Genomic DNA, 52,685 nt, shown 5'->3' on the forward strand with positions numbered 1-52,685 from the left:
GGCGGGACGTAGATCACCGACGCATCGGCGCCGGTCTTGTCGCGTGCTTCGGCGACGGTGTCGAAGACCGGCAGGTTGAGATGCTTCGAGCCGCCCTTACCCGGCGAGGTGCCGCCGACCATCTGGGTGCCGTAAGCGATCGCGGCCTCCGAATGGAACGTGCCGTTCTTGCCCGTAAAACCCTGGCAGATGACTTTGGTATTCTTGTCGATCAGAACGGACATGGTTGAGAACGCTTTCGTAGGTGACCGGGAACGATGGGTTTAGTGAATCCGCCGGTAGACGCCGGTGAGCACGTCGGCCCATCCTTCGGCATCAGGCGAGAACTGGATCTTCATGGTGTAGTTGTCGTTGTCGACGACTTCATAGACGTGGCGCGCATTGCCGCGCAGCGAGCCGCGGACGAGGATCAGCGACTTGCCGGCCCAGCCGCCGGAAGCCGGCGCCGGCGAGTAGTAGCCGAGCGAATCGTGCCAGAACAATTTGTAGGTCCGGTCGTCGCGGTCGTAGGTGAACACGCCGTGGGTCGCGAAGCTCTCTTTGCCGTCGCGCATCTGGCGGGTGTCCTGGATCAGATAGAAGCCGTTGAGATCCATCCGCGCGACCACATGCGAGGTCGCCGGACCGCCTGCGGTCCAGCGCGAGGGATAGACCACTTCCTCGCCGGTCCACTCGCCCGCAAAGACCGCGAGCCGGCGGTGTTCTTCCAGCGGTGTCGGTGCGGCGAGATGGTCAGCCATCGCTAGCCTCCCTTGACGGCTTTCACGATTTTCTGGGCGGCGTCATCGAGATTGTCAGCCGGCACCACGTTGAGGCCGGAGTCGCGGATGATCTTCTTGCCGGCGTCGACATTGGTGCCTTCGAGCCGCACCACCAGCGGCACACTCAGGCCGACTTCCTTGACGGCCGCGACCACGCCTTCGGCGATGATATCGCACTTCATGATGCCGCCGAAGATGTTGACGAGGATGCCCTTCACGTTGGGATCGGCGGTGATGATCTTGAAGGCCGCGGCCACCTTCTCCTTGCTGGCGCCGCCGCCGACGTCGAGGAAGTTGGCGGGCTCCATGCCGTAGAGCTTGATGATGTCCATGGTCGCCATGGCAAGGCCGGCGCCGTTGACCATGCAGCCGATGGTGCCGTCGAGCGTGACGTAGTTGAGATCGTATTTCGACGCCTCGATTTCCTTGGCGTCCTCTTCAGTCTCGTCGCGCAGCGCGGCGACTTCGGGATGGCGGTACATGGCGTTGTCGTCGAACGACACCTTGGCGTCGAGCACGCGGAGCTGGCCCTGTTTGGTGACCACGAGCGGATTGATTTCCAGCATCGCCATGTCCTTGGCGGTGAAGGCGTTATAGAGCTGCACCACCAGCTTTTCCGCCTGCTTGGCCAGGTCGCCGGAAAGATGGAGCGCCTTCGCAACCGTCCGGCCGTGGTGACTCATGATGCCGGTCGCCGGATCGACCGAGAAGGTCACGATTTTTTCCGGGTTGTTGTGCGCGACTTCCTCGATGTTGACGCCGCCCTCGGTCGAAACCACGAACGCCACTTCGGAAGTTTCGCGGTCGACCAGGATCGAGAGATAGAACTCCTTGTCGATGTCGGAACCTTCTTCGATGTAGAGGCGGTTGACCTGCTTGCCATGCGCGCCAGTCTGGATCGTGACCAGGGTCGCGCCCAGCATCTGCTTGGCGAATTCATTGACCTCGGCGACGGATTTCGCGATGCGGACGCCGCCCTTGTCGCCGGCCGAGGCTTCCTTGAACTTGCCCTTGCCGCGGCCGCCGGCATGGATCTGGCTCTTCACCACCCAGACCGGGCCGGGGAGCTGCTTGGCGGCAGTTTCAGAATCCGAGGCCTTCAACACAGGCACGCCGCGCGAAATCGGCACGCCGAATTCATGCAGCAAAGCCTTGGCCTGGTATTCATGGATATTCATCTGGACGCTCCCCAAAACCCTTAGCAGCGAATTCTATAGTTCACCGGCATTGGTAGTTGGCATACCATATACCAATAGAACTGCAACCCTGAAACCGCTTTCGCCCCGGCGAAGGGGCGAAAGCCGAATAAAATCAGCGTCCGAGCAGGTCGGGCGCGATCTTCTTGCAGGCGTCGACCAGGCCCTGAACCGCGCCGACCGACTTGTCGAAGGCTTCGCGGTCCTTGCCGCCCAGCTCGATCTCGACGATACGCTCGACGCCCTTCGAGCCGATGACGACGGGCACGCCGACATACATGTCCTTCACGCCGTATTCGCCGTTGAGATAGGCGGCGCAGGGCAGCACGCGCTTCTTGTCCTTCAGGTAGCTCTCCGCCATCGCGATCGCGGAAGCGGCCGGCGCGTAGAAGGCCGAACCGGTCTTCAGCAGGTTGACGATCTCAGCGCCGCCATTGCGGGTGCGGTCGACGATCTCGTCGATGCGGGCCTGCGAGGTCCAGCCCATCTTGACGAGGTCGGGCAGCGGAATGCCGGCGACGGTGGAGTAGCGCGTCAGCGGCACCATGGTGTCGCCGTGGCCGCCGAGCACGAAGGCGGTGACGTCTTCGACCGAGACATTGAATTCATCGGCCAGGAAATAGCGGAACCGTGCGGAATCGAGCACGCCGGCCATGCCGACCACCTTCTTGTGCGGCATGCCGGAAGCCTTCTGCAGCGCCCACACCATCGCATCCAGAGGGTTGGTGATGCAGATAACGAAGGCGTCGGGGGCATACTTCTTGATGCCGGCGCCGACCTGTTCCATGACCTTGAGGTTGATGCTCAGGAGATCGTCGCGGCTCATGCCGGGCTTGCGCGGCACGCCGGCGGTGACGATGCAGACCTTGGCGCCGTCGAGCGCGTCGTAGGAATTGGCGCCGGTGAGATGGGCGTCAAAGCCATCGACCGGCGAAGACTGCGCGATGTCGAGCGCTTTACCCTGGGGAACGCCCTCCGCGATGTCGAACATCACGACGTCGCCGAGCTCCTTCAGGCCGACGAGGTGAGCCAGCGTTCCGCCGATCTGACCGGAGCCAATCAAAGCAATCTTGTCGCGCGCCATGGGAAATTTGTCCTTCTGAGACGAAGAGGAGGGGTGTGGATAAGGAAGTTGGATGGCTGGTTATCCCTTTCGAATGACCGGTTCAAGCCGGGGCGTGCCCAATTCTAAGGCCCCGCCTCGATTTCGGTCAGGTATGCCAGGAAACTCCCGCTCCCGTCGCCCCCACCGTCATTGCGAGCGAAGCGAAGCAATCCATCTACCCCCGTGCGGAGAGGTGGATTGCTTCGCTTTCGCTCGCAATGACGGCTGAGAGATTAGGTTTCCACCAGCCCGGTACTCGACCCGCTCGCGGCAGAATCCTTCCGCCCGTGCGGCAGCGCCAGGTAGGATTCCGAACTCATTTCGATCAACCGTGACGAGGTACGTTTGAACTCGTTGGCCTCAACGCCGTCGGTCGCCAGATACAGCGACACCGGATCGGCCTCGGCTGACGCCATCAGCTTCACGGCATTGTCATAGAGCGTATCGATCAGCGAAATGAAACGCTTGGCGGCGTTGCGCTCGGCGTAATCCATCACCGGAATGCGGTCGATCAGAATGGTGTGATAGTCGTGCGCCAGCCGCAAATAGTCCGACGCGGCCAGCGGCGTTTCGCATATATCGGCAAAGGAAAATCGCGCGACGCCGTGCGCTGAACAGGGCACGCGCAGAACGCGGCCCTTGATCGTGATATCGCGCGGCTTGCAGGGCGCATTGCCCGTCATCTTGCGCCAGGCGCGGTCGAGCGCGGCGCCGGCCTCATCATCCGGCGGCACCAGCCACATCTTCACGCCGGCGAGCTTTTCCAGCCGGAAATCCGTGCGTGCATCGAGCCGCAGCACGTCCATGCGATCTTCGATCTGCGTGATGAAAGGCAGGAACAGCGCACGGTTGAGGCCACCCTTGTAGAGGTCTTCGGGCGCGACGTTCGAGGTCGCCACCACCACCGTGCCGAGCTCAAATAATTTTGAGAACAACCGTCCCAGGATCATGGCGTCGGCGATGTCGGTGACGTGAAATTCGTCGAAGCACAACAGCCACGCCTCGTCGAAGATCGCGTTGGCCGTCAGCTCGATCACGTCGCCGTCCGCGATTTCACCGCGCGCGATGTTCTGGCGATAGGCGTAGATCTTCTCATGCGCCTCGGCCATGAATTCGTGGAAATGGGCGCGGCGCTTATGCTGGACCTGAGACTGCTGAAAGAACAGATCCATCAGCATGGTCTTGCCGCGGCCGACCTCGCCATGGACGTAAAGCCCCCGCGGCGGCGGCTCGCTCTTGTCACCAAACAACCGGCCAAGCAGACTTAGCTTACGCACCGGCTTGTAGCTTGAAAGCCGCTCCTCAAGGGCTGCGAACGCTTCGGCGGCGTCGGCTTGCGCGGGATCGGCCTCGATTGCGCCGGAGGCGACGAGGGCCTTGTAGTGGGCATGGAACGAGGCGGGCGGGGTCGACAGCATGGCCCCCTTTCGGCCTCAAGCGTACGGAAATTGCAAGCCTTGAATGGTGCTGGGGCTATGCAAATGAAGCTGCGTAGCCCGGATGGAGCGCAGCGCAATCCGGGGTTCTGTAACGAGCGGATAGAGTTGCCCCCGGATTTCGCTTCGCTCCATCCGGGCTACGGCATCTGTGTTCTGGCCTACGCACTTAGCGCGTAGGAATCCTCGACCACATAGGGACCGCCGCCGGTGGAGGCGCGCGACGAAAACAGGACGAAGCGCGACGCCATGAATGTCCGGCTCGGAAAATAGCCGCGCACCGAGAGATAATCGGCAACGTCCTGGCTGGATGCATCATGCAGCCGCGCCAGCGTCACATGCGGCGTGAATTTGCGCCCCTCGGGATCGAGCCCGATCCGCTGCATCAGCCGTTCGAGTTCGGCCTGCAGCTCGATCAGCGGCCGGCTCGGTTCGACGGAAGCGACCACCGCGCGCGGTTTCCTGCCGCCAAAGCTCTGCAGGCCCTGCACCTTGACCTCGAACGGCTTGCGATTGATCCGAAACAGCATCGAGGCGATTTCATTCGCCGACATGCCGTCGATATCGCCGATGAAGCGCAAGGTAACGTGGTAATTTTCGGGGTCGATCCAGCGTGCGCCGGGAAGGCCGCCACGCAAATTGGAAAGGCTCTGGCCGATCTCGGCCGGAATTTCCAGTCCAGCAAATAAACGCGGCATCGCATGACTCCCGATGCTTGGGCATGACCTTGAAAAGGACCATGTCCTGTAACAGCGCCCGGTGACGAATCACCGATAGCTATTTTCTACCCGACTTATGTGACTCTGCGAAGCGCGCGGCGCGAGCACACCGCAATGCTACGGAAAAACCTTTGGGTAACGTTATCAGTTGCTCCCTTTTTCAACTCCGTTGCCCGGAGATCGTGCCGAGAAATGCCTCCACCATAGGCAGGATATTCTTCACGATGACATCGATGCCCGCTGCGGTCGGATGCAGCCCGTCGGGCTGGTTGAGCTTGGCGTCGGCCGCCACCCCCTCCAGGAAGAACGGGTAGAGCGGCAGGCCGAAGGATTTGGAAAGCTCCGGATAGATCGCGTTGAAGCGCGCGGCGTATTCGCTGCCGTAATTGGGCGGGGCCAGCATTCCGCACATCAGCACGGCGATCTTGCGCGCCTTCAGCCGCGTCAGGATATCGGTCAGCGCAGCGCGGGTGACGGCCGGGTCGATCCCGCGCAAGGCATCGTTGGCGCCAAGTTCGAGGATGACCGCCTCGGTTCCCTCGGGGATCGACCAGTCCAGCCGGTCGCGACCGCCGGAAGAGGTGTCGCCGGACACCCCGGCATTGATCATGTCGACCTTTATCCCCTTGTCGCCCAAGGCTTTTTGTAAACGCGCCGGAAACGCCGCCGAGGCCGGAAGGCCAAGGCCGGCGCTTAAGGAATCGCCGAGGACGACCATTTTGACCGGCTTGGCGGACGCGGTGGCCGGGACTTGAGCTTGGGCTTGAACTTGGACTTGGGCCAAAACCGGCCCGGCCGTCATCAAAGCCACAATCAACACGCGTATGTGCGCAAACATCCGTTTCAAGCCCTCGACCCGAGCGGTGGAAGTGCCATATGACCGAGCCATGGACAGTCTCATCGAACCCTCTTCACTGACCGGCGTCGGGCCGGACACCATTTCCATCTCCAACGTCAACCTCTCGCTCGGCTCAGGCGCTGCACGCGTTCATATCCTGAAAGATATCAGCCTTCGTGTGGCGTCGGGCGAGGCGATCGGCCTGATCGGACCTTCCGGCTCCGGCAAATCGACCTTGCTGATGGTGATGGCGGGGCTGGAGCGTCCCGACAGCGGAGAGGTGGTGGTCAACGGCACGCCGTTCAATGCCCTCGACGAGGATGCGCTGGCGCGCTTCCGCGGCCGCCAGGTCGGCATCGTGTTCCAGTCGTTTCATCTGATCCCGACCATGACGGCGCTGGAAAACGTCGCGGTGCCGCTGGAGCTCGCCGGTAATCCCGACGCGGCGGAGCGGGCGGCGCAGGAGCTGACGTCCGTCGGGCTTGGCGATCGCCTGCACCATTATCCGACGCAATTGTCCGGCGGTGAGCAGCAGCGCGTGGCGCTTGCCCGCGCGCTGGCGCCCGATCCCGCGATTCTTGTCGCGGATGAGCCGACCGGCAATCTCGACGAAGCCACCGGCAAGCAGATCGTCGATCTCCTGTTCACCAAACACAGCGAGCGCGGCATGACGCTGGTGCTGGTAACGCACGATACCTCACTCGCGCAGCGCTGCGACCGCGTGGTGCGGCTGCGCTCCGGCCGGATCGACGGACATTCATGACCGCCGTTTCCGAACCCGTTTACCGAAGCCGCGCATCGTCCCTTGCCGTGCGCTACGCGCTTCGCGAACTGCGCAGCGGCTTGCGCGGCTTTTACGTCTTCATCGCCTGTATCGCGCTCGGCGTGATGGCGATTGCCGGCGTCGGCTCGGTCGCGGCAAGCCTCAGCGAAGGTTTGACGCGCGAGGGCCGCACGTTGCTCGGCGGCGACGTTGCTTTCTCGCTGATCCAGCGCGAAGCCAAGCCGGAGGAAATCGCCTTCCTGCGCGCGCGCGGCCAGGTTTCGGTGGCGGCCGCACTCCGTGTCATGGCGCGAAGCAGCGACGGCCGGCTGGCGCTGGTCGAACTCAAGGCCGTGGACGGCAACTACCCGATGCTCGGGGAGGTAACGCTCGATCCCAAAATGCCGATGGCGGATCTGCTGGCCGAGCGCCAAGATCCATCTGGCACCGCGTTCGGCGCGGCGGTCGATTCCACGCTGCTGGCGCGGCTCGATCTCAACCTTGGCGACCGCATCACAATCGGCAACGCCACGTTCCAGATCCGCAGCACGGTCACGGCCGAACCGGACAAGCTCGCCGGCAATGTCGGGTTGGGCCCACGCGTTCTGGTCAGCGAGCAGAGCCTGCGTGCCACCGGATTGCTGCAGCCCGGCAGCCTGGTGCGCTGGATCTACCGGGTGAAGCTGCCGGCCAATAGCACCGACGATCGCGCCGCGACGCAGTTGATCGACAGCGCACGGAGCGCCCTGCCCGAGGCCGGCTGGTGGATCCGCAGCAGCAGCAACGCCTCGCCGCAACTCGAGCGCACCATCAACCGCTTCACCCAGTTCCTGACGCTGGTCGGCCTCGCCGCGCTTCTGGTCGGTGGCGTCGGCGTCGCCAATGCGGTCAAGAGCCATGTCGATCGCCGTCGCGACGTCATCGCCTCGTTCAAGGCGCTGGGTGCTACCGGGCGCGACGTCTTCACGATTTATCTAACGCAAGTGATCCTGCTCGCCGCGGTGGGCTCGGTGATCGGGCTCGCCGCCGGTGCGGCTTTGCCGTTTGTCATCGTCGGCGTGTTCGGCAAGCTGCTGCCGCTGCCGGTGATCCCTGCCCTGTACCTTGACGAACTGGCGTTGTCGTTCGTCTATGGCCTGCTCACCGCGCTTGCCTTCGGATTATGGCCGCTGGGGCGGGTACATGACGTGCCGGTTGCTGCGCTGTTTCGCGAGGAAGTCGCGCGCGAATGGCATCGCCCGCGCTGGAGCTATCTCGCGCTGATGGCCGTGGTGATCGCGCTCTTGGTCGCTGTGGCGATCGGGCTTGCCTATGACAAGCGGATCGCGCTGGTGTTCGTGATCTCTTCGGTTGCAGTGTTCGCGCTGCTGCGCGGCGTCGCGGCCGGCCTGATGGCGCTGGCACGCCGCATGCCACGATCCCGAATCACGATGCTCCGGCTGGCGATCGCCAACATCTACCGGCCCGGCGCACTGACGCCCTCGGTCGTGATGTCGCTCGGCCTCGGGCTCGCGGTGCTGGTCACCATCACCCAGATCGACGGCAATCTCCGCCGGCAATTCCTGGCGGCGTTACCTGAGAAAGCGCCCTCGTTCTACTTCATCGACATTCCGACCGCCGATGCCGACCGCTTTGGCGCCTTCCTCAAACAGGTCGCGCCGCAATCGACGGTAGACGACGTGCCGATGCTGCGCGGACGCATCGTCGGCGCCCGCGGCGTCAAGGCCGACGAACTCAAGCCATCGCCGGATTCCGAGTGGGTGCTGCAAAGCGACCGCGGCCTGACCTACACAAACGAGGTCCCAAAGGGCTCGAAGGTGGTCGAGGGCGAATGGTGGAGCGCGGACTATAAGGGGCCGCCGCTGGTCTCGCTGGAGAAGAAGATCGCCGACGGCCTCAAGCTCAGAATAGGCGACGAGATCGTGGTCAACGTGCTCGGCCGCGACATTCCGGCCAAAATCAGCAATTTGCGTAACGTCGACTGGCAGGGGCTCGGCATCAATTTCGTGCTGGTGTTCTCGCCCAACGCATTCAAGGGCGCGCCGCACAGCCATGTCGCGACCTTGTCCGAGGTCCATCCGGACCCGGCCGGCGACGCCCGGATCATCAAGCAGGTGGCGGACGCCTTCCCGATGGTGACCAGCGTCCGGGTCCGCGAGGCACTGGAAACCGTCGGCACCGTCATCACCAACCTCGTGCTCGCCATCCGCGGCGCCAGCGCGGTGACGTTGATCTCGGCGATCCTGGTGCTGGGCGGCGCGCTGGCCGCCGGCCACCGCCACCGCGTCTATGACGCGGTGATCCTGAAGACGCTGGGTGCAACCCGGGCGCGACTGCTTGGCGCCTACGCGCTGGAGTACCTGATGATCGGCCTTGCCACCGCGGTGTTCGGCGTGATCGCGGGTTCGATCGCGGCCTGGCTGATCGTGACCCGGCTGATGACGCTCAGTTTCATCTGGCAGGCCGGCAGCGCCACAGGCGTGGTCGCCGCCGCCCTGATCGTCACGGTGGGGCTCGGCCTCGCCGGGACGTTGCTGGCGCTGAACCAGAAGCCGGCCAGCGTGCTGCGGAATTTGTGACAATTTGTAGCGGCGGAAAGGCCGGGTTAACGCTGCTTTTGCTCGGGAATGACGGCAGAAGCGACATTCAGCCGCGCGTGGAAGCTTGCGTCTAATGTGTTAGTTTCCCACATACCAGCCAAGTTCAGTGGCCGGGTTCAAGACGTAAAATTAACGTCGGCAGATCGGGACATCTGAGATAGAAATCTAACCGGCGCCGCAAACCCCTTGCGCTCCGCCGGGCAACCAACGGGAATTCGACCATGTCGGACCTAGACCGTAACTACGTATCTCCTTTCGGCCGGGCCGCCGGGCGCGTTGATGCCGCGACCGTCGATGCCGGTCTGCGCGCCTACATGCTGCGCATCTACAACTACATGAGCATCGGCCTGGCCATCACCGGCCTTGCGGCGCTCGGCGTCTACATGGCCGCGGTGACCACCGACCAGGCCGGCGCCGCCGCCAAGTTCGGCAACGCCTTCCTGACGCCGTTCGGCTACGCGATGTATGTCAGCCCCCTGAAGTGGCTGTTCATTCTCGCGCCGCTGGCCATGGTGTTTGCGATCTCGTTCGGCATCAACCGGCTGCGGCCCGCGACAGCACAATTGCTGTTCTGGGCGTTCGCGGCGCTGATGGGCATTTCGCTGTCGTCGATCTTCCTGGTGTACACGCACACCTCGATCGTGCGGGTGTTTTTCATCACCGCGGCGACCTTCGGCGCGCTGAGCCTCTACGGCTACACCACCAAGCGTGACATGAGCGGCATGGGTTCGTTCCTGTTCATGGGCCTGATCGGCGTCATCATCGCGAGCCTGGTCAATCTGTTCCTGGCAAGCTCGATGTTGCAGTTCATCGTCTCGGTGGTCGGCGTGCTGGTGTTCGCGGGCCTCACCGCCTGGGATACCCAGCGGCTGAAGAACGACTACATCTACGGCTACGCCTCTGAGGGTGGTGAGATTGCGGAGAAGGCGGCGATTACCGGTGCGCTGTCGCTCTACCTGAACTTCATCAACCTGTTCACGCTGCTGTTGCAGCTACTCGGCCAGCGCGAATAGGGCGCTTACCGGCCAGGTATGAGTTGAAGCCCCGGCCTCGCGGCCGGGGCTTTTCTTTTGGCGCTTCCCTCTCCCCTTGTGGGAGAGGGTGGATCGAATGAGCGGAAGCTCATTCGAGACGGGTGAGGGGTTCTCTCCGCGGATAGAGACCCCTCATCCGGCTCGCCGCCGCTTCGCGTCAGCGATCCACCTTCTCCCACAAGGGGAGAAGGAAGAAACCTCGAACCCGCTTCCCTTCTGCGCAAAAAAATCTAATCTTGTCCCATGTCCGTTCCCGAAATTCGCTCCGCCGCAGAGGCCGACCTCCCCACCATCACCGAAATCTACGAGCACGCGGTGCGCTACGGCACCGCGACGTTCGAGCTGATTCCGCCCGATCTCGCCGAGATGACCCGGCGATTCAGGGTGCTGATGGATGGCGGCTTCCCCTATTTCGTTGCCGAGGTTGAAGGCCGCGTGATCGGCTACGCCTATGCGGGGCCCTATCGGCCGCGGCCGGCGTATCGTTTCACGGTGGAGAATTCCATCTACCTGCAACCCTCGACCCACCGCCGCGGCATCGGCCTGCAATTGTTGCAGCGGCTGATCCCGGAATGCGAGGCGCGCGGCTTCCGGCAGATGATCGCCGTGATCGGCGATTCCGCCAATGCCGGCTCGATCGGCCTTCACACCAAATGCGGTTTCCAGATGATCGGGACGCACGCCAATGTCGGCCTCAAATTCGGCCGCTGGCTCGACACCGTGATGATGCAGCGCGCGCTCGGTGAAGGCGGGTCGACGGTGCCGAAGGTTTGAAGGTCAGGCTCGTAGCCCGGATGGAGCGCAGCGCAATCCGGGAGGACTGCATCCGCTTGCGAGACCGTCCCGGATTGCGCTGCGCTCCATCCGGGCTACGAACCGCTTAAACCACCGCCAGCTTGCGATCGATCACCAGCAGCACGCGTTCGAGTTCGTGGCCGCGGCGCAGGATCAGACCGGTCGCCGAGATCACGCTGTACATGCCCTGCTTGCGCGCGAGCCGCGGATCTTTCTCGATGCGATAGATCGGAACCTCGGAGGCGCGGCGGAATACCGAAAACACCGCGCGGTCTTTCAGGAAGTCGATGGCGTAGTCGCGCCATTCGCCATCGGCGACCATGCGCCCATACAGATTGAGGATACGGTTGAGTTCGAGACGATTGAACGTGACACGATTCGGCGGGGGGATTGCAGTGGCGGTGCGCGCCACTGCGCGGCTCTCGCTTGGATCGGTGTCCTCCGATATCGAGCTCATGGAGCGCCTCCTATCATGCATTCTACATGATTGCGCTAACCGCGGGACCCTGCAAGGGGGCTGTAAACATGAGGGAAACCGCGCGGAACCACCCGGCATCGCGGAAAACATCGATTCACGGGATCGTTAGCGGAATCTTATTGCTGCCCCACTTCCGCCAACCGCCCGCCCCGCTAGGTTGCGAGAAGATAATCCTGCGTTGGCCCGGTCCTTTCGGTTCCGGATTCCTCAGCCCCCAGCCCCCCGGGGCCGTCGGGATCGGGCCTGTTCGCAGAGGGAGTTAATCCCGATACTGGGCCAACGAAAGTTGGTCCTTTTTCGTTTGTGGGGCCGGTTCCAACATCAGCCGCGGTTCCAGGCCGTGAAACGCAAGCAGCGCACGTAGCCTGGATGGAGCGAAGCGAAATCCGGGAATCACGCGGGCGGAGAAAGCTATCCCGGATTGCGCTTCGCTCCATCCGGGCTACACGAGCAAGCGCCAGTGCTAATCAGCGCAGCGCGGTGTAGGCGGCGCCGAGCATCGGACCCGGCTTGTCGCGACTGCCGTCCTGGACATAGACGACCGCGGCATCGACGCCATCGCGGGAAATATTTTCAAGCGGCACGGTCCAGCTTTCCGGACTGCCGTTCCAGTCGCCGACCTTCACGAGGTTGCGCACGACGTTGTAGTAGGTGACTTCCTGGCCGCGATTCTCGCCGCGCCCGATCATGATCGGTATGGCCTTCGAGATCGAACAGATCCAGACTTCGCCACGCGCCACGGTTGGCACCTTGCTGGCGGCCACCGAGACATTGAGCAATTTGCCGGACAAGCTCATCGTCACCGGCACCGACATCACGCCATCGGCCTTGCCTGTATTTTTGATCGCGCCCTCGATGCTGGCGCGATCGCTGCCGATCACTTGCGTCGAACCATTGACGATCATCTGCGGCGTATAGAGATTACGATCGCCGCGTGCCTGCGAATAGGCTTTCTGGCGCGCGCTGAATCGCTTGTCCGCCAGCGTGTCCTTCCAGCCGAGATAATCCCAATAGTCGATCGGCAGGCTCAGCGCGATCACGGACGGATCCTTGGCGAGTTCGCCGATGATCTGGTCGGCCGGCGGGCATGACGAGCAGCCTTGCGAGGTAAACAATTCAACCACCGCGCGAGGTTCAGCATGGGCTGGGCGGATGACGGCGATGATTGCGCAAACGCCGAGCGCACCGGACCATCGCGAAATACAACTGTAGGCCATCATCGCTGTCATTGTGCGAACCGGTGGTAGCGTCTTCCATCCGTATTTTTACGGGGCATGATCTGATCCCAAAAAAGCGCACCCCAGACGCGCGAAAGCGGCCCTTTCATTAGGCCGCCTTCTTCTTGCTCGCTACTCACTTCGAAGTGAGGCACTGATCACAAATCCGCGTCAGGCCGCGAGTTTGCGCAGCACATAATGCAGAATGCCGCCGTTTCGGTAATACTCGAGTTCGTCGAGGGTATCGATGCGGCAAAGCAGCGGCACGCGCTGCAGCGCGCCATCGCCGGAGACGATCTCGGCCGTCAGCGTCTGACGCGGCTTCAGGTCGCCCTGCAGGCCCCGAATCGTCACCTTCTCGTCACCCTTCAGGCCAAGCGACGTCCATGACGTGCCGTCTTCGAAGGTGAGCGGCAACACGCCCATGCCGACCAGGTTGGAGCGATGGATGCGCTCAAAGCTCTGGCAGATCACGGCGCGGACGCCGAGCAGTCGCGTACCCTTCGCGGCCCAGTCGCGCGAGGAGCCGTTGCCGTATTCGGCGCCGGCGAACACCACCAGCGGCACGCTCTCCGCCTGGTACTGCATCGCCGCGTCGTAGATCGACATCTGCTCGCCGTCGGGCCAGTGCTTGGTGAGCCCGCCTTCCGGAATGTTGCCGTCGGCGCCCTTCAGCATGAAGTTCTTGATGCGGATGTTGGCGAAGGTGCCGCGCATCATGATCTCGTGATTGCCGCGCCGCGTGCCGTACTGGTTGAAGTCGGCGGGACGCACCTGGTGCTCACTGAGGAATTTTCCGGCCGGAGAGGTCAGCTTGATCGAGCCGGCCGGCGAGATGTGGTCGGTCGTGATCTTGTCGCCGAACATCGCCAGAATCCGCGCATCGACCACGTCAGCGATCGGGTCGGGCTGCTTCTTCATGCCTTCGAAGTAGGGCGGGTTCTGCACATAGGTCGAGCTCATGTTCCAGCGATAGGTCTCGCTCTCGACCGTCTTGATCTTGCGCCAGTTGGTGTCGCCCTTGAACACGTCGGCATACTTCTTCTTGAAGATCGTCGCGGTGACGAATTTCTTCATGTAGGCGTTGATTTCCTTCGTGGTCGGCCAGATGTCTTTCAGGAAGACCGGCTTGCCGTCCTTGCCGGTGCCGATCGGCTCGACCGCCAGATCCTTGGTCACCGTACCGGCGAGCGCATAGGCAACGACCAGCGGCGGCGACGCCAGATAGTTCGCCTGCACGTCGGGGCTGACGCGGCCTTCAAAATTGCGGTTGCCCGACAGCACCGCCGCAGCGACGATGCCGTTGTCGTTGATCGACTTCGAAATCTCTTCCGGCAGCGGGCCGGAGTTGCCGATGCAGGTGGTGCAGCCGAAGCCGACCAGGTTGAAGCCGACCTTGTCGAGATCGCTCTGCAGTCCGGAATTGGAAAGATATTCCGCGACCACCTGGCTTCCCGGCGCCAGCGAGGTCTTCACCCACGGCTTGGCTTTCAGGCCCTTGGCGGCGGCGTTGCGCGCGAGCAGGCCCGCGCCGATCAGCACGCTCGGGTTGGAGGTGTTGGTGCAGGAGGTGATCGCGGCGATCACGACGTCGCCATGGCCGAGATCGAAGTCGCGGTTCTCGACCGAATAGCGGTTCTCGGCCCCTTCCGGTTTCTTGTACTCGCCGGCCAGCGCGGTGGCGAAGCCGGTGGAAACCGCGGGCAGCGCGACGCGACCTTCAGGACGCTTCGGGCCGGCCATCGACGGCACGACATCCTTGAGATCGAGCGTCAGCGTTTCCGTGAACACCGGATCGGTTGATTTCGCGGTGCGGAACAAGCCCTGTGCCTTGGCGTAAGCCGAAACCAGCGCGACGCGATCCGCCTTGCGGCCGGAGGTCTTGAGATAATCGATGGTCGCGGCGTCGACCGGGAAGAAGCCGCAGGTCGCGCCATATTCCGGCGCCATGTTGCCGATGGTCGCCTTGTCCGCCACCGAGAGAAAATCGAGGCCGGGGCCGAAGAATTCGACGAACTTGCCGACCACGCCCTGCTTGCGCAGCATCTGCGTGACCGTCAGCACGAGGTCGGTTGCAGTGACGCCTTCCTTGAGCTGGCCCTTGAGCTTGAAGCCGACCACTTCCGGCAGCAGCATCGACAGCGGCTGGCCGAGCATGCAGGCTTCCGCCTCGATGCCGCCGACGCCCCAGCCGAGCACGGCGAGGCCGTTCACCATGGTGGTGTGCGAGTCGGTGCCAACCAGCGAATCCGGATACGCGACTTCAAAGGTGCCGGTCTTCTTGCCGACCGTCATCTTCTGCTTCTTGGTCCACACCGTCTGTGCGAGATATTCGAGATTGACCTGGTGACAGATACCGGTGCCGGGCGGCACCACGGAGAAATTCGAAAACGCCTTCTGGCCCCACTTCAGGAATTCGTAGCGTTCCTGGTTCTGCTTGTATTCCTCGACGACGTTCTTGCCGAACGCCTTGTTGTCGCCGAAGAAGTTGACGATGACAGAGTGGTCAATGACGAGATCAACCGGCACCAGCGGGTTGATCTTCTCGGCGTCGCCGCCGAGCGCCTGCATCGCGTTACGCATCGCGGCGAGATCGACCACCGCCGGCACGCCGGTGAAATCCTGCATCAAGACGCGCGCCGGGCGAAACGCGACTTCGTGCTCGAGCTTGCGCTTCCTGAGCCACTTCGACACCGCGACGATGTCGGCCTTCTTGACCGTGCGGTCGTCCTCGTTGCGCAGCAGGTTTTCCAGCAGCACCTTCATCGAATAGGGAAGCTTGGAAATTCCTTTCAGACCGTTCTTCTCGGCGGCGGGCAGGCTGTAATAAACGTAGGTCTTGCTGCCGACCTTGAGGGTCTTGCGGCATTTGAAGCTGTCGAGCGAGGTCATGTCAGGAAATCCCAAATTCTAGTTATACCCGGCAAGGGTATTTAAACACCGTCGGCGTAAGGCTGGCTCTTGGCTTGCAGCCGCCGATTGTGTGCTGCATCAAGTTCCGGGCTTATAGAATCTTTCTAGAAGCGCCGCCACACCGACAAACGTGCTGCAGCAATGCGGTACCCACAAATTCTGACGCGGTACCCATCAATTTCAGAGGGCTGTGACGAAGCAAAATGCGGCTCTCGGGACGCCAAATCGACTGTATCAGGGGCGGCCGCGGCGTGTTCTCCGGCCTCGATTTCGAAGCCTCATCGGGTGAGGTGCTGGCCGTGGTCGGTCCGAACGGCTCCGGCAAGACCTCGCTGTTGCGCCTGATCGCGGGCCTCCTGGTGCCGGCAGGCGGGTCGGTCGACCTGGAAGGCGGCGAGGCCGAGCTGACCTTGCCGGAGCAGTCCCACTATCTCGGCCATCGCGATGCACTGAAGCCTGCGCTGAGCGTGCACGAGAACCTCGCATTCTGGCGCGATTTTCTGGGCGGCGCGGCCGGCGACCTCAGCCAATGCCTCAAGGCCGTGGGGCTCACCCATGCCACCCGTCTGCCGGCGGCGTATCTCTCGGCCGGCCAGCGGCGGCGGCTTTCGATCGCCCGCCTGCTCGCGGTGCGGCGACCGGTCTGGCTCCTGGACGAGCCGACCTCGGCGCTCGATACCGCCGGACAGGACTTGTTCACCGGCATTATGCGCGACCACCTCGCAAGCGGCGGCATCATCATCGCCGCGACCCATGCTCCGCTCGGGATCGACGCGAGGGAACTGCGGATGGGGACCTCCGCATGACCGCCCTCGCCGCACTGATTCGACGGGATATCCGAATCGCCCTTCGCGTGGGTGGCGGCGCGCTGATCGGCGTGCTGTTTTTCCTCACGGTCACGGTGCTGATGCCGTTCGCGATCGGGCCGGATCTGGCGCTCTTGACGCGGCTCGGACCGGCGATCCTCTGGCTCGGCGCGCTGCTGGCGAGCCTGCTCACCCTCGACCGCCTGTTCACGGCCGACCATGAGGACGGCTCGCTCGACCTGATCGTGATGGGCCGGGCGCCGCTGGAACTGGCCTGTGCCGCGAAAGCGCTGGCGCACTGGCTCGCGGCCGGACTGCCGCTGATCGCGGCAACGCCCGTGCTCGGTCTGATGCTCAATCTCGACGCCACGGCGACCTCGGCGGTGGCGCTGACGCTGCTGGTGGGAACACCGGCGCTGACGTTTACGGGAATGATCGGCGCAGCGCTGGCCGTGACGCTGCACCGCGGCGGGTTGTTGCTGGCGGTGCTGGTGCTGCCGCTGTCGATCCCGGTGCTGATCTTCGGCGTCGCGGCGTCGCAGGCCGCCATTACGGGTCCCCTGTCATTTGGAACGCCGTTTTCGATCCTCTGCGCGATCTCGCTGGTCAGTTTCGTGATCGGGCCGTTTGCCGCCGCCGCCAGCCTGCGGCACGGTCTGGACTGAGCGGTTTGACGCCGATCAACTCTCGCGGAGACCATGTGAAACAAACCAAGCCGCATTGCCTGCCCCGCCGCTGACGACTATCAGGATGCCATGACGCTGATCGATCTCGCCAACCCCACGAAATTCCTGTCGCTGACGGCGCGCGTGCTGCCTTGGCTGGCGGGCGCGACCGCGATCCTGCTGCTGGTCGGCTTCTACCAGGCGGCGATGGCGCCCGACGACTATCAGCACGGTGCCGTCGTGAAGATCATGTTCATCCACGTGCCGAATGCGTGGCTGTCGATGTTCGTCTGGAGCGTGATGAGCCTTGCAGCGCTTGGCACGCTGGTATGGCGGCATCCGCTTGCCGATGTCGCGGCGAAAGCGGCAGCCCCGATCGGCGCTGCGTTCACCTTTCTGGCGCTGGTCACGGGTTCGCTGTGGGGACGGCCGATGTGGGGCACCTATTGGCAATGGGATGCGCGGCTGACCTCGGTCTTGATCCTGTTTCTGATGTATCTTGGCCTGATGGCGCTGTGGCGCGCGGTGGACGATCCCTCGCGGGCGGCACGGGCGGCCGCCGTCCTGACCCTGGTCGGCGCGCTCAATCTACCGATCATCAAATTCTCGGTCGATTGGTGGAACACGCTGCATCAACCGGCGTCTGTGCTGCGGATGGGCGGGCCGACGCTCGACCGCGCCTTCCTGATTCCGCTGCTGGTGATGGCGCTCGGTTTCTCGCTGCTGTTCGTCACGCTGCATCTGGCGGCGATGCGCAACGAGATCCTGCGCCGGCGCGTGCGCAGCTTGCAGATGATGCAAGCCAGCCAGCAGGCGGCATGACGTGACGATGCTCGGACCCTACGCCTCCTTTATCGTGACCTCCTACGCGCTGGTGGCGGCGGTCGTGCTGATCCTCATCGGCTGGATCGCGATCGATTATCGCCAGCAGAGGGAGCGGCTGCGCGAACTCGAGGCCAGCGGCGTGACCCGACGCTCCGGCCGCCAGGCGACAGACATCCGATGACCGCGCCGCCCACAACATCGGATGGGTCGCCGCGCCGCTGGCGCTGGCTGGTGGCGCTGCCGCTGATTGGTTTCATGGCCGTCGCCGGACTGTTCCTGCTGCGGCTCTATGGCGGCGATCCCTCCAGAATCCCCTCCGCCCTGATTGGCCGCCCGGCGCCGCAAACCGCGCTTCCGGCGCTGGAAGGCCTTGTCCACAACGGGGCGCCCGTCCCCGGGCTCGACCCCGCGGTATTCAAGGGCAAAGTCTCCGTCGTCAATGTCTGGGCGTCCTGGTGCGTGCCGTGCCACGACGAGGCGCCGCTCCTGACAGCATTGGCCAAGGATACGCGGCTGCAGATCGTCGGCATCAACTACAAGGATTCATCCGACAACGCCCGCCGCTTCCTCGGCCGCTACGGCAATCCGTTTACCGTCGTCGGCGTCGACGGCAACGGCCGCGGCTCGATCGAATGGGGCGTCTACGGCGTGCCCGAAACCTTCGTGGTTGGCCGCGACGGCACCATCCGCTACAAGCTGGTCGGACCGGTGACGCCGGCCAATCTCGACAGCGTGCTGAAAGTCGAGATCGAGAAGGCGTTGAGCAAATAATTTTTCGGTTTTATCTATCGTTCATTTTGCAGCCATGGCGCCGCCACGAATTCGCAGCTAGCTTGATGGGGTTTCTTGAACCGTCCTTGGAGGGACACCCCTATGCGTCATTTCACGCTCGCTTCTCTTCTCGCCACCGCGCTGACTGTGGGGCTACTGACGGCCACCCCGTCGATGGCCCAGACCGCGCAGCCCGCGGCCAAATCCGACAGCAAGATGGCTCCAGCCCCGAAGGCCTCGGAGTCGAAGATGGCGCCCGCGCCGAAGGCGGAGCTGCTGGACATCAATTCGGCGACCGCCGATCAGCTCGACGCACTGCCGGGTGTCGGCAAGGCCTATTCCTCAAAAATCATCGCGGGCCGGCCGTACAAGGGCAAGGATGACCTCGTGAACAAGAGCATCCTCCCGCAAGCAACCTACGACAAGATCAAGGACAAGATCATCGCCAAGCAGAAGAGCTGAGGTCTCGTGCCCCGGACGCGGCGCAGCGCGGTAGCGGTGCGCTGCAGAGCCGGGGCCCATGTTCGAGCGGAAACCCGAACGACGATATATGGGTCCCGGCTCTGCGGTGCATCGTAAAGCCGGACGATGCTTCGCATCGCCTAGGCTGCACCGCGTCCGGGACACGAATCTACCCCTTGCTCAGATCGCCCGCTTCCGCCTCGCTCGCCTCGAGCGAGGCCGGCTCCAGATGGTAGCGCTTGATCACCGGCATCTGAGAAATCGCAAAGACCATCGTTATCGGGATCGCACCGAATGCCTTGAAGGCGACCCAGAAGTCGGTCGACTGCGTGCGCCAGATGACTTCGTTCAGGACCGCCATCCCCAGGAAGAACAACGCCCAGCGCATGGTCAGGATGCGCCAGCCCTTCGGCGTCAGGTTGAACATCTGATTGAACAGAATCGCGATGAAGGAGCGGCCGAACAAGAGTCCGCCGCCGAGGATCGCGGCGAACAGGCCGTAGATGATGGTCGGCTTGACCTTGATGAAGGTCTCGTCGTGCAGCACCAGCGTCAGCGTGCCGAACACGAGCACGATGACGGCGGTGACGATCGCCATCATGGGCACATGCCGCACCACCATATAGGAAGCGATCATCGCGGCTATGATCGCCACCATGAAGGCGCCGGTCGCGACAAACAGGTTGAATTTGGCGTTGGCCACGAAGAACACGATGAGCGGACCGAGTTCGGTCGCGAGCTTGAACACCGGATGCGGCTGGGTCTTGTCCATTTCACACTCTGTGTTGCTGTCATCACCCGCGAAGGCGGGTGATCCAGTATTCCGTGACGTCTCGATTCCGATCCGCGGCGCGGCGTACTGGATGCCCCGCCTTCGCGGGGCATGACAAGAGAAAACTAAGATTCAATTCCTGCAATCGCGTTGGCGAAATCCCGCGCGGTGAACGGCGCGAGATCGTCGATGCCTTCGCCGACGCCGATGAAGTGCACCGGTAACTTGAACTTCTCCGCCAGCGCCACCAGGATGCCGCCGCGCGCGGTGCCGTCGAGCTTCGTCATCACGAGGCCCGTGACGCCAGCGGTACGATGAAATGCCTCGACCTGCGACAGCGCATTTTGTCCCACCGTGGCATCGAGCACCAGCAGCACCGCATGCGGGGCCGATGCATCGACCTTTTTGATGACGCGAACGACCTTTTCGAGTTCGTTCATCAGCTCGGCCTTGTTCTGCAAACGCCCGGCGGTGTCGACCAGCAGCACGTCGATATTCTGTTCTTTCGCCGCGGTCAGCGCGTTGAAGGCAAGGCTCGCCGAATCCGAGCCCTGCGCGCCTGATATCACCGGCGACCTGGTGCGCTCGCCCCAGACCTTGAGCTGTTCGATCGCCGCGGCGCGAAACGTATCGCCGGCCGCCATCATGATCTTGCGGCCCTCGGCACTCAATTTTGCGGCGAGCTTGCCGATGGTGGTGGTCTTGCCCGAGCCGTTGACGCCGACCACGAGAACGACGAACGGCTTTTGCGCCGCGTCGATCTCCAGCGGCTTTGCCACCGGCGCCAGGACCTTTTCGACTTCGCTCGCGACGACCGTCTTCACTTCGTCGGCCGAAATCGCCTTGTCGTAACGGCCGGCGCCGACGGCGTCCGCAATTCGTACCGCCACGGCAGTGCCGAGATCGGCGCGCAGCAGCACATCCTCGATATCGTCGAGCATGGCGCGGTCGAGCTTGCGCTTGGTGACGAGGTCGGCAACGGCCGTGCCAAGCGAACTCGAGGTCCGCTTCAGGCCGCTCGAAAGCCGCCGCCACCAGCTCAGTTTGGGGGTTCCGGGAGTGGTATCGCTCATGTCGGGGACGTGTTAGCGGTTTCGCGCCATGAGCGGAAGTCACAACCAATCCATTGCTGTTCCCGGAACATCCTTTGATATCCCAGGGCTAACGGCAGATGAAATCCAGGCCCGCGTGCTCCATCGCGACGGGCTGATGCTGGTCATCGACAAGCCTGCGGGGTTGCCGGTGCATCGCGGCCCCAAGGGCGGCGCCAATCTGGAAGCATCCTTCGACGGCCTGCAATTTGGCCTGCCGCGGCCGCCGGTGCTGGCCCACCGGCTCGACAAGGATACCTCCGGCTGTCTCGTGCTGGGACGCCATCGCAAGGCCACCGCCTCGCTCGGCCTGCTGTTCAAGCACGGCAAGATTGGAAAAACCTATTGGGCGGTGATCGAGGGCGGACCTACAGAGGATGAAGGCACCATCGATATGCCGCTGGGACGGCTCAACGTCGAGCGCGGCTGGTGGCAGAAGCCGGATCCGGACGGGCAGAAGGCCGTCACCAACTGGAAAGTGCGCGGCCGCGGCGATGGCCTTTGCTGGCTCGCACTGGAACCGGTGACCGGCCGCACCCATCAATTGCGCGTGCACACGTCAGCCATGGGCTGGCCGATCGTCGGCGACAACATCTACGGCAACGGCCCACGCTTCGGCGAACCGATCCTGCATCTGCATTCCCGCGAGATCGTGATTCCGATTTCCAAGAACAAGGAACCGGTGCGCGTAGTGGCACCGGCGCCGGCGCATATGCGCGAGCGGCTCAGGGCGTGCGGGTGGAACGGGGAGTAGCGGCAGCGCTTGCTTACTTCCCCTTCTCCCCTTGTGGGAGAAGGTGGATCGCTGACGCGAAGCGGCAGCGAGACGGATGAGGGGTCTGTCTCCGCGGAGAGAACCCCTCATCCGGCGCTTCGCGCCACCTTCTCCCACAAGGGGAGAAGGAAGAATCACGCTGTCAATCGCGCACCATCATGACTCTTGATCGCTAGCGCCATCACGGCACCCGCTGTTTCGCCCGCTATCGCCACCGGCAGAAAATGCTCCGTCCGCCCCTGCGTCGCGCTCTCGATCAAGACTTCGCGTGTCGCGCCGATTTCCAACGCGAGCCGCTTCCGCAACGCCGCCTCACCCGCAGTCCGCAATCGCTTCGCGCGCTCCTTGATATCGCCGCCCGCTACCTGCGGCATCCGCGCTGCCGGGGTACCCGGCCGCGGCGAGTAGGGAAACACATGCAGAAACGTAAGATCGCATTCGTCCACCAAGTCCTGCGAACGCGCGAACATCTCTTCTGTCTCGGTCGGAAAGCCCGCGATGATATCGGCGCCGAGCATGATGTCCGGACGGAGCCGCCGCACCTGCGCGCAGAACTCGATCGCATCTTGCCGCGAATGCCGCCGTTTCATCCGCTTCAGGATAAGGTCGTCACCGGACTGCAGCGACAGATGCAGATGCGGCATCAGCCGCTCATCATTGGCGATGACGTCGAGCAGATCGCGATCGGCCTCGATGGAATCGATCGACGAAATCCGCAACCGCTTCAGTTCCGGTACATGCCGCAGGATTTGCCGGGTCAATTGCCCGAGCTTCGGCGTGCCCGGCAAGTCAGCCCCATAGCTCGTCAGATCGACGCCGGTCAGCACGATCTCGGCATGGCCGCGCTCGGCCAGTGTCCGGACCTGATCCACCACCGCGCCCATCGGCACCGAGCGCGAATTGCCACGGCCATAGGGAATGATGCAGAAGGTGCAGCGGTGGTCGCAGCCGTTCTGCACCTGGACAAACACCCGCGGCAGGCCGGCCTTGAATCCATCCAGCAGGTGCGGCGCCATCTCCTTAACCGCCATGATGTCGGCGACCGCGATCTTTTCACTTGTCCCAACGCCAAAGCCTGTGTCGAACGCTGCACGCGCATCGCGCCACGCCTCACTCCGCATCTTCTCGTCATTGCCGACCACGCGATCGACCTCGGCCATTTCGGCAAACATTTCCGGCTGCGTCTGCGCCGCGCAGCCGGTGACGACGATGCGAAGCCCCGGCCGCGCGCGCTTCAGCCGCCGGATCGACTGCCGCGCCTGCGCCACCGCCTCGTTGGTGACCGCGCAGCTGTTGATGACGACGGTGTCGGAAAGTCCGGCGCGCTCCGCCTCGCGGGCGATCACCTCGGATTCGAAGGCGTTGAGACGGCAGCCGAAGGTGAGGACGTCGACGGTCATTGTTCTCAAGCGACGCTGGCGAACAGCGCGGGATCGAAGCGGCCTTCATATTCGAAATCGGCGGTGCCCGTCATCAGCACATGGTCGTCGCGCTCGCGCCATTCGATCGCAAGCTTGCCGCCGGGCAGCGTGATCTCGACGCTCCGATTGGTGCGCTTGAGCCGCGCCGCCGCGACCGCGGTCGCGCAGGCCGCCGAGCCGCAGGCCCTGGTCAATCCGGCGCCGCGCTCCCAGGTGCGGATCGTGATGTGATCGCGGTCGACGATATGGGCCAGCGTGATATTGGCGCGCTCCGGAAAGATCGGGTGATTTTCCAGCAGCGGCCCAAAGCGTTCGAGATCATAGGCGTTGACGTCGTCGACCCAGAAGATCGCGTGCGGATTGCCCATCGAGACCACCGACGGCGAATGCAGCAGCGGTGCATCGATCGGCCCGACCTGCAGTTCGATATAGCGGGTATCGCGAAATTCTTCGGCGAGCGGAATATCCTGCCAGTCGAATTTCGGCGCTCCCATGTCGACGGTATAGAGATCGGGCGCCGGGCCCTGCCAGCAGTTCAGGAGGCCGGCGCGGGTCTCGAAAGTCACCGCGGTCTGGCCGGTCTTCTCGAACAGGCGGCGCACCACGCAGCGCATGCCGTTGCCGCAGGCGCCGGCCTCCGAGCCGTCACTATTGTAGATGCGAATGAAGGCCTCGGTGCCCTGCAGCCGCGGCGGCTGCAATACCATCAACTGGTCATATGGCACGCCCGCGGGGGAAGCGACCGCACGCGCGTCCTCGGCGGTCACAGCAGCCTTGGAATCGCGCAGATCCACCACGACAATTTCGTTGCCGATGCCGTTCATCTTGGCAAATGCGTGGTTGGCGAGCGCGCTCATGGAATTTCCCAAATTCTGCCTGCCTTATATGGCGAATGATGGCCAACTGGCTAGTGAGGTGAATTTGAAGTTCCTATCAGTTTTGCTGTAACCTCTTCATAGGAACTTCAAATTCACCTCACTGGAAAACGACAAGCTTGCTGGTGCTCCTCTTAATTCCGAAGTTCGCAACAGTGCCCGCCGCACGCACTTGCGAACTTCGGAATTGGAGCACCAGTACGCGGGGCGTATGACGCATCTGTCATGGGACGAAAGCGGACCTTGCGTGTTAGAAAATGGCACCATTCTGGCGGGCGCAGACCGGGATATGCCGCCGCCAGGTGGGGTGGATGGAGAATACCTGAAATGAACCGTATCAGCACTTTCCGCGCGGCCATGGTCGCGCTCTCCATGGTTGCGTTTGGCGGGGCCGCGCTGGCGCAATCGCCGGCACCCTCGGCCTCGCCAGCCGCGAGCCCGGCGGCTGCGCCCAGCCCCGCACCATCGGCGGTGCCGGTCCCGCCGCCGGCCGAGACCAAGTCGCCCGCGGATACCCCCACGGCGGAGAAAGCCCCGACGCCGGTGCCCCCTCCCCCCGCCGCCAGCGTCCAGACCGCCGACCCATTCGGCGAGGAGTTCACGCTCGAGCCCAAGAAAGTGGTTGTCATGAAGGGCACCGCGAATTGGGATTCGGCGTTCGACACCCTGATCGATGCGTTCAAGGCGCTGACCGCCCTGGTCGACAAGCAGGGCATCAAGGCCACGGGTAATTCGATGATCGTCTACACCTCGACCGACGATACCGGCTTTACGTTCCTGGCCCAGATTCCGGTCGACCAGGACGCCAAGAACCTGACCAAGGACATGAGCATGGGCAAGTCGCCCGAGGGCAAGGCGCTGAAGTTCGTCCATCGCGGCTCCTACGACAACATGGACAACACCTATGAGGCGATCACCAACCACCTCGACGACAAGAAGCTCGAGGCCAAGGATACTTTCATCGAGGAATACATCACCGATCCCCTGAAAACGGCGGAAGACAAGCTGGTGATCAATGTCTACGTGCCGCTGAGGTGATCGGCATGAAATGTCCGCTCGTCCTAGCCGTCGTTACCGCCACGTGGCTCACCGCGCCCGCGCTGGCGCAGACGATGCCGCCGCCTGCGATTTCCGTGACCGGCGAAGCGACCGTGTCGGTGGCGCCCGATCAGGCCCAAATCGACGCCGGCGTAACGTCGGATGCCAAGACCGCGCGCGAGGCGGCGGAAGCCAACAACGCGGCGATGGGCAAGGTGCTGCTGGCGCTCAAGGGCGTCGGCATCGAGGAGAAGGACTACCAGACCTCGCGGCTGTCGTTGCAGCCGCAATTTGCGACGCCATCCAAAGCTGCGGAGCGCGCGCCAGGCATCGTCAGCTTCCGCGCCAGCAACCGTGTCACGGTCAAGATCCGCGACGTCACCAAGGTCGCGAACGTGATCGACGTGCTGGTGGGCGCCGGCGCCAACGATATCGGCGGCATCAATTTCACGGTAACGCAGGCCTCAAAACATCTCGACGAGGCTCGCGAGAAGGCGATCGCGGACGCGCGCCGCAAGGCGGAGATCTACGCCAAGGCCGCCGGCGTGACGCTCGGTGATCCCATCAGCATTTCCGAGGAAGGCGCGCCCGTGCCGGTATTTCGCGGCAAAGTGGCTTCCCCCATGGCCGCGGGAGCGCCGGTGGCGCAAGGCGAAGAGACGCTATCGGTGACGGTGAGCGTATCGTGGGCGATCAAGGCGAGCCAATAGTTGCTGTCGTCCCTGCGAACGCAGGAACCCATACCGCGTGATCCATCGAGGAAGCGCGGTGGCTGACGCTCTGCATTGTCCAACGCCCGCAGTGGATTGCTGAACCGAAGCCGTCTTCCAATGCGCCCCTTCCGCCGGCCGCGGCGTATGGGTCCCTGCTTTCGCAGGGGCGACGGATCAAATCTCCACCACCTGCCCCGGCTTCAGCGCCGCAAACCGCTCGGGCGCGATCTTCGCCTCCTTGAGCGCATCGGCCAGCGCATTGACCGGCGCGTCGATCGCCTCATCCGTCAGTTGGAACGTGCCGTGATGATGCGCCAGCGCTTCTTGCGCACCGCAATCGGCGAGCGCCTTCACCGCGTCTGACGGATTCATGTGCTGATCCTTCATGAACCAGCGTGGCTCATAGGCGCCGATCGGCAATATCGCCAGCCGCAGCGGGCCGTGCTTTTCGGCCACGCGGCGGAAATGCTTGCCCTCGCCGTAGCCGGAATCGCAGACGATGTAGAGTTTGCCCGCCGGCGTCTCCAGCACGAAACTCGCCCACAGCGCCTTGTTGCGGTCGAACAACCCGCGCGCCGACCAGTGCCGCGTCGGCACCAGCGTCACCGCGATGCCATTGCCGAGTTCGACACGGTCCTGCCAGTCGAACCCTTCGGCTTTGATCGCAGCGTCCGTATCGCGCATGGTGACGTCGTTGCCGAGCGGCGTGATCACGCGCGGCGAAAACTTTTCTGTAAGTTTCGACAGCGTCGCAATGTCGAGATGGTCGTAATGACCGTGCGACACCAGCACGACGTCGATCTTGGGCAACGCGTCGAAGGCGATGCCGGGATCGTTGTGCCGGTGCGGCCCGGCAAAGGAAACCGGCGAGGCCCGCATCGACCACACGGGATCGATGAGGATGTTAAGATCCCTGGTCTGGATCAGCCAGGAGACATGGCCGACGAACGACAGCCGCACCTTGTCGCCGCTGACGCGCGGCGGCGGTTTATCGCTGTGCGCGTTCGGCACCCAATCCGGCCAGCTCGCGCGCTGGCGATCGGGGCCGAACTGCCAGCGCAGCACCTCGGCCAATGATTTTGGCGGCACGCCATCGGGATCGAAGAAGCGCGTGCCGTCGAAATGATCGGAAACGGGGCCGTCATAGGTTTTCATGTTGCTGATCCAGATCGAGGGAATCCCGACGCCAGCGGCGGCCCCGGCGAGCACTCCAAAAACGCGGCGGCGGGTGATGGGCACGGGGAGATCACGATAGGCGGGAGAGAACGAAGGGCATGGGGCGTTATATGGCGTGCGCGGGTTGAACTTTGAACCTGCGGTGAAAGGAAGCCCGTTCGCCGGCCACCTGGATCTTCAAAAATACAACCATGTCAAAGCCTTACGCCTCAACCGCAGAGCATTACACCCTAGTTTCTCCTTGACTTTCGCTCCCTCCGGGCGTTTAACCCGCCCACTTTCTCGGAAAGACGTTCTTTTCGACCCGCCGCCCGGCCCATGAGGCCGGAGGCCAACGCCCGACAGCGCGATGCGCCCTCGGGCGCGAAAGTGTTTGGACGATCGTTTTGGCGTTCTGCGCTGGGACATATAACTGGCCGTCATACCCCGCGAAGGCGGGGTATCCAGTACGCCGCGGCTCCTCGGTTTAAACGAGCTGCTCTGGAATACTGGATCACCCGCCTTCGCGGGTGATGACAGTGAATGGATCGACGTAGCGCCTGCAAACGGCAGGACAGAGGACAACGGCATTGTTCGACAATCTGTCGGAAAAGCTTGGTGGGATACTCGATCGGCTGACGGGCCGCGGTTCGCTGTCGGAGGCCGATGTCGACGCCGCGATGCGCGAGGTGCGCCGCGCGCTGCTGGAAGCCGACGTCTCGCTCGACGTTGTCAGAAGTTTTATCGATCGCGTCCGCGAGCAGGCGGTCGGCGCCACCGTCGTCAAGTCGGTCACCCCCGGCCAGATGGTGGTCAAGATCGTCCATGACGAACTGGTCGCTACGCTTGGTTCCGAGGGCCAGACCATCGACCTCAACGCGGTGCCGCCGGTCGCGATCATGATGGTCGGCCTTCAAGGCTCCGGCAAAACCACCACCACCGCAAAGCTCGCCCGCCGCATGACCCAGCGCGACAAGCGCAAGGTGCTGATGGCCTCGCTCGACATCTACCGCCCAGCGGCGATGGAGCAATTGGCCGTGCTGGGGCGCGACCTCGACATCCCGACGCTGCCGATCGTGGCGGGGCAAAAGCCCGCGCAGATCGCCAAGCGCGCCCTCGAAGCCGGCAAGCTCGGCGGCTACGACGTGGTGTTGCTCGACACCGCCGGCCGCACCACGCTCGACGAAGAAATGATGAGCGAGGCGGCCGAGATCAAAACCACGGCCAATCCGCATGAAGTGCTGCTGGTCGCGGACTCGCTGACCGGCCAGGACGCAGTCAACCTCGCACGCGCCTTCGATCAGCGCGTCGGCCTCACCGGCATCGTGCTGACGCGCGTCGACGGTGACGGCCGCGGCGGCGCCGCGCTGTCGATGCGCGCGGTCACCGGCAAGCCGATCAAACTGATCGGCACCGGCGAAAAGACCGACGCGCTGGAAGATTTTCACCCCAACCGCATCGCCGGCCGCATTCTCGGCATGGGCGACGTGGTGTCGCTGGTCGAAAGAGCCGCCGCGAATATCGATGCCGAGAAGGCCGCGCGCACCGCCGAGCGGATGCGCAAGGGCCAGTTCGACCTGACCGACATGCGCGAGCAATTGCTGCAGATGGCGAACATGGGCGGCATTAGCGGGTTGATGGGCATGATGCCCGGCGTTGCCAAGATGAAGAACCAGATCGCCAATGCCGGGATCGACGACAAGATCATCAAGCGCCAGGTCGCAATCATCGATTCGATGACGCGGCAGGAGCGCAAGAGCCCCGACATCCTCAAGGCCAGCCGCAAGAAGCGCATCGCCTCCGGCGCCGGCCTGGAGGTCCAGGAAGTCAACAAGTTGCTCAAGATGCACCGGAACATGGCCGACATGATGAAGGCCATGGGTTCGGGCAAGCGCGGCCCGATGGCCGGCATCGCGCAGGCGATGGGCTTTGGCGGCGGCATGAAGCCGCCCTCGCCGGAAGAGATGAAGGCGTTGGCCGACAAGATGCAGGGCGGCGCCGGGGGCGGCCTGCCGAATTTGCCGAAGGATCTTCCGGTCGGCCTGCGTCAGGGACTGCCGAATGTACCGGGCCTTACAGGCTTAAGCGGCAAGCCGACCTTGCCGGGCCTCGGGGGCTTTCCGGGGAAGAAGAAGTAACCGCAACCAATTCACCCACACGAATCCAACCATACTCAGGAGAACCAAATGTCAGTCGTTATCCGCCTCGCTCGCGCAGGCACCAAGAAGCGTCCGGTCTATCACGTCGTCGTCGCCGACTCGCGCTTTCCCCGCGACGGCCGCTTCATCGAGCGTCTCGGTCATTTCAACCCGCTGCTGCCGAAGGACAATGAGTCGCGGCTGAAGCTCGACATGGACAAGGTCAAGGCATGGCTCGCCAAGGGTGCGCAGCCGTCCGACCGCGTGACGCGCTTCCTGGATGCGGCCGGCGTCGTAAAGCGTCCCGCGCGCAACAATCCTGAAAAGGCCGTGCCGCGCAAGGAGCGCAAGGCCGCCGCCGAAGCCGCCGCGAAGGCTTAAAGCGTAGCGGCGCCCGACGGTGGCAGCACCGATTTGCGTCGCACGTATCGGCGCCGCGCATGGCGTGCGCGGCGCGGTGAAACTGTGGACGTTCACCGAAGATCCGCTGGCCGTAAAACATTACGGCCCGCTGATGACCAAGGACGGCGCGCGCCAGTTCGAGGTGACGCATGTCCGTGAGGCCAAGGACCATCTGGTGGCGACGCTGAAAGGCATCGCCACCCGCGAGGACGCCGAACGGCTCAACGGCATCGAGCTCTATATCGCGCGCGAAAAACTGCCTGAGACCGATGAGGACGAATATTATCACGCCGATCTGATCGGGCTTGCCGCGGTCAACGCCGCCAACGAGCCGCTCGGCCGCGTGACAGCGATCCATAATTTCGGCGCCGGCGACATTATCGAGATTGCGCCGGCGCAAGGCCCGACCATGCTGCTGCCGTTCACCAATGCTGTCGTGCCGACGGTCGATCTCGCCGGCGGCCGCGTGGTGATCGAGCTGCCGCAGGAAATCGAAGGCGACGACGCCCCGACGCTCACGTGATGGGTTTGATATGACCTGGCGCGCCACGGTTCTCACGCTCTTCCCCGAGATGTTTCCCGGGCCGCTCGGCGTAAGCCTCGCGGGCAAGGCGCTGACGTCAGGCCTGTGGCGGCTTGAGGCGCGCGATATCAGGGACTCCGCCACCGACCGCCACCGCAGCGTCGATGACACCCCGGCCGGCGGCGGCCCGGGCATGGTGCTCCGGGCCGACGTGCTGGCGGCGGCGATCGATGCCGCGGACGCTGGCCAGGATCGCCCGCGCCTCCTGATGAGCCCGCGCGGTCGGCCATTGACCCAGTCGCAGGTTAAGAAACTGGCCGCCGGGCCCGGCCCCGTGGTCGTCTGCGGCCGGTTCGAGGGGGTCGATCAGCGGGTCATCGAAGCCCGGCACCTCGAGGAAGTCTCGATCGGAGACTATGTGTTGTCAGGTGGCGAGATCGCCGCGATGGCCCTGATCGACGCCTGCGTGCGGCTTTTGCCGGGAGTCATGGGCAAACAGGCCTCGGGCGAGGACGAAAGCTTTTCCGAAGGATTACTGGAATACCCCCAATTCACCCGCCCGCAGGCGTTCGAGGGCCGGACGATCCCCGAAATCCTGATCTCAGGCGACCATGCCAAAGTGGCGGCCTGGCGAAAGTCGGAAGCCGAGGCCCTGACCCGGGCGCGGCGGCCGGATCTGTGGGCCGCGAGGCCCGGCCAAAAAGCCACAAAAAGCACGACAGACGGGTGACAAGCGCGGCCCGATGCCTTATACGAGCGCCAAATCCGCGCAATGGCAGGATAGATGGACGTTTGCGCAGCCCCCGAAAGGCTGGGCGCGCCGCCGATGGAGATTTCAATGAACCTCATTCAACAGCTCGAAAAAGAGCAATTCGAAAAACTGTCGGCGACCAAGTCGATCCCGGAATTCGGGCCCGGCGACACCGTGATCGTCAACGTCAAGGTGGTCGAAGGCGAGCGCACCCGCGTGCAGGCCTATGAAGGCGTTTGCATCGGCCGTTCCGGCGGCGGGCTCAACGAGAGCTTCACCGTCCGCAAGATTTCCTACGGCGAAGGCGTCGAGCGCGTGTTCCCGGTGATGTCGCCGATGATCGACTCGATCAAGGTGGTGCGCCGCGGCAAGGTCCGTCGCGCCAAGCTGTATTACCTGCGCCAACTGCGCGGCAAGTCGGCCCGCATCGTCGAGAGGCAGGACCGCGCGACCGCCGTCGGCGAGTAATTCGTCCTCCCACAGCGTTTTCGAGCGAAGTGGGGGTACCGGTTCGCGTGAAGAAAACGCGTCAAAACAAGAATCTGGATGCGACAAAAGCGCGGGGTTTTGCCCCGCGCTTTTTTGTTGAGCCATACTTATCTAGATAATGCCCCTGCTCAATCGATTGATTGTGGCGGCCGCGCGCCTTGTGTTAGAAATTCAGAATGGTTCTAGATCACACCAGCGCCGCCTTCGGCACCGCTCAGAGAATCGTCATCGACGATCGCTCGCGCCTGCCCGGCCGGTTCTTCGGACGCTTCGCGACTTCGGCGACGTCGGAACTTACGCGCGCAGCTTAATGCTGCGCCGACGTCCGTTGCTTGCGCGCATCCGCGCTTGACCGCCACACAGAATTTCTTTTGGAGCTTACGCTCATGTCCAAACCGACCACACTGTACGACAAGATCTGGAACGACCATCTGGTGCACGAAGCCGAGGACGGCACCTGCCTGCTCTATATCGATCGCCATCTGGTGCACGAAGTGACCTCGCCGCAGGCGTTCGAAGGATTGCGCGCCACGGGGCGCAAGGTGCACGCTCCCGAGAAGACGCTCGCCGTCGTCGACCACAACGTCCCGACGACCGACCGTTCTAAACCCAATCCAGATCCCGAAAGCATCGAGCAGATCCGGGCGCTGGCGGAGAACGCCAAGGAGTTCGGTGTCGAATACTACGACGAGTTCGACAAGCGTCAGGGCATTGTCCACGTGATCGGCCCCGAGCAGGGCTTTACGCTGCCCGGCACCACCATCGTCTGCGGTGACAGCCACACCTCCACCCATGGCGCGTTCGGCGCGCTGGCGCACGGCATCGGCACATCAGAGGTCGAGCACGTGCTGGCGACGCAGACGCTGATCCAGAAAAAGGCCAAGAACATGCGCGCGGTGGTCGACGGCAAATTGCCCGACGGCGTCACCGGCAAGGACATCATCCTGGCGATCATCGGCGAGATCGGCACTGCCGGCGGCACCGGCTATGTGCTGGAATATGCCGGCGACGCCATCCGCGCGCTCACCATGGAAGGCCGCATGACGGTCTGCAACATGTCGATCGAAGGCGGCGCCCGCGCCGGCCTGATCGCGCCGGACGAAAAAGCGTTCGAGTTCCTGAAGGGCCGTCCGAAATCGCCGAAAGGCGCCGACTGGGACGCCGCGATGCGCTATTGGGAAAAGCTGCGCTCGGACGACGGCGCGCATTTCGACCACGAGATCCGGCTGGACGCGGCGAAACTGCCGCCGATCGTGACCTGGGGCACCTCGCCCGAGGACGTGGTGTCGATCTTGGGCGTCGTGCCGGATCCCGACAAGATCGCGGACGAGGCCAAGCGGCTGTCGAAGCACCGCGCCCTGAAATATATGGGGCTTTCAGCGGGAACGAAGATCACCGACATCAAGCTCGATCGCGTCTTCATCGGCTCCTGCACCAACGGCCGCATCGAGGATCTGCGCGCGGCGGCAAAGGTCGCCGAGGGCAAGACCGTCAACGCCCACGTCAACGCTATGATCGTGCCGGGTTCGGGCATCGTGAAGGAACAGGCCGAAGCCGAGGGCCTCGACAAGATCTTCATCAAGGCCGGCTTCGAATGGCGCGAGCCGGGCTGCTCGATGTGCCTCGCCATGAACCCCGACAAGCTGTCGCCGGAAGAGCGCTGCGCCTCGACCTCGAACCGCAATTTCGAGGGCCGTCAGGGTTTTAAGGGCCGCACCCACCTGGTGTCACCCGCCATGGCGGCGGCCGCGGCCATCGCCGGGCATTTTGTCGACATCAGGGAGTGGCGTTAACCTTCCTTTGTCTAGATAGCGAGGCGTTCCGGAAACGCCGCGTTAACAGGCAAAGCGCAGAATGGTCCCTTGCGAAGACCTTCGCGAGGGACCCGAGCGTGACGGACAAGCCTGAATTCGTCGACATGATCAGCGAGCTGACGCGCCAATCGCGCCGCCGCGTCATGCCGCGCATCGTCGATCTCCCAACATCGCCCAAGGATACCTCGCGTCTCAGTCACTGGCCGCCGGAGCATTGGGCACAGTGGCGAATGGAAAAGCTGACGCCGTGGAAGATCAAGCCTTGGGAAGGCAAGGATTGGGGTTGAGCAGCAGCGCTCGTCGCATTGAAGAAAACAGGCGCCCGAACGGGCGCTTGTTTCATTTCGGCTCTCACCAGCCGTAGCGCGCGTAGTAATGCGCGTGCCACGGGCGATAGCGGCAGATCTTGCGCGGCCCGTAATAGGTCCAGATCACGCGGCAGCGGCGCGGATAATAGTAGGCCGGGTACGAGTAGTAGGCCGGCGCGTAGTAGAACCGACGATGGAAGAAGCGCCGGTGGCCGAAGTGGTGTCGATGGACGAAGTGAGGCCGGTGGAACGCGTGACGATGTGCGAAGCGGTGTCCGCCGCCATGGAAGACGGGCGCCGCACGAAAACCGCCACGGTGGATCGCCATCCCACCACCTCTGAAACCACCGCGGTGAAAGGCCGCGCCGCCACCGCGGAAGCCGCCGCCATGGAACGCGGCACCGCCGCCTCTGAATCCACCGCCATGAAACCCGCCGCCGCGGAAACCACCACCGCCGCCGCCGCGGAAACCACCGCCGCCACCGCCGCGGAAACCGCCGCCGCCACCGCCGCGATGCTGAACCTCGGTCGTCAGTCCGTCGGTTGCGTATTTTGCTGACGGCGCCGTACCGGGACTCGCTAGCGAGAGTGCCTCGGCGCGGTGATGTGATGCCGCTGCGAATGCGAATACCGCCGCAGCTGTAACGCCCAGACAGCGGACCAGGCCGCGTCCGGGATCGGATATCGACATGGATGAACCTCCCTAACCGGCGACGGCGCGCCCCTCAGCCGCACTGCGGCTGGTCCCCGTCGCGTTTCTTTGCGTTCGCTCCCAACGTGAAATTAAAGACAGGCACGTGAACGCGCCATGAATGCGCCGATCCCAAAGATGAACGCGCAGGAGAAAGCACAAGAGAAAGCGCAAAAAAGATTTTGCGGTTGGCCGAAGTTGTGCACGCTCACCACCAGACCGGACCAAACCCGATGCCGAAGGTGAACGGCGCCGGCGCGTTATAGGGATATGGCCGATAGTAGACGGGGCGTCCGTAATAATAGGGACGGTAATACGGACGATAATAACCGGCGTGACGATAATAGCGCCTGACATAGCGGTGTGCGCTGAAATCCGTGGCATCGGATGTGCCGGCACTCTGCGCCTTCGCCTGTGGCGCCGCGGCGGCCGGACTGATCGCGGCCGGTCCGGCAACCACGAGCGCGCTAGCGACAAGGGCTGCCCCCATCAAACGCTTCACGATGGACTCCTTTCGTTGATCCCTATGACGGAGATAACGGGCGGCAATCTCGCCAGTTTCAAGGCGCTCAAATCGAAACAGGCCCGCAATGAACGGGCCTGCTCGATCGCTGCGCTAGGCAGTCGCGCTCACCAGCGGTGCCAGTGGCGATGGCCATGATGATGGTGGTGGTGGCGGTGATGGTGCCAGCGATGCCAACGGTGATGGTGATGGTGACGATGCCGCCAATGTACTTCCGTGGTCGCCAGCCTGGCATCTTCCTGAACCGCCGCGGCGGCGCCGGGATTGCTGAGCGACAGCGCATTGGCGCGCTCGGCCGGCGCAGCGAGCGCGAGCACTGCGCCAACGGCGGCGAGCCCCAGAAATTTCGTGAACTGCATGAATGCTCTCCTTGGGTCGGGTGCCACGTCTGCGTCGAATCGCTCGCCGCAACGCTGCACGCAATCTGACGCAAGCGACTTGAATGGACCCTGAATGAATGCGCCACGAACATGAACGGATGACGGCCTCGGCTCGCCGCAATCCTTGCGCACGCCAACCGGTGCAGAACGCCGTCACAACTTCAGCGTGGGATGCCCGCAGAGTCGGCCCGACCCGCGTCAACGAAATGCGCCATAAAAAAATAGAGCAGGAAAAACCTAGCCGGGCCGCCAGTAGCAGTTCATGCGCGGGGTGATCACCGTTCCGCTCGGCCGGTACTCCTGCACGTAATGCGCGGTGCAATCGCGCACGGCGTTGGGGCCGGGATTGTAGCGCGGGTAGACGTCGGGTGCCCATTCCTGCTGCCGATAGATCGGCACGCGCCGCAGCGGACGCCGGCGCTGCGCGGACACGTCCGTGACCGTCGCTTTCGGCGCCATCGCGACCCGCGGCTCCGGTGATGCCGTCTGCGCCTGCGCCATCGCACCGGGGAGCAGGAGCCCGGCAAAAGCAGCCCAAATTGCGACCGTCACAATCCGTTTCATCTTAAGTCCACCCACGCCTGATATCCCCGTACGGTCCCCGATTGGCGCGCCGCGGTCAACTCGCAAAACCAGGATGCGCCCAGGCACAACACACGCTAAATACGTCCTGATGTGGACCGAAGCAAAAGCCCCCTCGCTCGCCGAAATGGAAGCCATGGCGCATGAGGTGTTCGAGCGCCTGCCCAAGGGCTTTCGAACCCTGTGCCAGGGCGTGATCATCCGTGTCGACGATTTTCCGACCGACGAGGTCCTGGACGAGTTGCAGGCGCAAAGCGAGTTCGACCTGCTCGGCCTGTTCCAGGGCATCGGCCTGCCGCAGCAGAGCAACGACGACGTCGCCCGCCTGCCCAACATGGTCTGGCTCTACCGGCGGCCGATCCTCGATTACTGGGCCGAACATGAGGAAACGCTGGGCCACATCGTCCGCCACGTCCTGATCCACGAGATCGGCCACCATTTCGGGCTGTCGGACGCCGATATGGAGGCGATCGAGGCCGACGCGGGCTAAAGCGTTTTCGAGCGAAAGTCTGCCCCGCACTTGGATAGCGGCGTGGGGACCGGTTCGCGTCAAGAAAACGCGTCAAAACAAAGGACCTATGCCCCAAATTGCCCTTTTGCCGGGGCGATATTCGCGATAAATCATCGGCCTTGCCCCCATTTCAACCGGGAAGTGCGATCGATGGAAAAGTTCACCACACTGGAAGGCGTCGCGGCGCCCCTGAAGATCATCAATGTCGACACCGACATGATCATCCCGAAGCAGTATTTGAAGACCATCAAGCGCACCGGCCTTGGCAAGGGGCTCTTCTCCGAGCAACGCTACAAGGATGACGGCAGCGAGAATCCGGACTTCGTACTCAACCAGCCGGCCTATCGCACCGCCAAGGTGCTGGTCGCCGGCGACAATTTCGGCTGCGGTTCCAGCCGCGAGCACGCGCCGTGGGCGCTGCTGGATTTCGGCATCCGCTGCGTGATCTCGACCTCGTTCGGCGACATCTTCTACAATAACTGCTTCAAGAACGGCATCCTGCCGATCCGTGTCACCCAGGACGACCTCGACAAGCTGTTCGACGACGCCGAGCGCGGCGCGAATGCGACGCTGACGATCGATCTCGCCAACCAGGAGATCCGCGGCCCCGACGGCGGCAAGGTGAAGTTCGAGATCGATCCGTTCCGCAAGCATTGCCTGATGAACGGCCTCGACGACATCGGCCTGACCATGGAAAAGAAATCGTCGATCGACGATTACGAGGCGAAGCTGAAGAAAGAGCGCGCCTGGGCCTGATCGTGTTACCCGATCCTGTTACGAGAGCCCCGATCGCATCGGGGCTCTTTCGTTAAGCGGAGGCGACGCGGATGCGGCCTGACGTCGTCACTTTCTGGCACGGCCGGCTCGACGGCCTGCGGCTGACCTGCCTGCGGTCGCAGGTCGCCGCCGGCCACAAGGTCACCGTCTACAGTTTCGATCCGTTGCCGGGGCTACCCGACGGCGTCGGCAATGCCGAGGCCGAGGCAATCCTGCCGCATTCCTTTTCCGAACGGCTGCGTCCGCCCGAGCCAGACGGAAGCTGGCGTGACTGGACCATTTTGCAGTTCAGCGATTTCTTCCGCATGCGGCTGATGGCCGAGCGCGCCGGATTGTGGCTCGACGCCGACGTGCTCTTGCTGAAGCCGATCGAGATCGATCCGGCAAAGCCTTACTTCGCGTGGGAGCGTCGGCGCCAGCTCGGCAACTCGGTCTTGTACCTGCCTGCGAACGATCCAATCGTGCGGGCGTTCGAGGAGCTGATGGAGCAGGAGGATCTGACGCCGGACTGGCTGGCGCTGCGTCATCGCGTCACCTTCATGCTGCGCCAGCTACGACACCGATCGAGCCGCCTGTCTGACATCCGCGTCGCCATCTATGGCCCCGCCGCACTCACCGCGCTGGCGCGCCGCTCGGGTGAATTGCAGCACGCACTGTCGAAGCAATCCTTCTACGCCGTCCACGCCGAGCCGAAACTGTTCTTCGAACAGACGGATTTTTCAGGCCTTCTCGCCGATCCCCAGATTATCGGCCTGCACATCTCGCCAAAGGGCCGCGGTGGCGAAAAGCCGATCGCGGGCAGCCTGTATGCGTGGGCCGCGGAGAAGTTCGGAAAATAACGACGACGCACTTTCTTCCTTCTCCCCTTGTGGGAGAGGGTGGATCGCTGACGCGGAGCGGCGGCGAGCCGGATGAGGGGTCTGTCTCCGCGGATGGAGACCCCTCATCCGGCGCTTCGCGCCACCTTCTCCCACAAGGGGAGAAGGGAAGGAATGCCGAACGCAGATTTTCAATGCCCCATCGTCGCGATCGCGTCTGCAATCGCGATCGTGCGCTTGGCCATGTCGGCGTGCAGCCGCTCCACCATCCGCCCGTCGAGCTGGATGGCGCCGCGGGAGGCGTTTTCCGGCTTTTCGAATGCCGCGATGATCTTGCGCGCTTCGGCCACCTCTTCCGCCGGCGGCGTGAAGATGGCGTTGCAGGCCTCGATATGGCTCGGATGGATCAGCGTCTTGCCGTCGAAGCCGAGATCGCGGCCTTGCGCGCATTCGACTGCAAAGCCGTCGATATTGCTGATGTCGCTGTAGGGTCCGTCGAGAATTTCGAGCCCGTGCGCGCGCGTCGCCAGGATGCAATGCGTGATCATCGGGATCATCGCCGCGCGACCCGGTTGCATGCGGATCCGCGTCTCCCGCGAAATGTCATTCGGCCCGAACACGAAGCCCGCGAGCCTGGTTTCGGAATCCCTGGAAGCCGCCGCCAGCTTGTCGGCATCGAGCACGGCGCGCGCGGTCTCGATCATCGCCCAGACCCGGATGGACATGTCGGCGTTGATGTCGCTCAGGCGGTTCGCAATGGCGTTGAGATCGGCCACGGTGGAAATCTTGGGAACCAGAATGCCGTCGGGCCTGGCCTTGCCGGCCATGGTGACGTCGTCGACCCACCAGGGTGTATCGAGGCTGTTGACGCGGATCAGGACCTCGCGCTTGCCAAACCCGCCGGCTGCAATCGCCTTGGCGATCTGGTCGCGCGCCATCGCCTTGGCATCCGGCGCCACCGAATCCTCGAGGTCGAGAATGATACCGTCGACGGGCAGGTTGCGCGCCTTTTCCTGCGCCCGCGCGTTCGATCCCGGCATGAACAACAGGCTGCGGCGCGGTCGGATCATGGGCTGGTTCCTCTGGAGGCTTGAACCCCACGCCCTAACATTTCAAACCGGGCTCCGAAAGCCTTGTTCCCGTCATCGGCTTATGGTTAGGCATGGCCAAAGACAGGCACAGGACACATGACAACGTCATTCCCGCAACATCTGCTCGATGGCTATCGGGCCTTTACCTCGCAGCGGCTGCCGACCGAACAGACGCGCTACCGGGAACTTTCCGAGCGTGGCCAGTCGCCCGCTGTGATGGTGATCGGCTGCTGCGATTCGCGCGTCTCGCCGGAAGTGATTTTCGACGCCGGTCCCGGCGAACTCTTCGTGGTGCGCAACGTCGCCAATCTGGTGCCGGTCTATCAGCCCGACGGCGGCGCCCACGGCGTCTCGGCCGCGCTGGAATATGCCGTCAACGTCCTGCGCATCAAGCATATCGTGGTGCTCGGCCACGCCCAGTGCGGCGGCATCAAGGCCTTCATCGAGAAGATCGACCCGCTGTCGCCGGGCGATTTCATCGGCCGCTGGATGGCCATGTTCATCAAGCCGGGCGAGATCGTCGAGCAGCGCGAGCGCGAAACGATGCAGGATTTCACCGTAAGAATCGAGAAGGCTGCGATCTTCCGCAGCCTCGAGAACCTGATGACGTTCCCGTTCGTGCGCAGTCGCGTCGAGCGCCGCGAGATGGAATTGCACGGCGCCTATTTCGGCGTCGCCGAGGGCTCGCTGTTCGTGCTCGACCCGGAAGCGAAGGAATTTCGAAGCGTGAGGGAAGTGGCGTAGGTGCCGTAGGGTGGGCAAAGGCGCAACGCGCCGTGCCCACCATCTTTCCTCGATCGCAATGCTGAATGGTGGGCACGCTTCGCTTTGCCCACCCTACGAGTTCGGCCTTACGCCGCCTTCTTCTTTGCGGTGATCAGCTTGCGGTTGATCAGGCATTCGGCGATCTGGATCGCATTCAGCGCGGCGCCCTTGCGCAGATTGTCCGACACGCACCACAGCTGCAGGCCGTTCTCGACGGTGTTGTCCTCGCGGATGCGGCTGATATAGGTCGCGTCTTCGCCGGCCGCCTCATACGGCGTGACGTAGCCGCCGGGCTCGTGCTTGTCGATGACCAGGCACCCCGGCGCGTTGCGCAGGATGTTGCGCGCTTCATCGGCGGTGATCGGATTCTCGAACTCGATGTTGACGGCCTCGGAGTGGCCGACAAACACCGGCACCCGCACGCAGGTGGCGGTCAGCCTGATTTTGGGATCAAGAATCTTCTTGGTCTCCATCATCATCTTCCACTCTTCCTTGGTGTAGCCGTCCTCCATGAAGACGTCGATATGCGGGATGACATTGAAGGCGATGCGCTTGGGGAACTTCTTGTTGATGAGCTCGCTGTTGGTGTAGACGGCCTTGGTCTGCGAAAACAGCTCGTCCATCGCATCCTTGCCGGCGCCCGACACCGATTGATAGGTCGAAACCACGACGCGCTTGATGGTGGCCTTGTCATGCAACGGCTTCAACGCGACCACGAGCTGCGCGGTCGAGCAGTTCGGGTTGGCGATGATGTTCTTCTTGGCAAAGCCCGCGACCGCGTCCGCGTTCACTTCCGGCACGATCAGCGGCACATCCGGGTCCATCCGCCAGGCCGACGAATTATCGATCACGACCGCGCCGGCGGCGCCGATCTTGGGCGACCATTCCTTCGACACCGAACCGCCGGCCGACATCAGGCAAATGTCGACGTCGGAAAAATCATAGTGCTCGAGCGCTTTGACCTTCAGGGTGCGGTCGCCATAGGAGACCTCGACGCCGACGCTACGGCGCGAAGCCAGCACCACGACCTCGTCGGCGGGGAATTTGCGCTCATCGAGGATGTTAAGCATTTCGCGCCCGACGTTGCCGGTCGCGCCGACCACAGCGACTTTGTAACCCATCGTTCACTCTCCGAGGAAAAATGCCGCCCCGCCGCGTCAAGCGGAAAGGGAGAAGGCAGCGCTTCTATGCGAGAAACGCCGATATGACAACGTTTGGCGGCTGTGTTTGGGCGTTTGATGCATTCGTTTCCGGCCGGTTCGGCCAGTTCCTACAATACGCTGAGCATCCGGCCAGTGCTGGCAAGCTTCGTGGACGAGGTCTGCGGCACGCTGGCACGGCTCTGCGCCTATCTCATGACGCTGGCGCTGATGGCCATTTGCGGTATCGCGCTATGGCACCATTTGCCCGATGTTACGGCGATGGAGACGTCGCCCAAAATCTGGAGCCAGGCCGGGCCCATCGCGCCCGCGTTCGCGGTAAGCCATCTCATTTTCCCCGGTAAGACAGAGACTTACGAAGTTTTTCGGCATCCCGAGGGCGGCCGCAAGGACGTCTTCCGCTGGAGCGGCATCGGCGGCACGCCGGTCGCCGAACTCGAAATCTATCGTCCGGGCGAGGAAATCGATCAGGTCGGCTCGGCGGCCGGCTACCTTGCCGCAAGGATGGACCCGGGTGGCCCGCGCGAGTTGGAGGCGGCAGGAATCATCGACAGCAAGTTCGGCGCCGTGACTCTGTTCCGCCGGGTCGGCGGCACCGAGGCCGCCCGCTCCTGCCTCCGATTTTTCAAACACGTCGACGAACCGAAAGTCCGTCTCTCCGGGTGGTCATGCCTGGGCGAGGATTTGCCGACCCGCCGCACCGCGATCTCCTGCATGCTGAACCGGCTGGTCCTGCTGACAGCCGGCAACGATACAAAACTGGCGGAATTGTTCGCCCATGCCGAGCTTCGGCGCAGCGATTGCGCCGCTTCCGGCCCGCCAGCGCTGTCGGGCGATTGGGTGACGGGCGCCGATAACCCGCGGCTGCGCGGCGCCATGTAAGCCGCCGCTGGCGGGACGTGCTTCCGCAGCCCCTTACAATTGTGGCAACAAGCGGCCAAGACACTGGTTTTCATGAAACTTTTTCGCTTCGCCCCGCATTATTCCGCTGCGGTGTGGCGCAATTGACCTAGCGACGATGGCCCCGCCGTGGCTACAATGCCGGCAATCAGATTTGGCGATCGGCCAGGCCCCCGCAAGGGCGGACAATGACGAGGATGCAATGACCCGAAAATTCCCCGCTGCGAGCAAGCTCGCGATGTTGCTTGCTGCGGCTGCCCTCGTCGCGATTGGCACAACCTCCGCCAGCGCACAGTCCAGGCAGCAATATGACCGGGACGGCCGCCCCTATTACGGCGCGAACGGTCCCAATCGGTCGTACCAGCAGGGCCCGCGCACCCGCGTCTTCGTCACCACCCGCTCCTGGCTCGATGCCGGCACTGAAGTCTTGCCGGGCGATCGCAAGTTCATGGATTACGCGTTTCCGTCGCCGTACGGGTACCCAACATTCGCGCGCGAAAACCTGAACCGCCCGATCGACCGCCAGCCGCTCAACCCGCCGTCAGATTTGGGCGGCCAGCCGACCCAGTTCCCGCTGTATTGAGAGCAGCATCCATTTGACGAAAAATGCCCGGTCTCGACCGGGCATTTTTTGTGGCGTTCGTGCACTTGCGCGTGCAGCTTCTACGAGGTCGTAGCCCGAGCGAGAGCCGGGTCGTAGCGCTCGCAAAACTGTTCGATCGCTTCGGAGCGGAAATCGTTCAGCCGCTCGAAGATCATCTCGTCCGGCCAATCCCACCAGGCGATGCGGCGCAGACTTTCGGCGATGGCATCTGGAAAGCGCTTCCGGATGGGGCGGGCTGGAACGCCGCCGACAACCGTATAGGACGGCACGCTGCGGCTGACGACGGCGCCCGCGGCGATCACCGCACCGTCGCCGACCGTCACGCCCGGCAGCAGGATGGCGGCATGCCCGATCCAGCAATCGTTGCCGACGATCACCCGGTCGCTGCGGCGCTCGACAAAGAAATCGCGGTCGCGCGTGGCCGTCGCCTCGTAATATTCCGGGCAATAGGTGAAGCGATGCTGGGACGGACGGCCCATGGGATGGTTCGGCGCGCCGATCCGGACCGAATTGGCGATCGCCGTGAACTTCCCGATCACGGCGTCGGCGATCTCGCAATTCTCCCCGAGATAGGAGTAGTCGCCGAGCGAGGAATATTCGATGCGCGTATTGCACAGGACTTCGCAACGCCGGCCGATCTGCGCCTCGCGCAGGCGCACCGTTTCATGGACGATTGTTTCCGCGATCTTGGGTCGATGCGACGCGTCCATGAACCGGCTCCGATGAAGTGATCAGCAGCGCGTAGTCGTCAGACTGTAGGGTGGGCAAAGCGCAGCGTGCCCACCATTCCCAGCGGAGTTCGTGATGGTGGGCACGCTTCGCTTTGCCCACCCTACGATTGCTACGATTGCCGGTGGCGCTTACGCGTGCAGCTTCTGCAGCTCTTTCAGGATCGCCTCGCCCATCTGCGTGGTTGAGGCAGAAGTCGTGCCCTCGGACTTGATATCAGCGGTACGAAGTCCGCTCGCGAGCACAGCCGCGATCGCCGCGTCGACCTTGTCGGCCAGCGCGCCCATGTCGAAGGAATAGCGCAGCGCCATCCCGAACGAGGAGATCATCGCGATCGGATTGGCGAGGCCCTGGCCTGCGATATCGGGCGCCGAGCCGTGCACCGGTTCGAACAGCGAGCGGCGCTTCTTGGTCTTGGCGTCGACTTCGCCGAGCGAGGCCGAGGGCAGCATGCCGAGCGAGCCGGTCAGCATCGCCGCGATATCAGACAGCATGTCGCCGAACAGATTGTCGGTGACGATCACGTCGAACTGCTTCGGCGCCTTCACCAGCATCATGCCGCCGGAATCGGCGAGCTGGTGCTCCAGTGTCACGTCCTTGTATTCACGCCCGTGCACCGCCGTCATGACCTCGTTCCAGAGCACGCCCGATTTCATGACGTTGCGCTTTTCCATCGAGGTCACCTTGTTGCGGCGCTTGCGCGCCAGATCGAAGGCGACGCGGCCGATACGCTCGATCTCGTAGGTGTCGTAAACTTGCGTATCGATGGCGCGCTTCTGGCCGTTGCCGAGATCGGTGATCGTCTTCGGCTCGCCGAAATAGACACCACCGGTCAATTCGCGCACGATCATGATGTCGAGGCCTTCGACCGCCTCGCGCTTCAGGCTGGAGGCATCCGCCAGCGCCGGATAGCACACGGCCGGGCGCAGATTGGCGAACAGACCGAGATCCTTGCGCAGCCGCAGGAGACCGGCCTCGGGGCGCACCTCATAGGGCACGCTGTCCCACTTGGGACCACCGACGGCGCCGAAGATGATGGCGTCCGCGGCCGCAGCCTTGGCCATGTCGCCTTCCGAGATCGACACCTTGTGCGCATCATAGGCGGAACCGCCGACCAGCCCCTGCTCGGTCTCGAATTTCGCGATGCCCTGCTTGTTCAGCCAGTCGATCAGGCGCTGCACCTCCCCCATCACTTCGGGGCCGATACCGTCGCCGGGGAGAAGCAGCAGTTTATGGATCGCCATGGTCGTTTACCTCCGGTGCGTCATGGCCGGGCAAAAGCGCGAAGCGCGTCTTCGCCCAGGTGTCCCGGCCATCCACGTCTTGTTTGCGTCGGCAGTAAGACGTGGATGCCCGGCACAAGGCCGGGCATGACGGAAAATGTGAAATCCGGGCGGAGTGCTAAAGCGCCGGAAGCGGATTGGCAAGGCGCAGAAAACAGGGCCAGAATGGCCGGGAAAGAGCAACCCGCGCCCCTCAAGAAGGCAGCAAGACGGACCTCATGACAGCAGCCATAATCTACGCCTTTGCCTCGGCGGGCTTCCTGGGCGCCGGGGTCGTTCTGGCGCAGCTTGGCCTGCGGACCGTCGATCCGCTGTCGGGGGCCGCAATCAGCGTCCCCTCCTTCACGCTGCTGTTCCTGCTGCTGTCGCCGCTGATCCTCCAGGACGAGCCCGTGGTCTGGCGCGGGCTGCCCATTTTCATCGCCATCGGCCTGGTCTTCCCGGCCTCGCTGACGCTGCTGACTTTTGCCTCGAACCGGGCGCTCGGGCCGGTGATCACCTCGACGCTCGGCAACCTCGCGCCGATGTTTGCGGTGGCAACGGCGGTGATCCTGCTGCACGAACCGCTGCATCCGCCGCAACTTCTCGGCCTCGTCGTGGCCGTTGCGGGTGCTGCGATCATTACCGTGACCCGCCCGCGCGACCTCGGCCATTGGCGGAGCTGGGCGCTATTGCTGCCGCTGTGCAGCGCGCTGATCCGCGGCGTCGTGCCGCCTATCGTCAAGCTCGGGCTTGAGGTCTGGCCGAGCCCGCTCTGGGCCTGCCTGATCGGCTACGTCATGTCCTCGCTGGTGGTGCTGACGGTACAGCGCGTCCGCAAGGGCAGCTTTGTCGTGCAGGCGCCGCGCGCGGGCCTGTTCTGGTTCGCAATGACCGGCATCAGCAACGGCCTCAGCGCGCTCACGCTGTTCGCCGCGGTCCGTAACGGCCCGATCACGCTGGTGGCGCCGCTCGCCGCGATCTATCCGCTGGTCACGGTGGGGCTGAGTGCGATGCTGCTCAAGCACATCGAGATTAGCGCGCGCATCGTGGCAGGGGCCGCGCTGACGGTGCTCGGCGTCGTTCTGGTGCTGATCGGCTGATCCCGTTGCAGGATTGGCAAGACACCGTTGCGGCCGGCACACCTGTGCAAGCCGGTACTCGCCTGCCACAATAGCGGCCTGCCGGAGTTTTCAGTGCGAGCCCCAGACACTCCCCAACTCTACACCCATCCTGCGCGGCTGATCCTCATCCTGTCGCTAGCGCCAACCGTCGGTCTCGGCATCGGCCGCTTTGCCTATGCGCTGGTGCTGCCGGACATGCGCGACACGTTGCTCTGGTCCTATTCCGCGGCCGGCTTCATGAACACGATCAATGCCGCCGGCTATCTCGCAGGCGCCCTGCTCGCCTCGCGCATGATCCGGCGTTTTGGCCTGGCGGCGTCGGTACGATGGGGCACGCTCGCCTGCGTGTTCTCGCTGGCGCTGTGCGCCATCACAGGCAATTTCTACGTTCTGAGTTTTGCGCGGCTTCTCGCGGGCGTCGGTGCGGCGGCCGGATTTGTCGGCGGCGGCACGCTCGCCGCAACGATCGCGCAGTCGCGGCCCGAACGCGCGAACTTCCTGCTCAGCCTGTTCTATGCCGGACCCGGGATCGGCATTTTGGCGTCGGGGCTGGTGGCGCCGTTTGTCTTGCAGGGATTTGGGCCGGGCTCGTGGTGGATCGTCTGGTGGGCGATGACGCTCCTCGCGGTCATCATGACGATCCCCGTCCTGCTGGCGCCGCTCCATGCCGGCGCCATGGCCGTTGAGACGGCAGCGGCCAAATTCGCGGTGGCGCCGGTCTTGATCTACCTCACCGCCTACTTCCTGTTCGGCGCCGGCTACATCGCCTACATGACCTTCATGATCGCCTATGTCCGCGACGCCGGTGGCGGCGCGGCAGCACAGAGCGCATTCTGGAGTCTGATCGGCCTCAGCGCATTCGTGACCCCATGGGTGTGGCGGCGCGTGCTCGCGCTCGACCGCGGCGGCCTCGCCACCACGATCATTCTCGGCGTCAACGCGATCGGCGCGGCGATGCCGATCTTCGGACACTCGGTATGGCTGCTCGCGATCTCGGCGCTGGTGTTCGGCGTCGCGTTCTTCGCGGTGGTCGGCTCCACCACTGCCTTCGTTCGCTTCAACTACCCGCCGCAGGCCTGGCCGACGGCGATCGCCGCCATGACCATTTCATTCGGCATCGGCCAGACGCTGGGGCCGATCGTGGTCGGCGCGATCACGGACGCGGTGGGCAGCCTGTCGTTCGCGCTGAATGTTTCGGCGGCGATGCTGGCGCTGGGTGCGGTGCTATCGGCGTTTCAAAGGAAGGTGGTACAGCAAGTGTAGGGTGGGCAAAGGCGCGCTTGCGCCGTGCCCACCATCCTCTTTCGTGGACATGAGTGGTGGGCACGCTTCGCTTTGCCCACCCTACGATTCAGATGCTTCTGGCCCTAACGTGACAATCGCCTGCGGCAGTTTGCGGCGTAAAGTGACGTTGCCTCGTGGTAGGGTGTCTGCTCGGCACTGTGCGTAAGCGGCACTAAACCAGACAGCTGACATCCCGAAGCAATCGGCGACGCAAAAAGGGAGAAGCGATCATGGAGCTGAAGGCAAACGCCCTGACCTATTTTGATCTCGGGCCGTACAGCCGCAAAATCACCACGTCGTCGCCTGACACCCAGCTTTGGTTCGACCGAGGCCTCAACTGGCTGTTTGGGTTCAACCATAGCGAAGCGATCAAGTGCTTTCAGAAGGCGCTGAAGCACGACGGCGAATGCGCCATGGCGCACTGGGGCATAAGCTACGCCTCGGGACCCAACTATAATCTTCCCTGGGTTCGCTATGACCCGCACGGCCGGCAGATGGCGCTGTCGGCATCCTACGACGCCATGCAGGCGGCGCTCGCGCATGCCGGAAAGGCTACTCCGGTCGAGCGGGCGATGATCCAGGCCCTCCCTGCGCGCTATCCCCAGCGCGAGGCGATCGAGGATATGGCGCCTTGGGACAAGGCCTACACCAGGGAAATGCGCAAGATCTTCGATGCCTTTCCCGACGATCTCGAGGTCCGGGCGGTCTTTGCCGAGTCAATCATGAACGAGACACCGTGGCAGATGTGGGACCTGCCCTCCGGCAAACCTACCGAGGGTGCGGGCACCGAGGAATGCAGGGCGGTGCTGGAATACGCGTTCGACAAACTCCCCGCTGCTTGGGATCACCCGGGCCTCTTGCATCTCTTTGTCCACCTGATGGAGATGTCGCCATTTCCGCAGCGCGCATTGCGGGCTGGTGATCGGTTGCGCGAGATCGTCCCGGACTCCGGTCACCTCATCCACATGCCGACGCATCTCGATGTGCTGTGTGGGCACTACAACGACGTCCTTGTCCATAATCAGAAGGCGCTGGCGACCGACCGCAGGTTCCTCGCCTATTCGGACGATCCGGGGGTCTACCTGGTCTACGTCATCCACGACTTCCACTTTGCGATCTACGGCGCAATGTTCCTTGGCCAGTACACGCCCGCAATCGCGGCGGCAGAGGAACTGATCGCCACGATCCCCGAGGCGGTACTGCGTATCGAATCGCCCCCGATGGCGGATTTCCTCGAGGGCTACCTGACGATGAAGCAACACGTCCTCGTGCGCTTCGGCAAATGGCGCGAAATCATCGAACAGGAGCTACCCGGGGATCGAGACCTCTACTGCTCGAACGTTGCCATGATCCATTACGCCAAGGCGGTCGCGCATTCGGCACTTGGCAATGTCGCCGAGGCCGAGACGGAGAAGGCGTTGTTCATGGCGGCGAAGACCCGGGTGCCCGAGAGTCGCCGCGTACACAACAATCATGTCGTTGGCCTGCTGGGCGTGGCCGAAGCCATGCTGAATGGCGAGCTGGAATATCGAAAGGGCAACCATGACGCAGCCTTCGCGCACCTGCGCAAGTCGGTCGAGCTTAGCGACGGATTGCCCTATGACGAGCCGTGGGGATGGATGCAGCCGACCCGACACGCGCTGGGGGCACTTCTCCTCGAGCAGGGACGGATCGAGGAAGCCGAGGCGGTATACCGTTCTGACCTCGGCCTTGACGGCAAGTTGAGCCGCGCCTGCCAGCATCCTGATAATCTCTGGTCGCTACACGGGCTGCACGAATGCCTGGTCCGTCGCGGAGAAAAGGTCGAGACGGCTCTGATCAAACAGCGGCTCGACCTGGCGCAGGCGCGGGCAGAGATTCCGATCAAGGCGTCCTGCTTCTGCCGTCGGATGGACATGGCGGCCGCGTAGTCGTTTCGCACGCCAGGTAGATCTGGCCCAAATGGTGGGCACGCTTCGCTTTGCCCACCCTACGGTTCTGGAGCAATATCTATCAGCGTCGTCCCTGCGAAAGCAGGGACCCATGACCACAGGGTTTCGTGGTTATGCGAAGCTGTTTCTCCAGCCATCTCCACAATTCAGATCACGCGGTATGGGTCCCTGCTTTCGCAGGGACGCGAGAGAGTTTAACGGACTCAACTTCCGCTGAACGAATTATACCCCTGGTCTTCCCAGAAGCCGCCCTTGTAGTCGTTGGTGACTTCCATCGAGATCACGTATTTCGGGCTCTTGAAGCCGAGTTTTGTCGGCACCCTGATCCTCATCGGGAAGCCATAGGCGCGCGGCAAAATCTCGTCGGCGAACTTGAAGCTCATCTGGGTCTGCGCATGCAGCGCGGACGGCATGTCCAGCGGTGAATTGTAACCGTCCCTGTCGGCGCACTGGAACCAGACATATTTCGCGCGCGTATCCGCGCCGATCAGTTTCAGGAAATCGCGCAAGGGGACGCCGGTCCAGCTTCCGATCGCGCTCCAGCCCTCTACACAGATGTGGCGCGTGACCTGCTTGACTTGCGGCAATTGATAAAGCTCGTCCAGCGTCCAGGACTTCTTGTTGTCGACGAGGCCACGCACCTCGAGCTTCCAGCTCTTGCCGTCGACTTCAGGCGCGTCGTCGACGTCATAATAGCCATTGAACGGGAACGGCTTTGTGATTGCGCTTTCCGGGAAGGTCGGCGCCATCGCATTGGGATTGAATATCAGTGCCTGCACACCGTCATTGAATTTCGAGACCTGCTTCAACATCTCCTCGGCCGAAAAACTGTCCGTCACATCGCAGCCCGTCAAAAGCGTCAGCGCACCGAGGCTGGCGCCGCCGGAGATGAAACGCCGGCGGGTGAGATCCGGCATCGTCTTCACCGCGTCCCTGATGAGGAGCGCCTTGTCGACGCCGGGGATGAGAAGGTTGCGCATGCGGCCCATGACCGTGCTCCCTTTGAGTTAGCGGCCGATGATCATCGCGCGCAGGCTCTTCGGCACCAGAAGGGCGAGCACGACGTGCACCACCATGAAGGCGACGATTGCCGCCATGCAGAAGAAGTGGACGTAACGAGCGGCTTCGTAGCCGCCGAACAGCGCCGTCAGATATTGCAACTGCACCGGCTTCCAGATCGCCAGGCCTGACAGCACGATGAGGATGCCGACGACGATGATTCCGGCGTAAAGCAATTTTTGCACGTAATTGTATTTGGTGAGATCGTCGTGCGAGAGCTTGCCGGTCAGCGCCGCCTTGGTATCCGAGATCACGCCCTCCGGCGTGATCGGCAGCAGCTTCTTGCGGAAGCGGCCGGTGACAAACCCCAGAACCAGATAAATCAGGCCGTTGACCATCAACAGCCACATCGCGGCGAAATGCCAGAGCAGCGCCCCACCGAGCCAGCCGCCCAGCGTGATCGAACGGGAGAATGTAAAGCCGAACAGCGGCGAGGCGTTATAGATCTGCCAGCCCGACATGATCATCAGGACCATCGCGAAGGCGTTGGTCCAGTGCACGGCTCGCACCCAGGCCGGCTGGATGACTTTCGCCTTGGTCGTTGTGGCTTGCTCGTCGCTGACTGTGAGGGCCGACATGGCTGTTCCCCGCTTGCATCTGGTATTGGTTTATACGCCGGGAACCGGCTTTCCGTTACCGCCGTGACACGATCAAATCGACGCATGGCGCGTATCGCGTTCACAAAAAAGCGAGCCGGGTTGCCCCGGCTCGCCAATCCACACGCCCTGTTGGGACCAGTCAGGGGCGCGCGGGAACTCAGGACGCCGGCATCAGCACGGTGTCGACCACATGGATCACGCCGTTCGACTGATTGACGTTCGAGATCGTCACCGTGGAGGAACCGCCCTTGGCGTCGATGATCCAGACCTTGCCGTCGGCCTTCTTGACGGTCAGTTCTTCGCCTTCGGCGGTCTTGAGCTTCTTGCCGTCGGTCAGGTCGGACGCGGCGAGCTTGCCGGGCACGACATGGTAGGTGAGGATCTTGGTCAGGGTCGCCTTGTTCTCAGGCTTCACCAGCGTCTCGACGGTGCCGGCCGGCAGCTTGCCGAAGGCGGTGTTGGTCGGCGCGAACACCGTGAACGGGCCCTTGCTTTCGAGGGTCTCGACCAGGCCGGCAGCCTTCACCGCGGCAACCAGCGTGGTGTGATCCTTCGAGTTGACGGCGTTCTGGACGATATTCTTGGAGGGGAACATCGCCGCGCCACCGACCATCACGGTCTTTTCCTCCGCGCTGGCGGGCGCGGTGATGGTGGCGGTGAGGGCCAGTGCGCTGAACACGGCGGCGGACAGAAGTGCAATACGTTTGGACATGGAATCTTCTCCCGAGGATTGCGATGGCCGACGGGTTATCCGCCGGTAGTGAAAACAACGACGCCAGGTCGATTGACCGGGTTGATTTCGTCGTCGTTGGGCCGAGCTACGGGAGGTTTTTCGGCCGGTTTCGGCGAATAAATTATCGTGATAGCTGAAACTTTTGCAGGCGCTGGCCGTGCGGCGTCCGCAGCCGTAGCCCGGATGGAGCGCAGCGCAATCCGGAGTTCTTTCTCAGCCGAGAGATATCCCGGGTTACGCTTCGCTCCACCCGGGCTACAAAATTCAAAAAGCTTGGGCTCAAGGGTGAGCCGGGTATTTCCGGGCTGGCTTCGGAGCGCTGCAATGAATGTGGAATTGTACGGTTGCCAATAACTGGCGCTATTGTCGCAACGGCTTGGTCTGGCTGGAGCCGTTGCGATATCTGGGAGATGACGCATGGAGAACTCGATCTTCGCCGAGGGCGCCGGCTATGTCAGGGGGCGCTTCGTCCCGATCGCCGAGGCGATGCCGCCCGTCACCGATTGGGGTTTTACGCGCTCCGATGCCGTCTACGACGTCGTGCATGTGTTCAAGGGCGGCTTCTTCCGGCTTGCCGACCATCTCGATCGTTTCGAGCGCTCGATGGCGAAGCGCCGGATCCGGCCACCGGAAGACCGCGACGCGATCGAGGCGATCCTGCATCGCTGCGTGGCACTGACCGGCCTCTCGGACGCCTATGTCGCGATGGTGGCCTCGCGCGGACGGCCACGCGTTGCGGGATCACGCCGGCCGGCCGATTGCGAAAACCACCTGATCGCCTATGCGCTGCCCTGGATCGATGTCGTTCCGAAGGACGTGCAGGCGCGGGGAGCCCATGTCTGGATTGCTTCGACGCCACGCGTGCCCGACGCCTCGGTCGATCCCACGGTCAAGAACTATCAGTGGAATGATCTGACCTCCGGCCTGCTGGAGGCGCACGACGCCGATTTCGATACAGCGGTGCTGTGCGACACGCAGGGTTTCCTGACTGAAGGGCCGGGCTTCAACGTCTTCCTCGTGAAGGACGGCAGGGTGACGACATCAGATCGCGGCAGCCTGCACGGCATCACGCGCCGATCGGTGCTGGAACTCTGCGCCGAACTCGGCATCGAGGCTGCGGTTGAACCGATTCCCCGATCGGCGCTCGACCACGCGGACGAGGTCTTCCTGGCGACGACGGCCGGCGGCGTCATGCCCGCATCGCGCATCGGCGCACGCATCCTCGGCAACGATCGGCCCGGGCCGATCTCAATGCTGCTGAGGGATACCTACTGGCGCAAGCACGAGGAGGGCTGGCACCGGACGCCGGTCCGCCCCCTGGAGGCCGATGCCGGCGAATGAATTATCGTGATTTGTAAAACTTTTGAGGGCCCGAGCCGTGCCACGACGACCCATCTCTCTCGTCGTCCCTGCTTTCGCACTAGCAGATGCACACATCGTGGCTGCGACGGAATGACTCGCTATGTTGATTTGGTCTTCCATGGTGACGAATTGCTGTGATTCTGTGTCTGGC

General features: G+C 63.2%; 56 protein-coding genes (1 of these 56 only partly in view). 32 read left to right on the forward strand and 24 right to left on the reverse strand.

The genetic code is table 11. The features are described 5' to 3' along the window. The 7 genes from sucD to IVB22_RS18935 form a co-directional block, all read right to left on the reverse strand. Positions 1 to 224, reverse strand: the start of a protein-coding gene (gene sucD, locus IVB22_RS18905; RefSeq protein ID WP_247518806.1) for a succinate--CoA ligase subunit alpha. 661 nt of this gene lie to the left of the window's left edge; only the first 224 of its 885 coding nucleotides appear in the window; the start codon lies at positions 222 to 224; its stop codon lies off the left edge, out of view. A gap of 39 nt (positions 225 to 263) precedes the next feature. Beyond that, complete coding sequence (locus tag IVB22_RS18910) at positions 264 to 740, reverse strand: DUF1579 family protein (RefSeq protein ID WP_247518807.1); 477 nt, start codon at positions 738 to 740, stop codon at positions 264 to 266. A gap of 2 nt (positions 741 to 742) precedes the next feature. Next, positions 743 to 1,939 (reverse strand): ADP-forming succinate--CoA ligase subunit beta, encoded by a 1,197-nt coding sequence (sucC, locus tag IVB22_RS18915; RefSeq protein WP_247518808.1) that lies wholly within the window; start codon positions 1,937 to 1,939, stop codon positions 743 to 745. Positions 1,940 to 2,072: 133 nt separating this feature from the next. Then, positions 2,073 to 3,041, reverse strand: coding sequence for a malate dehydrogenase (mdh, locus tag IVB22_RS18920; RefSeq protein WP_247518809.1), 969 nt, complete (start codon positions 3,039 to 3,041; stop codon positions 2,073 to 2,075). 254 nt (positions 3,042 to 3,295) lie between these two features. After that, complete coding sequence (gene zapE / locus IVB22_RS18925) at positions 3,296 to 4,480, reverse strand: cell division protein ZapE (protein WP_247518810.1); 1,185 nt, start codon at positions 4,478 to 4,480, stop codon at positions 3,296 to 3,298. 179 nt (positions 4,481 to 4,659) lie between these two features. After that, positions 4,660 to 5,196 carry an RNA 2',3'-cyclic phosphodiesterase gene (thpR, locus tag IVB22_RS18930; protein ID WP_247518811.1) on the reverse strand — a complete coding sequence of 179 codons (537 nt, stop codon included), beginning with the start codon at positions 5,194 to 5,196 and terminating at the stop codon, positions 4,660 to 4,662. Positions 5,197 to 5,377: 181 nt separating this feature from the next. Beyond that, a complete protein-coding gene (locus IVB22_RS18935; protein WP_247518858.1) occupies positions 5,378 to 6,106 on the reverse strand; it encodes an arylesterase in 729 nt (242 codons plus the stop codon). Between IVB22_RS18935 and IVB22_RS18940 the strand changes: the two genes are divergently transcribed. From IVB22_RS18940 to IVB22_RS18955, 4 genes are all read left to right on the forward strand, one after another. Continuing rightward, positions 6,105 to 6,818, forward strand: a complete 714-nt coding sequence (locus IVB22_RS18940; protein ID WP_247518812.1) for an ABC transporter ATP-binding protein — start codon at positions 6,105 to 6,107, stop codon at positions 6,816 to 6,818. The genes IVB22_RS18935 and IVB22_RS18940 overlap by 2 nt on opposite strands. Further along, complete coding sequence (locus tag IVB22_RS18945) at positions 6,815 to 9,397, forward strand: ABC transporter permease (RefSeq protein WP_247518813.1); 2,583 nt, start codon at positions 6,815 to 6,817, stop codon at positions 9,395 to 9,397. Before IVB22_RS18940 ends, IVB22_RS18945 begins: the two co-directional genes overlap by 4 nt. 242 nt (positions 9,398 to 9,639) lie before the next feature. After that, positions 9,640 to 10,431 carry a Bax inhibitor-1/YccA family protein gene (locus tag IVB22_RS18950; protein ID WP_247518814.1) on the forward strand — a complete coding sequence of 264 codons (792 nt, stop codon included), beginning with the start codon at positions 9,640 to 9,642 and terminating at the stop codon, positions 10,429 to 10,431. A gap of 264 nt (positions 10,432 to 10,695) precedes the next feature. Next, positions 10,696 to 11,226 (forward strand): GNAT family N-acetyltransferase, encoded by a 531-nt coding sequence (locus tag IVB22_RS18955; RefSeq protein ID WP_247518815.1) that lies wholly within the window; start codon positions 10,696 to 10,698, stop codon positions 11,224 to 11,226. A gap of 106 nt (positions 11,227 to 11,332) precedes the next feature. Here IVB22_RS18955 and IVB22_RS18960 read toward each other — a convergent pair whose 3' ends face one another. From IVB22_RS18960 to acnA, 3 genes are all read right to left on the reverse strand, one after another. Continuing rightward, positions 11,333 to 11,704, reverse strand: coding sequence for a DUF2794 domain-containing protein (locus IVB22_RS18960; RefSeq protein WP_247518816.1), 372 nt, complete (start codon positions 11,702 to 11,704; stop codon positions 11,333 to 11,335). A 488-nt stretch (positions 11,705 to 12,192) separates the two neighbouring features. Next, positions 12,193 to 12,954: a thioredoxin family protein gene (locus IVB22_RS18965; RefSeq protein WP_247518817.1), complete on the reverse strand. Its 762-nt coding sequence runs from the start codon at positions 12,952 to 12,954 to the stop codon at positions 12,193 to 12,195. Between the two features lie 159 nt (positions 12,955 to 13,113). Then, positions 13,114 to 15,834 (reverse strand): aconitate hydratase AcnA, encoded by a 2,721-nt coding sequence (gene acnA, locus IVB22_RS18970; protein WP_247518818.1) that lies wholly within the window; start codon positions 15,832 to 15,834, stop codon positions 13,114 to 13,116. Positions 15,835 to 16,058: 224 nt separating this feature from the next. Here acnA and ccmA point away from each other — a divergent pair, with 224 nt between their 5' ends. The 6 genes from ccmA (at position 16,059) to IVB22_RS19000 (ending at position 19,384) form a co-directional block, all read left to right on the forward strand. Continuing rightward, entirely contained in the window at positions 16,059 to 16,661 is a 603-nt protein-coding gene (gene ccmA, locus IVB22_RS18975; RefSeq protein ID WP_247518819.1) for a heme ABC exporter ATP-binding protein CcmA, read from the forward strand. After that, the gene (gene ccmB, locus IVB22_RS18980) at positions 16,658 to 17,326 is read left to right on the forward strand and encodes a heme exporter protein CcmB (protein ID WP_247518820.1); all 669 of its coding nucleotides are present in this window, start codon (positions 16,658 to 16,660) and stop codon (positions 17,324 to 17,326) included. Before ccmA ends, ccmB begins: the two co-directional genes overlap by 4 nt. 90 nt (positions 17,327 to 17,416) lie before the next feature. Then, positions 17,417 to 18,148, forward strand: a complete 732-nt coding sequence (locus IVB22_RS18985; RefSeq protein ID WP_247518821.1) for a heme ABC transporter permease — start codon at positions 17,417 to 17,419, stop codon at positions 18,146 to 18,148. A gap of 7 nt (positions 18,149 to 18,155) precedes the next feature. After that, positions 18,156 to 18,332 carry a heme exporter protein CcmD gene (gene ccmD, locus IVB22_RS18990; protein WP_247518859.1) on the forward strand — a complete coding sequence of 59 codons (177 nt, stop codon included), beginning with the start codon at positions 18,156 to 18,158 and terminating at the stop codon, positions 18,330 to 18,332. Next, a complete protein-coding gene (locus tag IVB22_RS18995) occupies positions 18,329 to 18,922 on the forward strand; it encodes a DsbE family thiol:disulfide interchange protein (RefSeq protein ID WP_247518822.1) in 594 nt (197 codons plus the stop codon). Before ccmD ends, IVB22_RS18995 begins: the two co-directional genes overlap by 4 nt. Before the next feature lie 102 nt (positions 18,923 to 19,024). Next, complete coding sequence (locus tag IVB22_RS19000) at positions 19,025 to 19,384, forward strand: helix-hairpin-helix domain-containing protein (RefSeq protein ID WP_247518823.1); 360 nt, start codon at positions 19,025 to 19,027, stop codon at positions 19,382 to 19,384. A gap of 169 nt (positions 19,385 to 19,553) precedes the next feature. Here the strand turns inward: IVB22_RS19000 and IVB22_RS19005 are convergent, their stop codons facing one another. Both IVB22_RS19005 and ftsY read right to left on the reverse strand, forming a co-directional pair. Further along, positions 19,554 to 20,156: a septation protein A gene (locus IVB22_RS19005; protein WP_247518824.1), complete on the reverse strand. Its 603-nt coding sequence runs from the start codon at positions 20,154 to 20,156 to the stop codon at positions 19,554 to 19,556. A gap of 125 nt (positions 20,157 to 20,281) precedes the next feature. Continuing rightward, the gene (gene ftsY / locus IVB22_RS19010) at positions 20,282 to 21,229 is read right to left on the reverse strand and encodes a signal recognition particle-docking protein FtsY (protein WP_247518825.1); all 948 of its coding nucleotides are present in this window, start codon (positions 21,227 to 21,229) and stop codon (positions 20,282 to 20,284) included. A gap of 28 nt (positions 21,230 to 21,257) precedes the next feature. On the opposite strand from ftsY, the gene IVB22_RS19015 reads away from it, so the two are divergent. After that, a complete protein-coding gene (locus tag IVB22_RS19015; RefSeq protein ID WP_374207561.1) occupies positions 21,258 to 22,001 on the forward strand; it encodes an RluA family pseudouridine synthase in 744 nt (247 codons plus the stop codon). Between the two features lie 155 nt (positions 22,002 to 22,156). Here the strand turns inward: IVB22_RS19015 and mtaB are convergent, their stop codons facing one another. Together mtaB and dapF are read right to left on the reverse strand one after the other, a co-directional pair. Continuing rightward, positions 22,157 to 23,422 (reverse strand): tRNA (N(6)-L-threonylcarbamoyladenosine(37)-C(2))-methylthiotransferase MtaB, encoded by a 1,266-nt coding sequence (gene mtaB, locus IVB22_RS19020; protein WP_247518826.1) that lies wholly within the window; start codon positions 23,420 to 23,422, stop codon positions 22,157 to 22,159. A gap of 5 nt (positions 23,423 to 23,427) precedes the next feature. After that, a complete protein-coding gene (dapF, locus tag IVB22_RS19025) occupies positions 23,428 to 24,300 on the reverse strand; it encodes a diaminopimelate epimerase (RefSeq protein WP_247518827.1) in 873 nt (290 codons plus the stop codon). A 345-nt stretch (positions 24,301 to 24,645) separates the two neighbouring features. Between dapF and IVB22_RS19030 the strand changes: the two genes are divergently transcribed. Together IVB22_RS19030 and IVB22_RS19035 are read left to right on the forward strand one after the other, a co-directional pair. Beyond that, positions 24,646 to 25,356 (forward strand): GyrI-like domain-containing protein, encoded by a 711-nt coding sequence (locus tag IVB22_RS19030; protein ID WP_247518828.1) that lies wholly within the window; start codon positions 24,646 to 24,648, stop codon positions 25,354 to 25,356. A gap of 5 nt (positions 25,357 to 25,361) precedes the next feature. After that, positions 25,362 to 26,066, forward strand: coding sequence for an SIMPL domain-containing protein (locus IVB22_RS19035; RefSeq protein WP_247518829.1), 705 nt, complete (start codon positions 25,362 to 25,364; stop codon positions 26,064 to 26,066). A 177-nt stretch (positions 26,067 to 26,243) separates the two neighbouring features. On the opposite strand, the gene IVB22_RS19040 is transcribed toward IVB22_RS19035, so the two are convergent. Beyond that, positions 26,244 to 27,308, reverse strand: a complete 1,065-nt coding sequence (locus tag IVB22_RS19040; RefSeq protein WP_247518830.1) for an MBL fold metallo-hydrolase — start codon at positions 27,306 to 27,308, stop codon at positions 26,244 to 26,246. A gap of 506 nt (positions 27,309 to 27,814) precedes the next feature. On the opposite strand from IVB22_RS19040, the gene ffh reads away from it, so the two are divergent. The 8 genes from ffh (at position 27,815) to IVB22_RS41620 (ending at position 34,208) form a co-directional block, all read left to right on the forward strand. After that, positions 27,815 to 29,362, forward strand: coding sequence for a signal recognition particle protein (gene ffh, locus IVB22_RS19045; protein ID WP_247518831.1), 1,548 nt, complete (start codon positions 27,815 to 27,817; stop codon positions 29,360 to 29,362). Between the two features lie 48 nt (positions 29,363 to 29,410). Then, positions 29,411 to 29,743: a 30S ribosomal protein S16 gene (gene rpsP / locus IVB22_RS19050; RefSeq protein ID WP_247518832.1), complete on the forward strand. Its 333-nt coding sequence runs from the start codon at positions 29,411 to 29,413 to the stop codon at positions 29,741 to 29,743. A gap of 19 nt (positions 29,744 to 29,762) precedes the next feature. Then, positions 29,763 to 30,287, forward strand: coding sequence for a ribosome maturation factor RimM (rimM, locus tag IVB22_RS19055; protein ID WP_247518833.1), 525 nt, complete (start codon positions 29,763 to 29,765; stop codon positions 30,285 to 30,287). Positions 30,288 to 30,297: 10 nt separating this feature from the next. After that, on the forward strand, positions 30,298 to 31,017 hold the full coding sequence (trmD, locus tag IVB22_RS19060; RefSeq protein WP_247518834.1) for a tRNA (guanosine(37)-N1)-methyltransferase TrmD: 720 nt from the start codon (positions 30,298 to 30,300) through the stop codon (positions 31,015 to 31,017). Between the two features lie 108 nt (positions 31,018 to 31,125). Further along, positions 31,126 to 31,506, forward strand: coding sequence for a 50S ribosomal protein L19 (rplS, locus tag IVB22_RS19065; protein WP_247518835.1), 381 nt, complete (start codon positions 31,126 to 31,128; stop codon positions 31,504 to 31,506). A gap of 407 nt (positions 31,507 to 31,913) precedes the next feature. After that, on the forward strand, positions 31,914 to 33,320 hold the full coding sequence (leuC, locus tag IVB22_RS19070; protein ID WP_247518836.1) for a 3-isopropylmalate dehydratase large subunit: 1,407 nt from the start codon (positions 31,914 to 31,916) through the stop codon (positions 33,318 to 33,320). A gap of 98 nt (positions 33,321 to 33,418) precedes the next feature. Next, on the forward strand, positions 33,419 to 33,628 hold the full coding sequence (locus tag IVB22_RS19075) for a hypothetical protein (RefSeq protein WP_247518837.1): 210 nt from the start codon (positions 33,419 to 33,421) through the stop codon (positions 33,626 to 33,628). A gap of 214 nt (positions 33,629 to 33,842) precedes the next feature. Further along, positions 33,843 to 34,208 carry a hypothetical protein gene (locus IVB22_RS41620; protein ID WP_308200424.1) on the forward strand — a complete coding sequence of 122 codons (366 nt, stop codon included), beginning with the start codon at positions 33,843 to 33,845 and terminating at the stop codon, positions 34,206 to 34,208. Positions 34,209 to 34,548: 340 nt separating this feature from the next. Here IVB22_RS41620 and IVB22_RS19085 read toward each other — a convergent pair whose 3' ends face one another. Continuing rightward, positions 34,549 to 34,842, reverse strand: a complete 294-nt coding sequence (locus tag IVB22_RS19085) for a hypothetical protein (protein ID WP_247518839.1) — start codon at positions 34,840 to 34,842, stop codon at positions 34,549 to 34,551. Positions 34,843 to 34,997: 155 nt separating this feature from the next. On the opposite strand from IVB22_RS19085, the gene IVB22_RS41625 reads away from it, so the two are divergent. Continuing rightward, positions 34,998 to 35,291, forward strand: coding sequence for a hypothetical protein (locus tag IVB22_RS41625; RefSeq protein WP_308200425.1), 294 nt, complete (start codon positions 34,998 to 35,000; stop codon positions 35,289 to 35,291). A gap of 189 nt (positions 35,292 to 35,480) precedes the next feature. Here the strand turns inward: IVB22_RS41625 and IVB22_RS19095 are convergent, their stop codons facing one another. Further along, positions 35,481 to 35,807: a hypothetical protein gene (locus IVB22_RS19095; RefSeq protein ID WP_247518841.1), complete on the reverse strand. Its 327-nt coding sequence runs from the start codon at positions 35,805 to 35,807 to the stop codon at positions 35,481 to 35,483. Between the two features lie 109 nt (positions 35,808 to 35,916). Between IVB22_RS19095 and IVB22_RS19100 the strand changes: the two genes are divergently transcribed. The 3 genes from IVB22_RS19100 to IVB22_RS19110 all read left to right on the forward strand — a co-directional run bounded on the left by IVB22_RS19100 (position 35,917) and on the right by IVB22_RS19110 (position 37,952). Then, entirely contained in the window at positions 35,917 to 36,315 is a 399-nt protein-coding gene (locus IVB22_RS19100) for a metallopeptidase family protein (protein ID WP_247518861.1), read from the forward strand. Between the two features lie 171 nt (positions 36,316 to 36,486). Continuing rightward, positions 36,487 to 37,092 (forward strand): 3-isopropylmalate dehydratase small subunit, encoded by a 606-nt coding sequence (gene leuD / locus IVB22_RS19105; RefSeq protein ID WP_247518842.1) that lies wholly within the window; start codon positions 36,487 to 36,489, stop codon positions 37,090 to 37,092. A gap of 71 nt (positions 37,093 to 37,163) precedes the next feature. After that, a complete protein-coding gene (locus tag IVB22_RS19110) occupies positions 37,164 to 37,952 on the forward strand; it encodes a capsular polysaccharide synthesis protein (RefSeq protein WP_247518843.1) in 789 nt (262 codons plus the stop codon). A gap of 170 nt (positions 37,953 to 38,122) precedes the next feature. Here the strand turns inward: IVB22_RS19110 and IVB22_RS19115 are convergent, their stop codons facing one another. Beyond that, positions 38,123 to 39,001 carry a CoA ester lyase gene (locus IVB22_RS19115; RefSeq protein WP_247518844.1) on the reverse strand — a complete coding sequence of 293 codons (879 nt, stop codon included), beginning with the start codon at positions 38,999 to 39,001 and terminating at the stop codon, positions 38,123 to 38,125. Between the two features lie 117 nt (positions 39,002 to 39,118). Here IVB22_RS19115 and IVB22_RS19120 point away from each other — a divergent pair, with 117 nt between their 5' ends. Then, positions 39,119 to 39,766 carry a carbonic anhydrase gene (locus IVB22_RS19120; RefSeq protein ID WP_247518845.1) on the forward strand — a complete coding sequence of 216 codons (648 nt, stop codon included), beginning with the start codon at positions 39,119 to 39,121 and terminating at the stop codon, positions 39,764 to 39,766. A 107-nt stretch (positions 39,767 to 39,873) separates the two neighbouring features. On the opposite strand, the gene IVB22_RS19125 is transcribed toward IVB22_RS19120, so the two are convergent. Beyond that, on the reverse strand, positions 39,874 to 40,908 hold the full coding sequence (locus tag IVB22_RS19125; protein WP_247518846.1) for an aspartate-semialdehyde dehydrogenase: 1,035 nt from the start codon (positions 40,906 to 40,908) through the stop codon (positions 39,874 to 39,876). A 117-nt stretch (positions 40,909 to 41,025) separates the two neighbouring features. Between IVB22_RS19125 and IVB22_RS19130 the strand changes: the two genes are divergently transcribed. Together IVB22_RS19130 and IVB22_RS19135 are read left to right on the forward strand one after the other, a co-directional pair. Then, the gene (locus tag IVB22_RS19130; RefSeq protein ID WP_247518847.1) at positions 41,026 to 41,829 is read left to right on the forward strand and encodes a hypothetical protein; all 804 of its coding nucleotides are present in this window, start codon (positions 41,026 to 41,028) and stop codon (positions 41,827 to 41,829) included. Between the two features lie 220 nt (positions 41,830 to 42,049). After that, the gene (locus IVB22_RS19135; RefSeq protein ID WP_247518862.1) at positions 42,050 to 42,430 is read left to right on the forward strand and encodes a hypothetical protein; all 381 of its coding nucleotides are present in this window, start codon (positions 42,050 to 42,052) and stop codon (positions 42,428 to 42,430) included. 80 nt (positions 42,431 to 42,510) lie between these two features. Here the strand turns inward: IVB22_RS19135 and IVB22_RS19140 are convergent, their stop codons facing one another. Then, positions 42,511 to 43,161: a CatB-related O-acetyltransferase gene (locus IVB22_RS19140; RefSeq protein ID WP_247518848.1), complete on the reverse strand. Its 651-nt coding sequence runs from the start codon at positions 43,159 to 43,161 to the stop codon at positions 42,511 to 42,513. Positions 43,162 to 43,311: 150 nt separating this feature from the next. After that, entirely contained in the window at positions 43,312 to 44,424 is a 1,113-nt protein-coding gene (gene leuB / locus IVB22_RS19145; protein ID WP_247518849.1) for a 3-isopropylmalate dehydrogenase, read from the reverse strand. A gap of 257 nt (positions 44,425 to 44,681) precedes the next feature. Here leuB and IVB22_RS19150 point away from each other — a divergent pair, with 257 nt between their 5' ends. The 3 genes from IVB22_RS19150 (at position 44,682) to IVB22_RS19160 (ending at position 48,760) form a co-directional block, all read left to right on the forward strand. Continuing rightward, positions 44,682 to 45,545 (forward strand): EamA family transporter, encoded by an 864-nt coding sequence (locus IVB22_RS19150; RefSeq protein WP_247518850.1) that lies wholly within the window; start codon positions 44,682 to 44,684, stop codon positions 45,543 to 45,545. Positions 45,546 to 45,638: 93 nt separating this feature from the next. Further along, positions 45,639 to 46,829, forward strand: a complete 1,191-nt coding sequence (locus IVB22_RS19155; protein WP_247518851.1) for a YbfB/YjiJ family MFS transporter — start codon at positions 45,639 to 45,641, stop codon at positions 46,827 to 46,829. Between the two features lie 251 nt (positions 46,830 to 47,080). Further along, positions 47,081 to 48,760, forward strand: a complete 1,680-nt coding sequence (locus IVB22_RS19160) for a tetratricopeptide repeat protein (protein ID WP_247518852.1) — start codon at positions 47,081 to 47,083, stop codon at positions 48,758 to 48,760. A gap of 224 nt (positions 48,761 to 48,984) precedes the next feature. On the opposite strand, the gene IVB22_RS19165 is transcribed toward IVB22_RS19160, so the two are convergent. The 3 genes from IVB22_RS19165 to IVB22_RS19175 all read right to left on the reverse strand — a co-directional run bounded on the left by IVB22_RS19165 (position 48,985) and on the right by IVB22_RS19175 (position 51,151). Next, a complete protein-coding gene (locus IVB22_RS19165; RefSeq protein WP_247518853.1) occupies positions 48,985 to 49,770 on the reverse strand; it encodes a molybdopterin-dependent oxidoreductase in 786 nt (261 codons plus the stop codon). A gap of 18 nt (positions 49,771 to 49,788) precedes the next feature. Next, positions 49,789 to 50,418, reverse strand: a complete 630-nt coding sequence (locus IVB22_RS19170) for a cytochrome b/b6 domain-containing protein (protein WP_247518854.1) — start codon at positions 50,416 to 50,418, stop codon at positions 49,789 to 49,791. A gap of 178 nt (positions 50,419 to 50,596) precedes the next feature. Continuing rightward, entirely contained in the window at positions 50,597 to 51,151 is a 555-nt protein-coding gene (locus tag IVB22_RS19175) for a fasciclin domain-containing protein (RefSeq protein WP_247518855.1), read from the reverse strand. A 438-nt stretch (positions 51,152 to 51,589) separates the two neighbouring features. Between IVB22_RS19175 and IVB22_RS19180 the strand changes: the two genes are divergently transcribed. After that, positions 51,590 to 52,513: an aminotransferase class IV gene (locus IVB22_RS19180; RefSeq protein ID WP_247518856.1), complete on the forward strand. Its 924-nt coding sequence runs from the start codon at positions 51,590 to 51,592 to the stop codon at positions 52,511 to 52,513. Positions 52,514 to 52,685: the final 172 nt, after the last annotated feature.

Origin of the sequence: Bradyrhizobium sp. 190, assembly GCF_023073415.1 — a bacterium.
Lineage (GTDB): Bacteria > Pseudomonadota > Alphaproteobacteria > Rhizobiales > Xanthobacteraceae > Bradyrhizobium.

Excerpts from the sequence above, each read along its gene's own strand:
- IVB22_RS18910 (WP_247518807.1), bottom strand. The coding sequence starts at position 740 with ATGGCTGACCATCTCGCCGCACCGACACCGCTGGAAGAACACCGCCGG.
- sucC (WP_247518808.1), bottom strand. The coding sequence starts at position 1,939 with ATGAATATCCATGAATACCAGGCCAAGGCTTTGCTGCATGAATTCGGC.
- mdh (WP_247518809.1), bottom strand. The coding sequence starts at position 3,041 with ATGGCGCGCGACAAGATTGCTTTGATTGGCTCCGGTCAGATCGGCGGA.
- zapE (WP_247518810.1), bottom strand. The coding sequence starts at position 4,480 with ATGCTGTCGACCCCGCCCGCCTCGTTCCATGCCCACTACAAGGCCCTC.
- thpR (WP_247518811.1), bottom strand. The coding sequence starts at position 5,196 with ATGCCGCGTTTATTTGCTGGACTGGAAATTCCGGCCGAGATCGGCCAG.
- IVB22_RS18940 (WP_247518812.1), top strand. The coding sequence starts at position 6,105 with ATGGACAGTCTCATCGAACCCTCTTCACTGACCGGCGTCGGGCCGGAC.
- IVB22_RS18935 (WP_247518858.1), bottom strand. The coding sequence starts at position 6,106 with ATGGCTCGGTCATATGGCACTTCCACCGCTCGGGTCGAGGGCTTGAAA.
- IVB22_RS18945 (WP_247518813.1), top strand. The coding sequence starts at position 6,815 with ATGACCGCCGTTTCCGAACCCGTTTACCGAAGCCGCGCATCGTCCCTT.
- IVB22_RS18950 (WP_247518814.1), top strand. The coding sequence starts at position 9,640 with ATGTCGGACCTAGACCGTAACTACGTATCTCCTTTCGGCCGGGCCGCC.
- IVB22_RS18955 (WP_247518815.1), top strand. The coding sequence starts at position 10,696 with ATGTCCGTTCCCGAAATTCGCTCCGCCGCAGAGGCCGACCTCCCCACC.
- IVB22_RS18960 (WP_247518816.1), bottom strand. The coding sequence starts at position 11,704 with ATGAGCTCGATATCGGAGGACACCGATCCAAGCGAGAGCCGCGCAGTG.
- IVB22_RS18965 (WP_247518817.1), bottom strand. The coding sequence starts at position 12,954 with ATGACAGCGATGATGGCCTACAGTTGTATTTCGCGATGGTCCGGTGCG.
- acnA (WP_247518818.1), bottom strand. The coding sequence starts at position 15,834 with ATGACCTCGCTCGACAGCTTCAAATGCCGCAAGACCCTCAAGGTCGGC.
- ccmA (WP_247518819.1), top strand. The coding sequence starts at position 16,059 with ATGCGGCTCTCGGGACGCCAAATCGACTGTATCAGGGGCGGCCGCGGC.
- ccmB (WP_247518820.1), top strand. The coding sequence starts at position 16,658 with ATGACCGCCCTCGCCGCACTGATTCGACGGGATATCCGAATCGCCCTT.
- IVB22_RS18985 (WP_247518821.1), top strand. The coding sequence starts at position 17,417 with ATGACGCTGATCGATCTCGCCAACCCCACGAAATTCCTGTCGCTGACG.
- ccmD (WP_247518859.1), top strand. The coding sequence starts at position 18,156 with ATGCTCGGACCCTACGCCTCCTTTATCGTGACCTCCTACGCGCTGGTG.
- IVB22_RS18995 (WP_247518822.1), top strand. The coding sequence starts at position 18,329 with ATGACCGCGCCGCCCACAACATCGGATGGGTCGCCGCGCCGCTGGCGC.
- IVB22_RS19000 (WP_247518823.1), top strand. The coding sequence starts at position 19,025 with ATGCGTCATTTCACGCTCGCTTCTCTTCTCGCCACCGCGCTGACTGTG.
- IVB22_RS19005 (WP_247518824.1), bottom strand. The coding sequence starts at position 20,156 with ATGGACAAGACCCAGCCGCATCCGGTGTTCAAGCTCGCGACCGAACTC.
- ftsY (WP_247518825.1), bottom strand. The coding sequence starts at position 21,229 with ATGAGCGATACCACTCCCGGAACCCCCAAACTGAGCTGGTGGCGGCGG.
- IVB22_RS19015 (WP_374207561.1), top strand. The coding sequence starts at position 21,258 with ATGAGCGGAAGTCACAACCAATCCATTGCTGTTCCCGGAACATCCTTT.
- mtaB (WP_247518826.1), bottom strand. The coding sequence starts at position 23,422 with ATGACCGTCGACGTCCTCACCTTCGGCTGCCGTCTCAACGCCTTCGAA.
- dapF (WP_247518827.1), bottom strand. The coding sequence starts at position 24,300 with ATGAGCGCGCTCGCCAACCACGCATTTGCCAAGATGAACGGCATCGGC.
- IVB22_RS19030 (WP_247518828.1), top strand. The coding sequence starts at position 24,646 with ATGAACCGTATCAGCACTTTCCGCGCGGCCATGGTCGCGCTCTCCATG.
- IVB22_RS19035 (WP_247518829.1), top strand. The coding sequence starts at position 25,362 with ATGAAATGTCCGCTCGTCCTAGCCGTCGTTACCGCCACGTGGCTCACC.
- rpsP (WP_247518832.1), top strand. The coding sequence starts at position 29,411 with ATGTCAGTCGTTATCCGCCTCGCTCGCGCAGGCACCAAGAAGCGTCCG.
- trmD (WP_247518834.1), top strand. The coding sequence starts at position 30,298 with ATGACCTGGCGCGCCACGGTTCTCACGCTCTTCCCCGAGATGTTTCCC.
- rplS (WP_247518835.1), top strand. The coding sequence starts at position 31,126 with ATGAACCTCATTCAACAGCTCGAAAAAGAGCAATTCGAAAAACTGTCG.
- leuC (WP_247518836.1), top strand. The coding sequence starts at position 31,914 with ATGTCCAAACCGACCACACTGTACGACAAGATCTGGAACGACCATCTG.
- IVB22_RS41620 (WP_308200424.1), top strand. The coding sequence starts at position 33,843 with ATGGAAGAAGCGCCGGTGGCCGAAGTGGTGTCGATGGACGAAGTGAGG.
- IVB22_RS41625 (WP_308200425.1), top strand. The coding sequence starts at position 34,998 with ATGATGATGGTGGTGGTGGCGGTGATGGTGCCAGCGATGCCAACGGTG.
- IVB22_RS19095 (WP_247518841.1), bottom strand. The coding sequence starts at position 35,807 with ATGAAACGGATTGTGACGGTCGCAATTTGGGCTGCTTTTGCCGGGCTC.
- IVB22_RS19100 (WP_247518861.1), top strand. The coding sequence starts at position 35,917 with ATGTGGACCGAAGCAAAAGCCCCCTCGCTCGCCGAAATGGAAGCCATG.
- leuD (WP_247518842.1), top strand. The coding sequence starts at position 36,487 with ATGGAAAAGTTCACCACACTGGAAGGCGTCGCGGCGCCCCTGAAGATC.
- IVB22_RS19110 (WP_247518843.1), top strand. The coding sequence starts at position 37,164 with ATGCGGCCTGACGTCGTCACTTTCTGGCACGGCCGGCTCGACGGCCTG.
- IVB22_RS19115 (WP_247518844.1), bottom strand. The coding sequence starts at position 39,001 with ATGATCCGACCGCGCCGCAGCCTGTTGTTCATGCCGGGATCGAACGCG.
- IVB22_RS19120 (WP_247518845.1), top strand. The coding sequence starts at position 39,119 with ATGACAACGTCATTCCCGCAACATCTGCTCGATGGCTATCGGGCCTTT.
- IVB22_RS19125 (WP_247518846.1), bottom strand. The coding sequence starts at position 40,908 with ATGGGTTACAAAGTCGCTGTGGTCGGCGCGACCGGCAACGTCGGGCGC.
- IVB22_RS19130 (WP_247518847.1), top strand. The coding sequence starts at position 41,026 with ATGCATTCGTTTCCGGCCGGTTCGGCCAGTTCCTACAATACGCTGAGC.
- IVB22_RS19135 (WP_247518862.1), top strand. The coding sequence starts at position 42,050 with ATGACCCGAAAATTCCCCGCTGCGAGCAAGCTCGCGATGTTGCTTGCT.
- IVB22_RS19140 (WP_247518848.1), bottom strand. The coding sequence starts at position 43,161 with ATGGACGCGTCGCATCGACCCAAGATCGCGGAAACAATCGTCCATGAA.
- leuB (WP_247518849.1), bottom strand. The coding sequence starts at position 44,424 with ATGGCGATCCATAAACTGCTGCTTCTCCCCGGCGACGGTATCGGCCCC.
- IVB22_RS19150 (WP_247518850.1), top strand. The coding sequence starts at position 44,682 with ATGACAGCAGCCATAATCTACGCCTTTGCCTCGGCGGGCTTCCTGGGC.
- IVB22_RS19160 (WP_247518852.1), top strand. The coding sequence starts at position 47,081 with ATGGAGCTGAAGGCAAACGCCCTGACCTATTTTGATCTCGGGCCGTAC.
- IVB22_RS19165 (WP_247518853.1), bottom strand. The coding sequence starts at position 49,770 with ATGGGCCGCATGCGCAACCTTCTCATCCCCGGCGTCGACAAGGCGCTC.
- IVB22_RS19170 (WP_247518854.1), bottom strand. The coding sequence starts at position 50,418 with ATGTCGGCCCTCACAGTCAGCGACGAGCAAGCCACAACGACCAAGGCG.
- IVB22_RS19175 (WP_247518855.1), bottom strand. The coding sequence starts at position 51,151 with ATGTCCAAACGTATTGCACTTCTGTCCGCCGCCGTGTTCAGCGCACTG.
- IVB22_RS19180 (WP_247518856.1), top strand. The coding sequence starts at position 51,590 with ATGGAGAACTCGATCTTCGCCGAGGGCGCCGGCTATGTCAGGGGGCGC.